Genomic DNA, 47,533 nt, shown 5'->3' on the forward strand with positions numbered 1-47,533 from the left:
GAACTTCACCGACACCGATCTGGTGACGCCGGCCTCGGACCTGGTTGCGTCCATCAACTGGGGCGACGGCACGACGACGACGGGCACGGTGACGGGTGCGAACGGCAGCTTCGCCGTGAGCGGCAGCCACTCCTATGCCTTGCCGGGCACGGACACCATCACGACGACGCTGAGCGACCGCTCGCCGGGTACGGCGACGGCGACGGCGACCGGCAGCGCGACGGTCGGAATTCTACTCGGGGATGGTAATGGCGATGGCGTTCAGGATAATGGCGAAACTACACTTTCCGTACCTTGGGCTGCGGCGCAGCAGCTTCTCAATGCGAGCGATGCGAATCCCGACGTTCGCATATCGATGATGAAACAGGCGCTCAAAGCCCAACTCAACATCGACGCCGGAAAGGCTGACCCAGGCCTATTCCCTGGCCAGCCAGCGGGCCATGATCTGATTACTGAGGCGGTCGATTGGCTCAGAGGGTTGGCGCCGTTCACCTATTCCCCCACTAGCGCTAATGTGGATATTAACCACGACGGCATTCTGGAGACAGCTGCGACGAGCTTAGGGAACGATTACAACACCGCTACCCAGGCTTTCACCACGCCACCCCAGAAGGCTACGATGAATGCCTGGCTGCAGTACGTTGATACAATCCACAGCCCACCCCAGTCCGGCGATCTCTTGATCAACGGTCAGGATCTGAGAAACGCCTTGGCGGCGTTCAATGCGAACCAACTGGTCACCCTCATGGCGGGCACCCAAGTTGGCTGGAACAACGGTAGCGTCACGACTGACATTCAGTCCAACACGGCGAACACGTTCTGGAATGTGCTTGCCGACAATCATGTTATCGCAGCGCCGCATGTGTAAGTTGTGGAGCTGCGACCGGTTAAAGTGGTGACCAAGGCTCGTTGCAAAGATTCGCTATAGAATGTCTATAGTGAGAATGTCTATCGTGAGAATCGTGCTTAAACGGAAGTGAGGCAGTTTCGATTATGCAGAATGGCTTGCATTTCATTTCGGGGCTGCCTCGTTCCGGATCAACGTTGCTAGCGGCAATTCTTCGCCAGAATCCTCGCCTCCATGCTGGAATGAGCAGTCCTGTAGGTTCGCTTTTCATGGCCCTGCAAGGAGCAATGAGCCGAAGAAACGAGGCCGCCATTTTCATCGATGAAATGCAAAAGAGAGAATTACTAAAGGGAATCTTTGATAACTACTATCATGCCGTCCATCCAACTAAGATGGTGCTCGATACCAACCGTGCGTGGTGCTCCAAACTGCCTACGCTGGTAAAGTTATTCCCTGAGGCGAAGGTCATATGTTGCGTTCGGCATGTGCCCTGGATCATGGACAGTCTCGAACGTCTCATCAGGCAGAACGCTTTCGAATTGTCCGGGATATTCAACTTCGAATCGCTCAACACCGTTTACACGCGAGTTAACCGACTCGCGACGAGCGATGGACTCGTTGGATTTGCAATCGATGCTCTTCGAGAAGCTTTTTGGGGTGAGAATGCAAGCCGTCTTATCCTCGTCGGCTACGAGGCCCTGTGCAAAGATCCGAGCGGAACGCTAGATCAGATCTACGATTTTCTGGGTGAGAGCCGGTTTGCGCACGATTTCGAGAACGTCGAGTACGAAGCCGACGATTTCGATCTTGGAATCGGAACGCCCAACTTGCACAAAGTGCGCCGCAAAGTGAGCTGGCTTGAACGAGAGACGGTTCTCCCCCCAGAGCTGTTCAATCGCTTCGCCAATGACGCCTTCTGGATGATTCCAGAGTTAAACACACACAACGTACCAGTTATTTCGCCGCGAGGATAAGCGCCGGCAAGTCCCAGCATCGGCGGCACAGCGCCACCACCACTACGCAGGCGACGTCGATGTCGGCGGACCAGGCTTAGGAGGTCTCCCGGTTGCGTCAGGAGAACGATCGGCTACGCATTGAGCCGGAGCCGAGAAGGAAGCGAACCAAGCGGTACTCCCCGATCAGGTGACCGCAACGGCGTCGCGCGCCAGTGGCTGTCGCCGGATGGGACGGCTGATGGTCCCTACTATTCAACACGTTTCCAAGGGTCTTGTTCTGAGTGTCTCCGGATAAGTAAAAGTGATTACGAATGAATTTTGTCTGTCCGCACTTGATTTGGTGTGCGGTTCTTCGGCCGCAACAATCGACCAGCATGTGCGACGTCTTGGCTTTCGCTGGCGGGGATCGTTCGAAACGTAGACAGTATGTTGGCCACCGCACTTGATCTCGGGTTGCAAGGCGCGGCCTTGGCCGCGAAGACGGTCATGAGCGAATAGCTTGTTCTATCGCCGCCTAGCGTCCTGGCGTTTTTCACACAGGTGCGCCGGGAGACCGGCGAGGAGTGGGTGGTGCAAGTCCACTACGATGAAGGAATAGCGAACCGCATCGACCCTAAGCCGTGCGCAGGTGTCCGCGAGGATGCCGGCGAAGCGTCGGCAGGGGGACGTGCAGGCCAACCATTGAGCCGCGATAGGTGGCAAGATCGTCGAAGTCGACAGTTCCGCGCAGCAGCAAGGCGTCCGCGATTGCTCGCTTGAGATGACCGTGGGGCCCTTCGATCGAACCATTCTCGTGAGCAACGCCTCGATTGTTGCGGGAAGGCCGCATGCCGTAATGGGCACAAAGGGCCTCGTATCGCTGCGTCAGATCGTCCCGTGCACTTCCATCCTGATCGCCGCGCGACATCGGCCGCAACGCGGCAGCCGAGCGCAAGAAGCGCGGCATCGGTAGACCCGAGACCTTCGCTTTCTTGGGCTTCACCTTCATCTGCGGCAAATCTAGACGGGGAGCCTTCAAACTACTCCGGAAGACCCGACGCGACCGCATGCGGGTGAAGCTGCAAGAAATTAAGACGGAGCTACGGAGCTGCGGCAAAGAATGCACCAGCCTATCCCGTCACAGGGACATTGGTTGAGGCAAGTCGTTACGGGCCACTTCGCCTACTATGCCGTGCCCACAAATAGTCGGGCGCTCTCAGCGTTCCGGCATTACGTGGCCGACCCCTGGCGCCGCACGCTTCGGCGGCGCAGCCAGAAAAACGGCTTCACGTGGGACCGGATGACGAAGCTGGCTGCCGGGTGGCTTCCCGCGGCGCGCATCCTTCACCCCTGGCCCGACCGGCGCTTCGCCGTGAAACACTCGAGGTAAGAGCCGGATGCTCGAATCGGGCCTGTCCGGATCTGTGCGGGGGGTGCCCAGCAACGGGCATCCCTACCGCGATCCAAGACCCATAGCTGGCTTCGCGTGGGCGGGTACGTTGCGGAAATGGCCGAGATTCCTATCGGGTGCTTTGGACCCCGATGCCCTGGCTCACTACCGAGCTAATTCAACCAATTGATTCAGCACCGTAAATTCTGGGGCTATTTCTTTGCCCTTTATTTGGGCACAACGGATTGGACGACTAAAATCTATGAAATGTTGACACTGATGAAATTCTCCTGGAAGATAATTTAACACTTTAAAAAATATTAGAAGCTGTCCTTTGGCGAATTGTCTCGCGGATTTCTGCGTCCGTTTCGCCAACTCCGATAATTATGCAGCTACCGCATGAAGGAGATTGGGAATGAACAACAAATTATTGGCGCTTTCGCTGCTTGCGCTTTCCCTGCCGATTTCTCTGGCGCAAGCGTCGCAGGTGCAAATCGACCTCAGCTCCCAAGTGAACGCCGATCTGTCGACCTATAGTGGTGGATTCAATTATCCCGCCGGCGGCACGTCACTGACGATTGGCGCGGCCACATTCGGCCTTGCGAGCTATCCCGGTGGAAGCCACCTGGGCGCTGTGCAAACATTGGGGCAAGATAATCTTCCCACCTCATTCGTTTTTGGCGGACTGAACATCACTGGCGTTCAGACGATCTATAGTCTCGTCAACTCCGCTTTCGGCGCGAATGGCGCGACCACCGGGCAATTCATTTTCACAGGCACCGGAGGCACATTCACCTTCAGTCTGACCGAAGGGGTCAATATTCGTGACCACTTCAACGATGGCTTCATCAATACCGCGACGAGTCTGTACGGATCGGCCTACTACGGGTCCAGCAACGAAGATCGACTGGACGCTCAGCAATTCAACGTCTCCGGAATCGGTACGCTGACCCAGGTTGAGTTTGACTATATTGGCGATGGCGTATGGGGGAAGGGAGAACCGTTCCTTGCTGCGCTCACGACTGATACTGTTTCGGCGGTCCCCGAACCCTCCACATGGGCCATGATGCTGCTCGGCTTCCTCGGTCTCGGCTTCCTCCACTCGCGCCATCGGAACCGACCAGCGCTGAGCGCTGGATAAGCAAACAACTCCTTTGACTTTCGAAGGCCGTCTTCGGGCGGTCATTGTTACGCCTAGCCGACGAAAGCGGATGTCGCTTGTTGGCCGATTTCGTTGCAGAAGTCCGGTAAGAGCCGCCTTCGTACGCCTACGAGGAAGGCCGCCTTGTTTGACGGAGGCGAACGCTGCAGGTCCTAGGGGTAAGAGGCCCACGGCGACATGATCGTCGTGCGCTAGGCAGATGATCTGGTCGCAGGCTTCGAGCATGAGGACGACGCCCGTCGCTTCCTCGATGCACTGCGCAAGCGGTTCGGGGCATTCTCGCTCTCGCTCCATCCGGGCAAGACCCGCTTGATTGAGTTCGGCCGCAACGCGGCAGCCGAGCGCAAGAAGCGCGGCATCGGTAGACCCGAGACCTTCGCTTTCTTGGGCTTCACCTTCATCTGCGGCAAATCTAGACGGAGAGCCTTCCAACTACTCCGGAAGACCCGACGCGACCGCATGCGGGTGAAGCTGCAAGAAATCAAGACGGAGCTGCGGCGGATGTTCGAATTGTTCCGGGCGCGCCATTTTCTAACGATATCAATTTCTTAGTGGGATCAACGTTCGACTCCGCCGTTACCATTACGCATGATCGAATGGTAACCGCTTCAACTCGCATGCTTTACGGAGTTGAAGAGATTAGCGGGAGCAAAACTCCGAGGACCCGATGAACCAAGGTGGCATCAATGCAGAACTGTGCGCCGCGGTTGATGCCCACCGGAGTGACCATCGCCGCCGCCTGCCGAAAGCGATCGGCTATGCCTTCTGATCCTTCTCACTGGACAATCAGGAAACGTGGCAAATGAAATCGCACTCGCCAGTCTTTTACGAAGCGAGCGGGTTCAATGTCGCGGTGGCAGTCGCTAATTGAACTGGTACAGCTTCTTCGAGTTCAGCTTGATGCAATAGGTTTGGATGTCCATCTCGCCGCCGGCCAGCATCCTGATGCCGGTGGAGTAATCGGTCATGTATCGCCTCGGTTGGGCGTAGTACACCGGCACCCGTTTCTCACCGGAGTCGTTGACCGCGAGCGCGAACAGACACATGGCCAACGACATCGGCTTGGGCCCATACGGAGCCAGGGCCGACGTTAGTTTGCCGCTGTCGGTCATCTTGCGGAGAGCGTCGAATATCTGCGGACAGTCGTGCATATGAAGCTGGATCCGGTCGAGCGATTTGCTGCCACGCTCCTCCATCATGTCGTCGATGCTCTTCACGAACGCCCAGTTCCGCTGATAGCCGGGCGGCCCGGGCGGAAATGGAAATAGCAGCCGGACCTGATCGCACTTTATCTGGTCGAAAAGGGACGGGAGCAGGAGCGGCTCAAAACCTATGCCCACCGCCAGCATGTCGTGACTGGTCGCACCCTCGGTGTCGTAGTAGCCGGGGAGCACGCGCATCGGCTCCGGATTGCCTGCCAATACCTGACCGTATCGCTCGGGCGACGCGTAGGTGACGACCACGGTCCGTGCACGCGGATCGCGCATCAGGAATTGGGTGAGAGGAAAGAACCATCGTTTCGGCATCGCGGAGATGTCGAATAGGATGTCGGGTATTCCCTTGGCTAGGCAGGCGTCGAGCTCCGCCTTGATCGCGTCGAGTTCGCAAAGCAGCATCGTCTTGGGGGACGTCTTCCCCGCGAAAGCCGGCCGAGAGGAGCTCGCCCTTGTTTTGCGTGGTCAATCGTTCGAATGCCTGTGCATCCAGCGGGTCGGGATCGTGTATGCAAAAGAACCGACCTCCAGCGATCCGATCCTTGGCGTACCGCAGGGTGGCCAGCGAGCGTTCCTCCACGGAATTGCATCCGATCAGGAGCCACCGTTCGCTGCTCAACCTCGGCAGCAGCCAGCCTATCGGCCCCCACGGTCTGAATGCGTTGCCCGAGATCATGGGCGATTCTCCGCGAAGAACGAAAGCTGCTCGGGCTCGTTTTTCGGCTTGATTTCCTCATCCAGTCGGCGACTTCGGCGGCGCTAACGTATCGCGGCTCCTTCAACCGCTTGTAGGGCAGCTTGAAGTTCGGGCAGAGGATCGGGTTCAGATACCATTTCCGCCGGCACCGGCGGTCCTTCTCCTTCGTCGTATGTTTCAGCACCAGCAGATTGCCGTAGTCGCTCAACTCTTCGAGGAAGTCCTTCACGTCGGGTGAGCGGTCGAGGTCTTCGTCGGTGACCGAAAATCCGTTGTGGCCGGGATTGCTCAGCTTTCGGCTCGAAAGCAGCGCAATCCCGAACTTGTCGGCGATGCCCCGGACGAAGCGGAGCCGCTCCGCGCTCCGTCCGGTCTCCTGCGAGATCTTCTTCAACCAGTACTCGCTCGCCCGGAGCACGCCGACTGCCTGCACCCCCGGTTCAATTTCCTCCAGCCTGACCTTTCTTTCCGGATTTCTGTTTCCGATCTGAAGCTAGACGTCCCAGATGATCTGGCAGAGGCTCATGAAGATGAGGATATTGCCGCCACTGAGATCTATCACCTCGTTCCGTCCGCACCCGAGGAACGTCGCGCGGCTTGTTCGTTAGCAGGGCTTGATGGCAATCCAGTCATGATCGGCGAGTTCGTAGCGCATGTTTCGAGCCCCAGTTTGGACAATTGAATCACAGAGATCTGGCCAGACATAACGCTTCCGGACAGGCCCAGCTCGACGCTTACCGGGTAGAAGCGGATGTCAACCAGCCGACAAACACCGCCGAAACGCCGAAATGACCAAGACAGACATACCATACTTCCGTGTAATGACTGCCCCTTACGCTATAGTTCACGCTGCTTGCAGTATCAATTCGCTCACGCGGTCTGGTGCATCGAGCATGGCCATGTGCCCAATGTCCGGCAGTTCAAATGTCGTCCAAGATTTGTCGCCCTTGCAGTCAGCTAGTGCCTTATCAAAGTGAGGCTGTGGAAATTCTGGGAGGCGGATGTATGTCTTCTTCGCCACCTTTTGGAGCGCGCCAGAAACCTTGATCGGTTGGAGATAGGTGCCGACTGGATGCGGCGTAACTTTAGACTCTGCAAATGCCCGGTCGCGTTCAGCAACAACAATGGGCGGAATCTTCGCCAATCCGTGAACGCCTGCCTCGCCCTTGTCAGCGGCCATCTGTATTGCTTTGCGAAACCCCTCGAATGCGAGGTCCGCCACCCGTTGTCCGTCGGTCGGAACAAAGGCATCAAGCCATACGACTGATGAGACGCGATCGCCGACGCTTTCGAGTGCGCCCGAGCCCACAAAACCTGCATAGGACCACGCCACAAGGCAGACGTTTTCAAGACTTTCCCATTTGATCAGGTTGACGACGTCGGCGATGTGGGTGTCCAGATTGATATCCTTGGTTAGTAAATGCGAGCGATCGGCTAAGCCCGTGAGTGACGGAGCGTACACTTTGTGGCCGCCCTGTTCGAGCCGGTCAGAGACTGGGCGCCATATCCAGCCGCCGCAAAACGCCCCACTGACGAAGACGAAGGTCTTTCGCGCCGATTGCGCGCGAGCGGCACCGATCAGGCCGGGGGTCGCCGCTGCCATCAGACCTCCAGCGGAAGCGTTACGAAGCAAGCGGCGGCGAGTAATGTGAGACTTTGACATTACACGTATCTCCCTGTTTACGTAATCCACAACTCTTAGCTTTGGATTTTTGAAAAATTCGCAGGCGTAGTGAGTCGATGTTTCGCGGCATACCGCCTCTATCAAAGAGGAAAGCCGGGCGATGTCAGCTTTGCTTTGAATTGTCTCAACGAAGGCCAAAGCGGGACGCCGTGAAGAAGTGGCTGGCCACCTCCGAAGTGGGGCGCACGGTTATCGTGCGCATCTTGTGCTGCCTAATGTGGATGGCCTTTAGCGAGACTTGCGCGGATCATCCGCAGGGTTCAGATAGTTAATCCCTGTCGGTCCAACGCCGGTGATTTGAAAAATCACTTCCTCATCCTTTGTTTCGGCGAACTGCCAAACGTTTTGCGGCACGTTCGAGAACGTACCGGACGGAAACGGCGTGAGCTTTGTTTCATCGACCTTGTCGCCAATCGCCGAATAGTAGGTCCCGGAGATAATTGTCCGCACGCGCTCGTCCGGGTGGGAATGCACAGGCAATTTGTAGTGCGGAGGAAGCTTCACGCGTATCGTGAACAAACCTGGCTTCCCGAGGCTGCCGTGCAGTATCGCGATTTGCGCCCCTTTTGGCAGCGAAGGCAGCGGAACCCATTTCATATCCGCGGGTGTAACGCGATCGTAGTCAGCCGATCGTTCTTGTGCTGTCGCGCCCGAAAGGTCGACGAGAACGAGCATGACAAGCAAACCAACCGTAGCTTTGAGAGGAGGCATCGTCGGCTCCTGTTCAGCAGAAAATAAGGCACATGCGTCTGTCGGATTAACCACAGTTCCATCGTGTTCTTCGGCGGGATTTTGCTTGCCGTTGCCCGTTGGAACGCTCGGGCTCAATCGCCAGCGCAACCTGAGGTGTTGGAATGTTAGCACACCGAAGCGTCGATACGTCACCCGAACGGGTGAGAGGCCCGGTGCACAGGTCGGACCAAATACAACTCGCGAGCCGAGCCAAACGCCGTTCAGCAGCCGTTCCAGTGCCAACCGCCGAGATGATGCGGCCAATCGCCCGCCCGGAGACGAACGTTCTCGCGGTGCAATAACCGGGAGTATGTATATCTGCATGCCTAAGAATTAAGCGAGATTCCCGCGTGCCGATAATGTAATTTTCCATTGGAGCGTGCATATGGGGTCCGGTCTTGAACGCCGAAATTCTCGATCTCATCTATGGCGCAATCGCCGATTCCGGACGCTGGAGCGAAGTTTTGGTCGGCATATCCGACTATCTGGGTGCGCTCGGCGGCATGCTTGCGCATGTTCCGCCGCTGGGGAGCCACCGCACGCCGACCCAAATTCTCGGGCGCTTGCCTGAAGAGGCGTCCAAGACGTTCCGCGAACACTACGCTTGGAATCCCTGGACAGTGGCGATTACGAAGGTGCCCTTCGGCAAGGCCGTGAGCGCAAATTCCTTGATCGAGCCCGGGTTGATAGAGAAGACGGCGTTCTATGCCGACGTGCTGCAACCCTGGGGACACGCCGACATCGTCGATATCAGTCATAAGGCGCTCGCCGCTGACGGCTTCGTCGGTGGCTTCGGCTTCTGCCTCTCCCAGCGCGCCGCCGAGCGAGCGGACGAATATGTTCGCAAGCTCGACCCGCTCACGCCGCACTTGTGCCGTGCGTTCGAGGCGTCCCTATTGCTTGGCGCCCGGGCCGACGGCAAACGTCAACTGTCGACGATTCTCCAGCTGATGCCGAATGCCGCACTGCTGCTCGACAGAGATGCCCGTATCGTGCAGGCCAATTCCGCCGCTGAAGCGCTGCTGCGCCACTCGGATGGCGTGGCCTTCAGCACCAACGGTCATTCGCAACTTGTCGCCGCGCTTCCGAGCGAACGTCAGGCGCTGTCCAAACTGATCAAGGAAGCCCTGGACGTGGCAAACGGCCGAGCCATGTCGCTATCGGGTTCAGAACCGATCCGCCTCAGCCGCCCAAACGGCGCCACGCCGCTGCTTGTCCTAGCAGTTCCGCTGCCTCGCCCGTCGTTTGCGTTCTGGGAGTTGGTGGCACCCGCGCGCATCATCATCGTAATCATCGATCAGGATGCCAAATCGCGGGTAAGAGCATCCCTGCTGCGATCTGCCTACGGCTTGACGACCGCCGAGGCCCGAGTGGCGCTGCTCCTTGCCAGCGGCATCAGCGGACGGCAGCTGACCGCCGCTCTCGGCGTTTCTCCTGATACGATCAAGACCCACCTGCGCCGATGTTTCGAGAAGACCGGGACGCGCTCACAGGCCGAGCTGTCGCGGGTTCTTGCGATGTTTCCGGCAGCCGGCGATGAAAAAGACTAAGGTTTAGGGCGCTGATCGCACAGGTGCCATCGCCCGTCGTCGTTGTCTTAGCCCTCATGATCCGAATCCGGCAGCTTCTTCAAAACTAAACCGCGATGTCCATCACCCGATTCAAATCGAAATAGCGTCGGGGCGGCGGGAACAACCTTTGATCGATCAGAATCTGGTCGTCACCCGATTGGGTGAGGCGCCATGACTTAAGTCGTGATATCGTCATGCCACGTCCTTAGATTGCCACCAACACCATTGGCTGTCGGCGGGCGAACGCGGGGGAGTATAATGAAGTTCTCCGGCGAAAAGATCGAGAGGGTGCTCGACCTGATCTATGATGCAGCAGCCGAGAACGATCTGTGGCCGCACGCTCTCACGGCGATCGCCGACCTGACGCGGAGCGAGGGCGGGATCCTGTTCGGCGTATCCCTCACCGCGGAACGGGTCTATTTCGATTTCAATGGCCGTCTGAACGAGGAGTGCAAGCGCGCCTTTCAGGAACGGCATATCCAGAATCCTTGGTCGCGCTACATGGCGCACCAGCCGACCGGACGGGTGGTGCTGTCGGACGAAGCGATTTCGTTGGAGGAGCTTCGGCGCTCCGCATTCTACGACGAGGTGCTGCGGCCGCAGCAGGTCGCGCACAACGGAATGATGGCGCTGGCGGTGCGCGACGACTTTCGCGCCGCTTTCAACATGTGTCGTAGCGCGAGACAGGGCACGTTCGATCCGGGCGAGCAGCGGCTTCTGGCATGGCTGTCGCCGCATTTGTGCCGGTCGGTGACGCTTGGATTCCGGATCGACGGCTACCTGGCCCTGCAGCAAGCAGCATTCGACGTCCTCGACCGGTTAGCCGACGGCGTCGCCGTGCTGGATCGCAAAGCGCGGGTGCTATTTGCCAATGCCGCTGCCCGCCGCATGGCCGCGGAAGGGATGTTGCGGCTGCATCAATCGATCAGCACCCATTCGCCCGCGCATTCACGGCGGCTCAACGAACTGATACGAGACGCGATCCAGGGGAACGCAGGCGGCGCAATGAGCCTGCCGCGCATCCTCGACGGTCGCCTTCTGACCATTCTCGTCTCCTCGATCCGCAGCAGGGATCTCGGCCGTTTGTCGGACGGGGGTGTGAAGGACGCGGCGGTGCTGCTGTTCGTTATCGATCCCGCCAACCGGCGCTCGCTTCCCCTCGGACAGATCATGGACGTCTATGGCCTGACCCAGGCCGAGGCGCGCGTGGCGCTCGCAGCGTCCTCCGGCAACACCATTTTCGAGACGGCGCAATCGCTCGGTTTGTCTCCCAACACTATCAAGACGCATCTGCGCCGCGTCTTCGCAAAGACCGCGACCGGCCGTCAGGCCGAGCTCGCCGCCCTGGTCGCGGCGATCGGCAGCATGCGGATCGGCGAGACGGATTCCTGACAGCGATGCGTCACCCGGCAGGGTGATGACGGCAGCGGCGCCAATCCCTAACGTTTCGCGCGAAGCACGTCCGGCTGTTCGTAGACCGCCGAGTGAAAATCGCAATGAGGTCTGCCGTGCGGTGGGTAGAGCTGGTCGGATACGTCGCCTCGTCGCTGGTGTTCCTCACCTTCTACATGCGACGAATGGTTCCGCTGCGGTTGGTCGCGCTTTGCAGCAACGTCGCCTTTCTGACCTACGCTTGCGCACTCCATCTTGCGCCCATCGCCATTCTCCATAGCGCCCTGATTCCAGTGAACGTCATGAGGTTGGTCGGTGCATTGCGCGAGGGTACAGCACACCGCGGCGGTGGGGTGCGTCCGGTCGCTGCGAATAGATGCCTGCCGGGCCGGTCAGAGGGCTCACGATGACGAAGACCTCCGACCGGTCGGTCCACATGCCTAGTCGCATCGACGGTTGCTCGTCCGACGCCCGACGAGCCCGTACGGTTCGAGCGGCTCGACGCCACGGCATCATTCGAAAGGGGGGCATCTGGCGTGGCCGTTCGAAGGCCATCCGCCGAAGATGCACGAGCGGCGCGGGCCCGAACTGGACCGCGAGGTGGGGAGTGGCGCACGAACCTTCCGACTTTTTTATTGACCCGAAGGCGAACTGTTTTTCCGTAGAGCATTATCGAAAAAGGAATTTCAGCATGTTTATTCTTACAAGCCGAGCCGATTGCAGGACAGGCCACGATCATTCAAGTGCAAGACGAATTAGCTGCTACTTCATGGCCTCAATGGTTGGTGCAGCCTGCGCGGTTCAATTTGCGGCCAGCGCGTCGGCCCAATGTGCAGCACGCTATGTCTTGCAGAACCAGCTAGAGTTGAAGACGCACTCCGCCCCAGCGTCCCAAGAGCCTATCACGTCCGCCCGCGATGTTGTGACCTGGAAGACGATTACAATCGGAAACTTCGCCGATTCTCTTACACTACGCGACGAACTGGACAGTAAGGGCTGCAGCGTCGGCGGTCAGGCCGCCGAAATCCTTGCCCGGCCGGCGTTCACGGTTAGCTCGCACAAGACGCATGTGGAGCTTGTCAACCTGTCGCCAGCCCAGCTTGGGTTCACGTCCGACACCGTGACCCTGGCCAGCGTCTACACGCGCGCGCGCCAGCTCGGCTTTGAACTTGCTGCCGCCGAGATCGGCCCGCAGTTGCGTATCCAGTATCTCGACCAGCCCATAGGTGAATTTCTGATCATCGGAATGGAGCCGATCAAGACGTGGAGCGGTGAGCCGATCATTCTGGATGTGGCAAATGGCGGAGCCGGATTGATCCTCATCGCCCGGGACGGCAGAGCCGAAGCCGAGATACCGGTTACATCTCGGTTTATTTTTGCCCGATCCCATCAACCCGCAGCCAGCACCCAGCTCGTTGGAACCGGCAGCCGCACTTCTGCCGCTGTAAGCGGACTAACGCGTTAGCGTCCGTGAATGGCTACTTGTGGACTGTAGCTGCGGTATCACTTCACTCCAAGGTCTGTCTGCACCGGATTTGGAGAAAACTGAGACGCTTTCCAGGGGAGGCTTGCTGTCCAGCCGCAGCTTTCTTAACCGCAAACACTGAGAACGGGAGGGATTTGGGCTTTATGGAGACGCTCCCCTGCCTCGAACCTCCGACGTGTTGCGGGGTGATGAGCCAGCCCTCTTTTGTTTCGGGCCGCGACGAATTTTACATAGTGATTTCAATAGTATATAAGTTCGTAGTTTTATTCTGAATGGCGCGCCAAATTGCCACCATTCAGAATAAAACCGCGAACCCGATGCCCTGGATCGGCCGATTGTGATCGGGCCCCTTTGCGCGGCTATCGGGCGAAGCAAAATTGCGTCAAGCTGATATCGGATAATATTGGCGCAAGCCAATCTTCACGATGACGCAAATGGACGCCCGAATTACCGAACTCGTGGCGCGGCTCTCGGCGCTGGAACGCGAGCGCGCGGAGATCTTAGCCGAGATCAACACCCTGCGATCGGTGCGGAGTGAAGAGGCTGCGGCTATCAACGCGGTCCCTTCGGCAAAAGCCGGCGATACTATCGACCGGAATTCGACGATCGAAAAGAAGATTGCTCTGTTTCGCCGGCTTTTCCGCGGCCGCTCAGACGTTTTCCCCGTCCGTTGGGAGAATCGCACGACGGGACGCAGCGGGTACGCACCTGCCTGTGCGAATGAGTGGCAGCGTGGGATTTGCGAAAAGCCAAGGGTCAAATGTTCGGCATGTGCAAATCAGGCATTCCAGGCCGTAGATGAAGTGTCGATAGAACGTCATCTACGCGGGACCGACGCGAATGGCGCCCCGTTCGTTATGGGTGTCTATCCGATGCTTGCAGATAACACTTGTTCGTTCCTGGCTGCAGATTTCGACGAAGGGGAGTGGCGAAGAGATGTCCTCGCTTTTAGGGAGACCTGCCAGCGCCACAAAATTCCCGTCGCCGTTGAGCGGTCGCGATCCGGAAACGGTGCTCATGCCTGGATTTTTTTCGAGGAATCGATATCAGCAGCGTCGGCGCGCCGTCTCGGGGCATTCCTTATCACTGACACGATGGAGCGTGTCCCCGATATCGGCTTCGGATCCTACGATCGGCTTTTTCCGAGCCAGGATACTATGCCGGCGGGTGGGTTCGGCAATTTGATTGCCTTGCCGCTTCAGGGACTCGCGCGAACCTCTGGCAACAGCATGTTCATCGATGAATCTTGTTCGCCATATCTGGATCAATGGGCCTTCCTGTCAGCGATTGAACCTATGGCACGATCGAGGGTGGATCATCTAATCGAGGAAGCGAGCGCATCTGGAAAAATTCTCGGCGTACGCATTCCTCTCGTCGACGAAGACGAAGAGCCGTGGCTTGCCCCGCCGTCGCGCCGACGGCCACCGCCTGCAATAGACGGGCCACTACCAAGTACGATCACTGTCGTGCAGGCTGATCAGATTTACATTCAACGTCACGCGCTGCCACCCTCATTGATCGCGCGTCTTATTCGCCTTGCCGCGTTCCAAATCCGGAATTTTACGCCGCACAAGCCATGCGCCGATCCACCCACGACAAGCCTCGGATCATCTCTTGCGCGGAGCTGACCAGCCACCACGTCGCGCTGCCTCGGGGGGGCCTCAACGCGGTGCTAGATCTGCTTGCGTCACTTGGAATTACAGTAACAATCGAAGATTGCCGTTTTTCCGGTGAGGCGATCCCACTTGCCTTCACTGGCTCGTTGCGGCCCGATCAGGAAAGCGCGATCACAGCCCTATTGCCCCATGATACCGGCGTGCTCGCGGCAACGACGGCGTTCGGCAAGACGATCCTAGCCATCCGAATGATGGCCGAGCGTGGACGGAATACATTGATCCTCGTTCACCGCCGTCAGCTGATGGATCAATGGATCGAGAGGCTCGCAGCGTTCTCGACTATGTCGCGTGACGCGATCGGCATGATCGGCGGCGGTCGTCGCAAGCCGAAAGGTCAGGTTGACGTCGCCCTGATCCAGAGCCTGGTTCGCAAGGGAGAGGTCGATGATATCGTCGGCAATTATGGGCATCTCGTTGTCGATGAATGCCACCATTTGTCGGCGGTTAGCTTTGAACTGGTCGCGCGCCGCAGCAAGGCTCGCTACATCCTCGGTCTGTCAGCAACGGTTACGCGAAAAGACGGACATCACCCGATCATTGTCATGCAATGTGGTCCCGTTCGGCATCGCGTGGATGCACGAACCGAGGCAGCCAAGCGCCCATTCGATCACGTGGTGCGGGTCAGGGATACCAGCTTCCAACTTCAAGCCACATTGGGCACTCCTGCTCCTTCCATTCAGGATGTTCTCAAGGAGTTGGTTAATGATGAAGCGCGCAATGATCTGATATTCGATGACGTCTTGTGTACTTTGGAGGCGGGCCGCTCACCCGTCGTGATAACTGAGCGCACCGCCCATTTGGAGACCATCGCAAAGCGTCTTGAGCGTTTCGCTAGGCATGTGGTCGTATTGCGCGGTGGTCAAAGCGAGAAGCAGCGCCGCGACATCGCCGCGCGGCTCGCAGCAATTCCCCACGCAGAGGAACGTGTCATCGTCGCGACCGGACGTTACCTCGGCGAGGGTTTCGATGATTCCCGCCTCGATACCCTTTTTCTTACAATGCCAATTGCTTGGAAAGGCACCCTCGCTCAGTATGCTGGCCGGTTGCATCGCCTCAACGACGCCAAGCGCGAGGTGATCATTTATGATTATGCCGACATGAGCGTGCCGGTTCTGGCCCGTATGGCTGCAAAACGCCGCACTGGCTATCAGTTAATTGGTTACAAGATATTGAGTGCGCACGATCTGTTTTCCGATCAGGTTGTCAAATCGAGCGCACTCGGTACGCATTAGCCAAGCGACCAAATAGTAAGAAGAGCGCGGGCGGAATTGCAAGAGGCCGCAAAGGGCGCGGATTTTGTGGGTGGATATCGCCAGCTTTGAAAGGAACGAGACCAGCTTCCGGCTATCATTGCAAATGATTCGCGGAGGCGCCTCGATGAGCCGAGCCCAGCAAAAATTCACGACGACGGATGAGCATGCGAGACGAATTGCGCGGGCGATCGGCAAGGGTCGACCGCCCCCTTTTAATGATTCCTTCGATCGGTACTGCGAAAGCTCCCCACGCGAAATCTTTGCCGCCTTCACGGGCGCGGCTCGCCACATGCCTCCCGCCGGCCAGGATGAGCCGCTTGCGATCGGTTATCTGTTTCTGCTGCAGCGGCTGCTGGAGCATCTACGTTATCGCACCGATCGGGGCTACGCGGACGCAAGCCAGCTGATTGCGGATTTTCAGGCGGACGTCGTCGCGCAAGTCGAGGCAGGAAACGTCGATGGGCGCGTGCTCGACTTCGTGGGAGGAGCCCTGCATCAGTCGAAAATCCCCGCATCGCCGCAGTTTGCCGCGGCGTCGGCAAAGCAGCCCGTCGATCGGGACGAGGACGGACCGCTTCCTGCCGACGCCCACAGCGCTCTCGCCGGCATCCTGGAAGCCTGTGACGGCGATCCGTTCATGACCGTCGGAGCGCTAACGGAAAGCGGTCATTCCATGCCGGAGGACGCCCGCGGCGCTCTGGCCGGCGCCTTGGCGCTTGCTGGCATCCCCAATGCGCGCAGCGCCGCGGTTCTGTTCCTGCTCGATCCAAATCCGACGGTGCGCCGCGCGGTTGCCGGAGCGCTTGCGCAAGTCGGCGCCTCGCTGACGCCGACAGAGGTTCGGCGGTTGATCGCGATGCGCAATTGGCGTCCCGAGAACGAGCGGGCCGAAGTCGACGCGATCATCCGCAAGGCGCGGGCGGCTGGGATCGATTGCGCGCCATGGGAGGCGGGCAGCGTCGAGGCAATCGTCGCTACCACCGTCGATGGCGCCGCAACGCAGGGATTCCTACTGATATCCCCGGTCGAACGGAAAAAGCGGATATCGTCGGTCCTGACCAAAGGCGGGATTACGGATGCCTGGAGCGGCGAGCCGGAATCGCGCCGCCGGATCGAGATGAGCCTTGTCGCTGCCGGGATGGACGCCCCTACGCTTGCCGTATCCCGTTCCTATCTCGACCGCACCGTGGCGCACCACCTGGCGCTCAGCATCGAGAAACGGGAAGCGCCGCCGCTCGGCCTGCTCCAAGTCGCCGAAACGATCGGCGGTGCCGATTGGCAACCCGCGCGCATGGCCTTTGGTGAAACGCTCGCCGGGCTAATCGCCGAGGTCCCCAAGGCGATGTGTGAGCCCGCCACGCTCGCATCGGTGTTGCGGAAGAGCAACGAACTTGCCGAGCTGGAGGCTGTCGCACAATCCTGGTTCGAGGACGACCCGCAGGTCGCTCAAGCTGTGGAGCGCGCCCGCGGCCGTGATCGCGCCAAACTTGCGACCTATCTATTGCAGAGCGTCATTGCGCGACATCGCGATAGATGGGCCGACGTTGTTTTGCGTACGGCCCTATGGATGCGCGAGGCTCCTTCGGAGGCCGGCCTGTGCTGGCGCCAGCTCGCGATCGTTGCAAAAGCGCTCGCCGAAGGACGGGATATGACCGAGATCGGATTGATGCGCGATATCGCATTGCGGACGATCGCGGTGCTCAGGGACGCTGGGCGGATATGAGTGAGCCGCAGACGCGTCTTGCGCCGCCTATTCGCCAAGTTGGGGGACGTGGCAAGGGAAGGTGGCACTCTCAACCGTATCGATCGTCAAAAATTATAAAGCAATTTCAATTACATTTAAGTTCGCAGTTTTATTCTGAATGGCGCGCCATTTTGCCACCATTCGGAATAAAACTGCGAACCTTTTGAAGCAAACACGGATCGGCCGACTGCCGCACAGCTTCGCAACTCTTACTCTTGCCCGATCGCGATCTTTGCCTACAGCGAGTGAAGCGCCCTTAGACACCTATCTCGTTGTCCCATCCTTTAAACTACACAAACAAGACGTCATTGGCATGGGCCAGCAACGTCTTAAGCGAGGTGTGCTGCAGCTCGATCGTGTGCGTGGGATCCGTTGCAATCATGACGCTGGAACCGGACTGCGTCACGTCGGCACTGGCCAGCAGGGCCTGGACTGTAGCGAATTGTGCAAACAGCGAATGATCGAGCTCAAGAATATCGTGCGGATTGGCCCCGGTCGTCGCGACATGGAAGTCGGTGATCACGGCGTGGCCGAACCCAGCCTTGAAGACGAAGGTGTCGCCGCCGCCCGGCCGGTGATGATGTCGTGGCCGGCACCAGCCTCGAACACATTGGCGCCTGACGATCCGATCAGCCTCTCATGGCCGGAGCCGGCGATAACGTTCTCGATCGAATTCACGATGCTGAATCCGATCTGGCCGCCGACGAGCAAACCTTGCGCGAGGTTTGCGGTCACGTTGCCGGGAATCCGCGAGAGATCGAGCGTATCGCTGCCCGGGCCGCCATTGAGGAAATGGAATTGAAAATTGCCGCCCGGGGTCAATGTGATCGTATCGTTTCCGGCGCCGGCGCTGACAAGGATGTTGCCTTGGGAAATGGTGATGTGATCCGCGCCGGTCGTGCCCGTGACGCTCCGTTGGGTGCTCGGGGCATTGATCTGATTGTCGAGTGCGAATGTCGAAACTGTGCTGGTGACTAGGTTGCCGGCCAGGTCTGTATCGGTCGCGTTGATGAAGTGCGTGCCGCTGCCCACCAGCGCGATCTGCTCGGACCAATGGCCGGTGGCGTCGACGGTGACCGACCCTCCGGTACTCGAATTGTTATCGAAAAGCTGGACCTGGGTCCCGGCCTCTCCGGTTCCCGAAACGGTCAGAAGCGGATTTGCCACCTGCGCATCCGGGGTGGTGATTGCGACCTTGGGGCCGACTGAGTCGTAGGTGAAGGTCAGACTCGCATTACCGGTACCGGCGGCGTTGGTCTCGCTCGCGACAATCGTGTGTGTTCCCTGCGCCAGGTTGGCGGGCGTGAAGCTCGGTGGCAGAACGACGACGCGATAGCGAAGGCCCAGCATGAGACCTATCAAGACTGTATAGGCAGCGAGCATCGTCACGTGGAGAATCCAACTGTCCCGCCAAGCTACGCCCGCGCATCTAATACTGATTTAAATAATCAGGCAAAATTTCTCATGTTGGTTGCGTTGGCGTGCATCGCGAGCCTTCGCGAGCTCTCATGCAATGCCGCGTTCGGGAGGGGGCTCTGTGGCCTTCGCATCCTGAGATACGACTTGGCATCTCCTGCCTCGGAACGAATGCGTCGTGCCCACGTTTAGGACTGCATCATGTCCGCTCCCGATGCGGGACGTGAGCATTGAAAGGAATCCGTTAAGCCGTAGTTATCCATCTCCGCTCAAGCGCCGCTGTCGCCGTCGAAAATGCGGGAGTCCGTAAAACTATAGCAATCGGCTTGAGCTGGAGGAAACAGGCTCCGAAGTCAAATGCCCTCGTGGAGCCCGCAAGAGGCTTGCGACGGGGGCGTTAATGTCTACTAGCAATCGCATTTTGACCGATTTCGCCGTGCCTCCGGGCAGGGATGCCGTGGACGGCCTTGCAGCGATCGCTGCGGCGCTTGACCGCGGGCTCGATGCTGCGCCTCATTCGCGCGGACAGAAATCGCTCGATATCCTCGCCATCGTCTGCGGCTGGGCTGTGCTTGTTTCGGTCGTGCTGCACCCCGAGCTGCAGCTCGGCGCCATTGGACTCTGTGCTGGCTTCATGGTCGTGCGCACGGCATTTCGCAGTGCATTCGGCGCGCGAGAGCCGTCGTACCTTTAAACCAGTTCGAATAACATCCTGAGCGAGATCAGGAAGCGCCGGGCGTGTCCGCGGCCGCATCGGGCGGGATGGGGAGTTGAAGTTCGCCCATCTGGATCGGATAAGAGTGCGACGTCTTGTCCCAAACCAACGGTTTCCCGGACAGGCGATGACTGGTGTAGATGCGAACCGCGCGCCACGTCGCAAAAAAATTGACGAAGTTGCCGACGATGAGCCGCGGCGCCGACATCAGGGCGTGTCGCAAATTATAGATCATGCCCGTAAAGATCATGCGATTTAACAGGCGCCAGATCAGGAATGCGAAGGTCACCCAAAACAGCGTCCTGACCCATTCGGACGACAGCAATGTATAGGTCAGTTCGAGGTTCGAGTCGAAAAACCATCGAAACATTTCGAAGGCAATCAGATTGGCCATCGCAAAATACGCGAGCATCACCGCCGGGCTCGTAATCACGCCCTTTCGATCCCGCGCCAGGAAGTACTTCGTTCCGAACGCGCCCTTCCAGCCAATTTCCTCGGAGCCCTGAAAGACGATCCCCAACAGCCACCGTGCGCGCTGCCGATAGGCGGCCTCCAGCCCAGTGGGAAAGAACTCGCGTGTCGCAATCGGGAGGCTCCGATGCAGGATACCGGGGGCGCCGGCATCGATGTCGATATCGATGGCGTAGCTCGCGGGATAGGCGACGAAAGCCGACTTGAAGCCAAGTTCGGAGACGCGGAACGCGATGTCATAGTCTTCAGTGAAGGATGCGACACGGAACGCTTGGCCCTGGTTCTTGTCGACGAGGTGGAGGATAGCCTCTCGGCCGAAGCAGGCGGAAACGCCGGCGCAGGGAATGACGCCTGAGACGCGTTGCCGGACTTCGAGATCCTTGGTGTGCATTTCCGCAAACTCGTCCATGTAGATTCCGCCGATCAGGGACAGAATGGGACGGGAGAACGAATAGACCGGAAGCTGGACGAAGTCGTAGATCTCGACGAGCTTGTTGAAGAGCTTCAATTCCAGGGGATGGATGAGATCCTCGGAGTCATGCATGACCATGCCGGCAAATTGAATGCCGTGCTCCGCCTCGAACATGAAGATGTCCGACGTGATCTGGTTGAGGCAATCCGCCTTGCTGGTTGGACCATCGCGAGGGACCAGCACCATGTGGATATTCGGATAGAGGCTCTGCGCCTTGCGTATCTCGTCCTGGGTCAAGGGGTCATTGAGATAGACGCCGACGAAATAGTGAGCCTGCCGATAACGAAGCAGCCGCGAATTGGACGACAGCATCGAGAAGATCACATCGTGCTCCTTCCAGCACGGGATCATGATCGCAAGCGGCCGCTCCGGCAGCTGCTCGAGAAGCCCGACGTCGGGTAATTCGCTCGACTTCGTCTTCGTCGTACCGAACAGCTTGCCGCTCCAGTACAGCAGATCCACCAGAAGATCGTCGAAGCTGGAAATGGCGATGATGATGCCCGCCGTGAGCATCATGATTTCGATCACATAGAGATATTCGAGCAGGAAGCCATTCAGATTTGGCATGGACTACGATGCATATTGAAGAGGAACGATCGTCGCATCCTGCCGCTCTTGAGCGGTCGAGAAATGTCGATAAAGCGCGTCGACGATCCTTCGGCTGGCATGTCCGTCGCCATAGGGAAACACCGGACGAGCCATTTGGGTGTATTTTGCCGGGGATTTGTGAAGCGCGTAGAGCGATTTGAAGACGCCCTCGCGGGAGGTGCCGACGAGCTCGACGACACCGGAGGCAACGGCCTCGGGACGTTCCGTGAGATCGCGAAGCACGAGCACAGGCTTGGCAAGGGCCGGAGCCTCCTCTTGCAGACCGCCGCTGTCGGTGACGACGCACCACGCATTCTGGATCGCGGCAACCATATCGCGATATCCGAGGGGTTCGACGAGATGGATTCTCGGATTGCCGGAGAGGATCTCGAGGGCCGCGTCGCGTGCATTCGGGTTGGGATGAACCGGGAAATAGACCCCCACGTCCGGCGTCAGATCGACGAAGGCGCGAACCCCTGTCAGCGCATCCCGCAATTTCGGACCGAAGTTCTCCCTGCGATGCGCAGTCAGCAAAATCATCCGGCGAGTTCCGAACTCGGCCGGCGGCGGCGGCCTAGTCGCTGCGACCTCCAGCAGTGAATCGATCACCGTATTGCCCGAGACATGCACCCGGTCCTTCGGTACGTTCTCGTCGATCAGGTTTCGGGCCGCAGCCGAGGTCGGCGCGAAGTGCAGCGTTGCAGAAACCGCGATGGCCCGCCGATGAAACTCTTCGGGGAACGGCGCATCCAGTTCGGACGTTCGCAATCCGGCCTCGATGTGTGCGTAGGCAATCTTCTGATAGAAAGCGGCGACCGAGGCTGCATAGGCCGTCGTGGTGTCCCCCTGGGCGATGACACAGTCCGGGTTTTCTTCGACGAAAATGCGGTCCAGCCGCTGGATCAGACGGCTCGCGACCTGCGCCGGGCCGGATGAGGCATCGCGATGGCGGATCGTAATATCGGGCGTCAGGCCGAACTCGGCGAGAGTTTGGCCAAGCAGGTCGCTCTGCTGGCCGCTGGCGACGATCTTCACGCGGGCCCAGCTCGTGTCGCGCAGGCGACGAATGAGAGGCGCTACCTTGATGACCTCCGGGCGGGTACCGACGACAATTAAAAAGGTCCGACAAGGACTAGAGCGGGAAAATTGAACCTGAGGCGGGTGATGCATGCATTAGCCCAAAAATCGACGTGCTAGCGCCGCCGAATTTGTGCCGCGCAAGGCCTGGTTTGATGTCTCAAGGTTAAATCCAAAACCAGCTTAAACTGAGCGGCTGCGCCAGACAATTCATGTTTCGGTATTTTTCGCCCAATTCCAAAGGATTGACGGAGAGGGTAAATATTGTCGGTCCGGTTGGACCAGGAATCGGACCAGCGATGGTCCCGATCCCAGCCTTGCCACCAATGCCTGTCCTCTGCCGACTCAGGCCGCCGGCTGCTCGCGCCACACGCTCGCCTCGTAACCATCGATAATCTGGTTCGTGTGCGTGAATTCCTGCAGCTGCCGCAGCGGCTCGATCACCTTCCTTGCGATGAGCACCGTATTGGGCTCGGCGTACTTCTGCATGTGGCCGGCGATGTCGATGACCCGGTCAGAGATAGTCTCCAACGGGGTTGAGTCGTCAAAATACACCAGACCGGCATTGACCCCGCAACGTACCAAAAAATCGGCTTTGGAAATCTTCACTTCGCTGTTGAAGGCTTTCAGGCTCTTGATCACGTCCTTTCCTGCCTGGCAGGCATCTTCCACGTGGGCAAAGCAAGCCATGACCCCGTCGGGTGTCCAGGCGGACTTCAGCACTCCCCGCGCGCGGAATATGCGCTCCACGAGTTTTCGATATTCGGCGAAGTCGTATTGAACGGATGCAGGATCTTCGCCCGCCTTCATTGCGGCTGATCCGACGACGTCGATCGCCAGAAACGCAACTTCCCGGCCGAAGGAATCGAGCTTCTTCTTGGTCTCGGCGAAAACGCGCAGAAGCTCTTGCCGATTGACGGTGTTTCCGGCCTCCGCGATTTTCAAGGTGCTTTCCAGCTCATTGTCGAGTGCAGACCCCGGTTTGACGCCTTCTTTCTTGCGCCAGGCCTGCGCCGATTTTCGGAGTAACCGTCGATTGAGCGACTGCTGGCTTCTTTGCGCCAGCGACCCGGCGATGAATGTGACGAGCATGGCGAGCCCGATCAAAATCCAGTCCGAGCGGTCAGCGCCCGCGATGTTGGTGGGAATGTATTGGTGCAGGAGCGGCGCCGATTTCTTCAGGACAACGTCGCGCGCATCGAGCAAGGTCGCCGAAAAGCTTGCGCTCTTGGGATTGTCGAAGAGCAGAAAGAGCTTCGGGACGAGCAAGATGAGGACAAGGACGAAAGTTGCAATTCCGAGCAGTCGCCTCACTGTGAAAAGAAAACTCACAAGGAACGATTTCGGAGCTTCGCGATGAACCACTTAATCATCTCCAGGGCCAATGAAGGCGCAACGAGCGGGAAAACTCCGAAGCTTATAGTCCGCCAGTGATGCGGCGCGCAATTCTTGCGGAAGGGCAACCTCGCGAGCTTCCAATCGAGGCGATACTGGTTGTTCTCGTGTGGCCGCCAAGCGAGGGGGACGAGAGCGCTCGGTCCAAGAAGTCAGGGATTCGGCAAAGGAGGATGGGATAGCCGTCGCGGCGCCGCGTCATGACGCCGTTCCGGTCATAACGCGAGCGGATCTGATGCCGCTGCGGCGCCGAACTCGCGGCCACCAGGACGAGTATGTTCTGAATTTGGGAGCCGGATTACCTGCCAATTAATTAGGCGGGAAGAAAAAGAGGGGCGTTATGGCGTAAAAACACTATGGCGAAGGGAACTATCCCGTTGATTCCGACCCCCATTAAGCCTAGTTTAAATTATATTAACAAAAGGTTATCGGGAACTGACGTTCCGTGGTTCATTTTCCTGATCAGAGGATCGTTGGGATTAGGTGACATTCGATGTCGATCGGATCGGATTTCCGCGAAGAGTCGCATAGGGCCGATCAGGCGCATGGCAGGGGGATGCTGTGGTCCCTCGATCTCGTTCCCTATTTGCTCTCCACACTGGATGCGTTGGTTATCATTCTTGCGTGCGTCGGGGGAGGGATCGGATATCACGCTGCCACTGGTAGCCCAATTCCCAACCTTCTTCCGTGCTGCGCCGTCGGACTTATGGCCAGTTTCATCTACATTTTGAGGATGAGCGGGATCGGTTACTATGACCTTTCCGACAGCGCCAAGCCGGGGACCGAGATTACGCAGATCTTGGTCTGCTGGTTCAGCACCGGCATCTTGCTGGCGTTCTTTGCATTCCTGCTCAAGGTCGGCGGCAATTATTCCCGCGGCGCGTTCGTTACGTTTTATTTCGTTGCCCCGGTCGGCCTGCTCGCGGTGCGCAAGTTCACGAAAACGAACCTGGCCTTGGCGGTGGCCAAAGGAGGGCTCAGGCGTTTGGACGCGGTCCTCGTGGGAGACCATCGGGAATTGGCCGCCCTTGGCCCTCGTGATCGTCTCGCCCTCTTCGGCGCGACCGATGTCAAGGAATTCCGCCTGAGCGGAGATTCTGATCCTGGAGCGCGGCTGGTCGCAGACAAGAATATGTTCAGGGCGGTTGGAGATTTCATTCGCCGCACCAATTGCCGCGAAGTGCTGTTGGTGCTGCCCTGGAATGACGACGTTCGGATCGACTTTGTGCGTGAACACCTCAAGAGTCTTCCGGTCTCGGCCCGATTGTTGCCCGATTTGCATATCCGATCGCTGTCAAACTTCGTGTCGTCCGCCCGGCAACGCGTCTTGGCGGTCGAGGTGCAGCGCGCTCCACTCAGCGCGGCCGAGCGTTTGGTCAAGCGGTCCATGGATATCCTGGTCGCCGGCATCGCCTTGATCCTCCTGTTCCCAATTCTGATTCTCACTGGGATCGCCATCAAGCTGGACAGTGCCGGACCGGTCATTTTCCGCCAGCGTCGCAAGGGCTTCAACGGCAAGGAATTCGTAATGCTGAAATTCCGCACCATGAAGGTGCAGGAAGATGGTCCTGTCGTGCTCCAGGCAACGCGCCAGGATCCGCGTGTTACGTCAATTGGGCGCTTCCTGCGCGCCGCCAGCATTGATGAGCTGCCACAGCTCTTCAATGTCCTGAAGGGGGAGATGTCCTTGATAGGCCCCCGCCCGCATGCCTTGGCGCACGACAGCTATTTCGAAAAGATCCTGGAAGACTATGCGTTTCGGCATCATGTGAAGCCCGGCCTTACCGGATGGGCCCAGTGCAATGGTTCTCGTGGCGCGACGCCCACGGTCGAAGATATCGCGGAGCGTGTGAGGCTCGATCTCTGGTATGTCAACAATTGGAGCCTCTGGCTCGATATTCACATCCTGATCAAGACTTTCTTCGAGGTCGCGCGGAAGCGAAACGCCTATTAGGTTAGGTGGACTACCTTTCTGTTTCTCCGTAATTCGGCGTACCGCCAAATCTCGCGCCCATGTAGCTGACAAGTGGCTGATTTTCGATATATTTGGCTTGTTCTGTCCCAGATCTCCGTTTCGACATGCTATCACCAAATTAATTGGCGATTCGAGCGAGAAAACTGCAAGATTGTTGTAGATCGAATCAGAGGTCTAGGTGGGCAGCCGGAAACCCTTGCGTTGTGACGAACGGATGAAGAAAGCGAACCTCGAGGCACTTTCGTTAGATGAGCTTTGGCAGCTCCACGAGGAGCTCAACCGCTTGTTGTCGGTTCGGCTGACTGCTGAAAAACGCGCCCTTGAGACGCGTTTGGCGCAAATTCGCCGTGAGAATGAAGCGACGAATGTTCCGTCAGAGCCGTCGTCACGGCTCAAGCGTCCATACCCGCGAGTTCACCCGAAATATCGCAATCCCAACGTTCCTCACGAGACTTGGTCTGGTCGAGGCAAACAGCCTAAATGGCTTACCGCCGCCCTGCGGACCGGCCGCTCGATCGAGGATTTCCTCATCTCGAATAGATAGTTGGCCCGTACGATATGCGTGGCAAAGCAGGAGGTTCTCTTGCGAATCGCTCTGATCCTTCTTGTCTGCATGGCCGGGTGCCCGTTAGGGAGCGCCTGGGCAGGAAACTTCAGCCCGGCAAAGTTGCGTTTTGCTGACGCCGCCACCGATGCTTGCCTGTCCAGTTGCGACAATCAGAATGCAGCATGTAAGCGGGTTTGCCCAACCACTCTCGGCACACCCTGCATGACTTCCTGCGACAGCCAGGCTCAGGTCTGCCGTCAGGGATGCCAAACCAAGTAACGGCTGACCGCCGAACTCCCTCGATCGCTGAGTCACAGTGGACAATGCCTGCGCCAAGGCAGCGATTCTGCGCGCCCTCATGGCATCAGATGTAACAAGCTGCACATGCGCTCAGAAGGTTGCATTCGGCCGGTTGTCGGCTTTCCAGGTAATTTAGTACCATCGACACAATCCGGGCTGCTTGGAACCTTTTACGTTAGGTTAACCATGATGATTTACCCATTCTTTACGCTCGAATACCCGGGCGTGCGTCTTTGCATGTTCGGAGCCCCTATTGCCGATGCCTCGTGGCCCTCTCACGGGTTTTGTGGTTTGCTTGCTCGCAGGCCTCGTCGCCGGCTGTGGCGCCCCTGGAATCGTCAGTCCGACCTTGAACGCTCAGCCCAAGCTATCCGGCCAGCCGGTATCCTTAGAGGCGAACGCTCAGGATCTAATGCCGACGGGCGCAATTGCGCTCCCCAGCCCCTCGTCCAAGGCGGTCGCCAGCGTTGAGGGGGGCGATGGTCGAATGATCGGCTCGACGGCCGCCAAGACGAGCTCCGCGGCAGCCGACGGCAATGTGGTCCTCAATCTGGCCAATGTTCCCCTGCAGCAGGCCGCCAAGACGGTCTTGGGCGATCTGATCGGCGTCAACTACGTCGTCGACCCTCGGGTCGACGGGGTTGTTTCGGTCCAGACCAGCAACCCGGTTTCCAAGACAGATGCCCTCGAGCTCTTCCAGACGGCTATCGCGCCGATCGGCGCGGTACTGGTACAAAACCGCGGTATCTACCGGATCGCTCCGGCCGATCAGGCCGCGACCGGGGCTGTAAGCACCGTCCGCGATGCCACCAACAGTGCGGTCACGGGCAGTAGCGTCCGCATCGTGCAGCTGAAATACGTCGCTGCCACTGAGGTGGCGCGGGTGCTTGAGCCAATGGTACCGAAGGGGGCCATCGTTCAGGCCGATGACGCACGCAACATTATCGCGCTGAAGGGCTCACAAGCCGAAATCGACAGCATGCTCGACTCGGTTTCCATCTTTGATGTCGATGTGATGAAGGGCATGTCTTTCGCCGTCGTGCCCGTCAAGGCCGCCCAGCCGGACAAGATGGTCGACGAGCTGAAGGCGGTATTTGCCTCGGATAAGGAAGGCCCGCTGAAAGGAAGGGTGCGGTTCATCGCCAATACGAGGCTTGGTGCGATCCTGGTCGTGACCTCCAATCCAAGCTATCTGCCGCGGGCGCAATCCTGGATCCGGCGCCTTGATGCCCGCGCCAGCGGCACAGAACCGCAATTGCACGTCTATCAGGTCCAGAACCGGACAGCCGTTGAACTTGCCGGAATCCTTCAGTCTATGTTCTCGCAAGAGATGAAGGTCGTGCGCCCGACCAGCCGCAACGTCTCGCCGAAATCCAGGCAGGTCTCCTTCGCAAGCGATACAACGAAGCCTTCAACGGCTGGCACGGGTGTTTCGGACCCCGCGATGCAGGCGGGGTTGGGAAAGACGGCTGATCCGCTGGGAATTTCCCGTTCTTCCAACACTGAACTCGACGGCCAGGCCGCCGATACCGCCGACAATAGCCCTGCACCGAACGGCACTCCCGAGCCGATCATGAAGATCGTTGCAGATGAAACCAAGAACTCGCTGCTGATCATGGCGAATGATCGCGATTACCAGCGTGTGTTGCGTGTCGTGCAGGGGCTCGACGTGGTGGCCAGCCAGGTCCTGATCGAGGCCGTGATCGCCGAGGTCACTCTCAACGACGACCTTCAGTTCGGCCTGCAGTGGCAATTTGCCAAGCAGGGAACCCCGACTGCGACTTTTACCAATGCGCTCACCGGCGGAGTGGCAGCCGCATTCCCTGGGTTCAACTATGCAGTCAATACCGCCAATATCGCGGCGACCCTTACCGCATTGAACGCCCTGACTCACGTCAACATCATTTCGACGCCGTCGCTGATGGTGCTCGACAACAAGACGGCGCGCCTCCAAATCGGCGATCAGGTCCCGATCACGACGCAGACGGCGACGAGCACGGTCACCTCCCAGACGGCAATCGTGAACTCCATCACGATGCAGGATACCGGCGTAATTCTCTCTGTGACGCCACGGATCAATGAAAGCGGGCGCGTACAACTCGATATCGAGCAGGAAGTTAGTAGTGTCGTGAAGACGACGACTTCGAACATCGATTCTCCGACCATTCAGCAGCGACGCGTTAAGACGACAGTTGTCGTGAGTGATGGCGAGGTGCTGGCGCTCGGCGGCATGATCCAGGATAGCGCGAGCAAGAGCAGCAACCAGTTGCCAATCCTCGGAGATATCCCCGGGCTTGGAGCGGTGTTCGCAAATCGAAAGGACTCGGTTCAAAAGACCGAGCTTGTCATCCTGATCACTCCGAAAGTGGTTCGCGATGGCACGGAAAGCCGGTTAGTCACCGAGGAATATCGGCGCAAAATGAACGTCTATATGCCGCACGCTTCGACGCGCCAACGTGCACCGTACAATACGGCGCAACGTCTGGTGACGCCGTGAGACGCTCCACTCTCCTCGTCTGCTGGTGGGGGACGGTCTGCGCTTTGCCACTTCTGTTGGCCGGCTGCGCGACCGACCAGCCTTTAGTGATTGATCCGCCATCGCCCTATATGCTGCTGCCTGTCGATGAATCCATGTCGTGCAACGCGATAGCCGCCTCGTTCCGCTATTCGGTCAGACGGGCGGCGCGCCTTGAATATTGGCTCGCCGCGGGATCGCTGGCCGGCTATGATTCTGATAGATTTCCGCTTGATGCGCCCAAGCAACTGGTCGATGAACGCCGACGGCTCGATGCCTTGACGGATCTGCAGCGCACAAAGGGCTGCACGGTGATGGAGCCGGGACCCGCGGTCGCGGAGGAACGTGAGCGCCTCGAAGAATCCGCAAGAAATTCGCGCCCGCAACAGGTCCTTCGTTCGAAGGGGTGAGAGGCGGGAACTTCGCCGGTCGGCAGTCAGAGCCTGAAGCAGCTCTGCAGTGCCTCGCCGTCGGACCGTGTCGCAGGCTCGCCGACCACGTCGCCGCGCCGCCACTCGCGGATGGCGTAGGGTTGTCCCGACGCGGCTCCAAAAGTGACCAGCGCTTCCCGGATGTAGCGTGAACCGTCGGGCGCGCTCACGTCGGCCCTGATTGTCACATTACCGGGCAGGGCTGGCCGCCGGCGCGCCGGTCGGCTGGGATCGAGATTCATGAGAATGCGCAAGTCAGCCGTTGCTGCTTCGGGCGCAGGCTCCACGCGCCCGGACAGCACCGTGGTGAAGCGAACGGCTGCGCGGAATATCGAAGGCGAAATGCCGTCGATTCGATCAAGCTCCATGATAGTCGAAAAACCGGAGTTCCTGGTTTGCCCGGCGGCGTTACTGGGCTGGGGAGGCTTGCGAAAGTCGACGATGTTCTGGGCAATCCTGCTTCCCAGTGCCTTGTCCCGCGTGAGCCCGACGAAGAAACGTTCGAGCGTGGGCAAATTGGCAGCATTGAGATCGATCTTACCGATCTCCTCCTCGACAGCAATGTCGATGCGCTCGCCTTCCGGCAAGCGGCAGCGACGCGGAAAGCTCGTCCCCGGCAGGGGATCAAGAATGACCGAGATGGCCAGATTGACCGCACTTTCCGCCGCTGCAGCCGTGGAGGCGACCATACCATCGGCCACAGCAGTTTTGGCTCGGTAGCGTGCGCCCACGATCACGACCGTTCCGAGCAGAGTCAGCAGGCCAAGTCCCCAGATCACCGTGACGAGCGCGAAGCCGCGGCGAGCGGGGCAAGCGCGCCCATGGACCGGCACAATCGGCCTGAACCTTGTCGGCAAGGTATGATGGTCTGTCAGCCGCATTGGTTGCCGCTTGGTAAATGAAAATGGCAAATAAAGTGTGAAAAGCCTTCCTTAACAAAATCGCTTTAGCTTCGTGGTCCGCGTTTAAGATCGGGACCTTCGAGCCAATGCCAGGCGATATGCAGACACCGACACGCCAGGCTGCGCCGGCGGCCGGCCCAGCCATGGTGTTGGGACCGCTAGACGACGGTTTCGCCGATGCTTTCGCGGGGCTGCTGATCCGCGGAGACTTCGTCGACGCCGGCGCAGTTGCCCGGGCGAGACGGGCTTCGGATGCCACGTCCGAGCGCCTCGACGTTGTCCTCGTCAAGTTGGGACTCATCTCTGAGGCGGATCTCTGCGCGGCGTATGCCGAATATTGCGGCCTTCCGGTCGTTCAACCGGCCGACATTCCGTTGCAGCCGGTTCTCCCAGATCGTCTGAAACTGCCCTTTCTGAAAGCCAGCCGTACTCTGCCGATCTCGGCGCACGACAATTCCCTGGTGCTGGCCGCAGTCGACCCCCTCAACGAGGAGGGGCGCAGGGCGATCAGCTATATGCTCGGCTGTCGTGTCGATCTCGCTGTCATCGCGCCCGCCGAGATCGAACGCGCCTTCCGCAAGCTTTATCAGGACGCAGCACCGCAGTCCGTTGACGGCGATCCGAGCGCAATCGCCGGGAGCCAGATTGACGGAAATGAAATCGACGTCGAGCGTCTTCGCGACATCGCCAATGAGGCGCCGATCATCCGCCTGGTGAACCAGATCATCGCCAGCGCGGTTGAACGCGGGGCATCCGACATTCACATCGAACCAGGACGTGATGCGGTCTTGGTTCGCTTTCGGCTCGACGGCTTTCTCCAGCAAGAACGTGTCGTTCCGTCCACGCTCAAGGCCGCGCTGACCACCCGAATCAAGATCATGGCGAGGCTCGACATTGCCGAGCGGAGGTTACCACAGGACGGTCGAATCAAGACGGCAGTTCGAGGCGTCGAGATTGACGTCCGCGTGGCGACGCTGCCGACCGCATTCGGCGAGAGCCTTGTCCTGAGAATTCTCGATCGCACCAGGGTCGAACTCGACTTTTCCAAGCTCGGCCTCGACCGGTCCATTCAAGCCAAACTGCAGGGACTTATGTCGCTGCCGAACGGTATCATTTTGGTGACCGGCCCGACGGGAAGTGGCAAGACCACGACGCTGTATACGGCGCTGAAGGAATTGAACCGCCCGGAGCTAAAACTCTTCACCGTCGAGGATCCCATCGAATACCAGCTCGGTGGCATCAATCAGATTCAGGTCCAGCCTCAGATCGGGTTCGATTTTCCTGCCGCACTTCGCTCGATCCTGCGTCAGGACCCCGACATCATCATGATTGGCGAAATACGTGATCTGGAGACGGCTCGCATTGCCGTACAGGCTTCACTCACCGGACATCTGGTTTTCTCGACCCTGCATACGAACAGTTCTGTTGCCGCTATCACCCGTCTTATCGACATTGGCATTGAGCGTTACTTGCTCGCATCGACCCTCGCTGGTGTCATGGCCCAGCGCTTGGTCCGCCGCTTGTGCCAGAGTTGCGCGCGGCCCGCGGCCTATCGTGCCGAGGCCCCGGCGCGGTTGCGTTGGCCTGTGCCGGACGGCTTCGAGTTCGACTGGTCGGGCGCGCGCGAGGCGGTAGGCTGCGCAGCTTGTCATGGCACCGGCTATCAGGGACGCACATGTGTTGTGGAGCTTCTTGTGATCGACGACGAGATGCGGGAAGCGATCGGCAGGAGAAGCGATGATCAGCGGACGTTGATGTCGCGGGCGCGGGGAGGCGGCTTCCACACGCTGTATGAGAGTGGTCTCGCCAAGGTGGCATTGGGCGAGACGACCATCGAGGAAGTGCTCAGGGTCTCGCGAACGAGCTAGGGAGCTTTGGGTGTCCACGTTCCAGTATCGCGCCTACACCAGCCAAGGCATCGTCACGTCGGGGAAGATTGTTGCCGACGAGCTGGAGGCTGCGATCGAAGCGCTCTACAGCTCCGGGCTTACGCCGGTGGAAACGACGCTCTGCGAAGATGGTGCGTCGGCGAAGGCGCATCCGGACGAGGGGAACGCACCGGCAGGAGGCTGGATGCGCTCGGAACGGATCGGACTGAAGGAGCTGTCTGCATTCACGGCCGAGCTGGCGTCGCTGGTCAGCTCGGGAGTGCCCGTCGATGCGTCGTTTCGGGTGTTGGCCGGTCCCGGAGCATCGCGCAAACAGATTGGCCTCGCCAATGGTCTGCTCAAGGATATCTTGGCCGGCCTCCAGCTTTCGGAGGCCATGGCGCGCCGCTCCGAAGTGTTTCCCGCCGACTATGTCGCCATCCTGGCTGGCGGTGAAGCCGGAGGAAAAACCTCCCAGGCGCTGACGCAGATCAGCGAGATGCTGGCGCGAAGGGTCGAGATCCGAAACAAGATCCGCGCGGCTCTGGTTTATCCCGTCGTCCTGTTGATGATGTCGCTGGTATCGATCGCTGTCATCGTTCTGGTGCTCATCCCGAATCTGTTGCCGATCTTTTCCGATGCAGGTCTGCCACTGCCGGGCATTCTGGCGGCCCTCGCCGATCTCCCGGAGCGCTGGCCTAAGCTCCTGATCTGGCTCGGACTGCTGACCGCGGCCGGCCTGGTCCTCTACCGCAGGATCGCCGGTGATGCTTCGATGATGAGGAAGGTCGATCATCTCAAATGCCGCCTGCCGGTCGTCGGTACCGTCATTCAGCGTCGCGAAGCCGGACTATTTGCCCGAGCCTTAGGCAGCCTGATCGACGCAAGAGTGCCGCTCATGACGGCGCTGCAAACAGCGCTATCCCTGGTAGGTAACCGACATCTTAAAGCTCGCTATGGAGAAGCGATCGGTCGCGTGCCGGAGGGAAAAGCGTTGAGCCAGGTTCTCGACGGAGCTGGCTTGCTGCCTCCAGCCGCCATCCGCCTCGTCGCGGTTGGTGAGGAGACCGGCCAATTGGCAAAGATGCTGGCTCGCGTTGCCGCCAATTTGGAAACCGAAGTCCAAGACAAGATCGAGCAACTCGTCGGACTGCTTACGCCGCTCCTCACGGTAGGAATCGGCGGTCTCGTCGGGGCTCTCATACTCCAGGTGATGAGCGCGGTCCTCTCCATCAACAATCTGGCTTATCAATGAGGCACTCTGACGCCGGCTCGGCGGGGTTCACGCTAATCGAGACGCTCGTGGTACTTGTGATCATGGCGCTCGTCGTCGTTTCAGTCCTAGCCGCCAAGCCGAGATCGGCAGCCGCGCGCACCGGTGCGGAGGCGCGCGCGATCGCGGCGACGCTGCAGCTTGCCAGAAGCCGGGCGCGGGCCCGCAATGCAGAAATTGTGGTCGACGTGGATACGCGGAACGGGCGCTTCGGCGTCGTCGACGCCATGCGCCAATTGCCCAGCGGGATGGAGATCGGTCTGACGGTTGCGGAAACCGAGCGGCGGGGCCGCGTCGGCGGGCTGCGGTTCTATCCGGATGGTCAGTCTAGCGGCGGCGAGATCCTGCTCAGCTACAAGGGGCAAAAGGAACGGATCATCGTCAACTGGTTCACTGGTGAGCCGAGGATTGAATGATGCCGACTCACTTCACTCGGAGCCGACTGACGACCGGCAATGCCCGGCTGTTGCGTCAACGTGGGTTCACGTTGATCGAAGTGCTGGTGGCATTCGCAGTGCTTGCCATCGGTCTAGGAGCTTTGACCGCCGGCATCGCAGCAGCCCTGCGCTCCGACGCCAAACTTCAAACCAAGCACATCCTCGACCGGATCGCCGAATCCAGGCTTGAAGCTGCAGGAAGGACCACTTCACTAAAAAACGGGCGTCGTGAGGGGCGCATCGGACGGTATCATTGGCAGGAGATTGCCACGGTCGTAGATCTCCGAAACGCGCGCCAGCAAGGCGCTACGCCCGGGCCGCAGTCTCAGATCGTGCCGATATGGGTCGAGATTGTCGTGCAGGCGGAGGGCGGACTGGAGACGAGACTGGCGGCTCTGAAATTCGCTCAGGGAGCCGCGCAGTGAGGTGCCGGCGACATTGCCGGACGATGCGCGCGGCGGCCGGGCGCGAGGGTGAACGTGGGCTCACGTTGATAGAGCTCGTGGTCTCGCTTGCACTTTTGGCCCTCTTGACGGGCTTTATCGTTGGTGGGTTGTCAACAGCCATCCGGGCGTTTGATGCGGATCGTCGCAATGGCATGGAAATCGAAACAAACTCCGCAGTCGAAAGCTTGCGTTGCTTAATCGCCTCGGCGATGCCGACGGCGAATCCTTTGCAGGGCGGGGGTGTTCTGTTCGAGGGCGGGCGCGAGGGAATGCGTTTCGTCTCGCTGAGCGAGGGGCGCGCCCTGCCGGGAGGTCTGCAGGACATTCGCATTCGCCGCACCGGCGGCGAACTGATCCTCGACGTCTTCGGGGCGCCGAAAGATGGCGAGCGCAAGTCGCCGCTGGTCTCGACGGTTGTCTTGAAAGGTCTCCGCGGCGTCCACTTTCGCTATTTCGGCGTATCCAGCGCGCAAGCCGACCCGGCATGGCGCAACGACTGGATCAAGGCGGAGCGGCTGCCTCTGCTCGTCGAGGTCGGCTTCGAATTCGAGGAGCCGGGGCGGAACGGCCCTGCGGCAATTGTCGCCCTCCGCAATCAGCCGGGGTCCTGACTCCCCGCGGATCGGAACCGGCGTTACCTCCCGTAAAGATTTAGTAAATAGGATCGCCGAATCGACAGCTCGGATTGGTGGGAAGACAAACCGATGACCGACGTCACGGTGGCACGGTTCGAACGGCTCGGCACGCTGACTAAGGCGTGGCGACAGTTTGCGCGCTGGTGGCTGAACGAGCTGCGGGAATGCACCCCGCAAGCCTGGCGGCATCTGCTGCAAGCGGAAACGGCTACTCGCCTGTTCATATGGGACGAGCAGGGCGCCTTGACTGGTCATCTGGTCTCCCCATCGGGCGTGCATGAGAAGCGGTTCGCGGCTGGCAGTCCTGGTCGTCCGCAGATCGAGGCCTGGCTTGCTGAAATGGGATGCGAGCGTGAAGCTGTGCAGATTGGCGTCGCACTGGCAGCCGATTGCTTCTTCCAGCGCGAGCTCAAGGTGCCCCAGTCGGAGCTCGGTGTCCTGACGCGGATCCTGACACAGGAGATCGTCCATCGCACGCCGTTCCAGCCAGTGGAGATCTGGCATGGTGCAACGCCGGTGGGTGAAGCGCCGCGCGCGGACGTGCTGGAGTTTCGTCATTGGATCATTCCGAAGGATCGCGCGGAGTCCGAGGTTGTCCGACTCGGCTGGCCAAGTTCGGACATCGATTTCATCGCCGCGAAGCAGCCGAGCGGCACGCCTCTCAGCGTCGTCACTTTCGGTGCCGGGCAGCGCGAGGATCCGCCATGGGCGTTTCGCGCGATCCGCACGCTAGCGATCGCGCTGGTCGCAGCTTTCGCTCTTGCCTTAATTTCTGTCGAAACGTGGCAATCGATCCGTGCAGGCGAACTCGAAGATGCGCTTTACGAGGCCAAACAGGGGGTCCAGGACAGATCACAGGGCGCCGACGTTCCGCTTCGCCTCATCGCGCTCAAGGCCGAGCCGGGTAGCCTGGCGATCTGGGACGAACTGTCGCGCTTGATTCCGGACCATACCTTCCTCACCGAACTTCGGATTACCGGAGCCGTGGTCAGCCTTGCGGGATTGTCGTCGGATGCTGCCCGGCTCGTGCGTGCCTTGGATGCCTCCCGGGTTTTTGCCGGCGCAACTCTCGCCGGTCCGATTACCCCGGACGCAAATGAGCGGAAGGACCGCTTCCGCATGACGGTGAAGGTACGCAAGATCGGGGAGGGGCGTACCAACAAGATGGCGCAGAGGCCGGAGTCATGAATAGCAACGGGCTTCTCAAGCGGCGCCTCCGATTCGCGGGATTGAATGGCGCAATCGTGCTGACGATCGGTATCCTGATCCTGGGGCCACTCATTGCGCATTTTGGCGAGCGTAATGACGACATTCTCGACAATGCGGCACAGCTCGCCCAGATTCAGCGAGTTACGAATGAGGCCGCAAGGCTCGCCAAAACGACAACGGCTGATATTGATCCCTATTTGCCGGCGGCGGAAGAGCGGGTAGCTAGCGCCGATCTTCAGGCGAGCCTGCAGGCTCTAGCAAGCGCCAGGGGTCTCGTGATCCAAACCATTCGCGGACTGCCGGGCCGGCAGGCGGCGCAATGGCGTGCAATCCCTGTACGGCTCGAGCTCGAAGGAGCGTCTGCCGGGGTGCGGGAGCTTATCTCCTCCGTCGAGACACAGACGCCATTTCTCTTCATTACGGATTTCTCGCTGCGTTCGCTTGGCGATGGCGACGACAGTCGGATGAGGGTAAGCCTGACGATCGAGGGTGCCCTGCGCAATCCGGGAGGCCCGCCGACAGGCCCGCTACTGAGCGAGAACCGGCCCGGCGAGGCCGCAAGGGCGGCAAGCCAATGAGCGGAACGCCATTCCAAGCCAGGCAGCTCTTGCGAGAGATCCCCGCGCCGCGCCAACTGATCGAGTCGGTGGCCTTGCGATTGTTCTTGCGCAACGATTTTCCGAGCCGTCGCGAGCTGATGGCAATCACCCCGCCAAGGCGGGGCCTGTTGATCGGACTTGTCGCGTTGATCGGCGTTGCCGTCGTGACGCCGGTCGCGACCATCATCGCTTTGGAGATTGCCGTCGCCAGCCAGTCGACGTGGGAGGGCCGGGGAACAGCGGCCCCAGCACGCCAGGAAAGCCGGATCGGGAGCTATGAGAATATCCTGCAGCGGCCGCTGTTCTCCAGAAATCGCCAGAGCCTACCGACCACGCCGGCTCCGGCGACCGCCGAGGCAGTGGCGCCGACCCGGATGATGCTCGACCCCAGCGTCGCGCTCAGGGGCGTCTTCATGGACGGCGAGCGAGCCAAGGCGTTCCTGACCTCATCGGAGAACCCGGTGGGGATTTGGATCGCATTGAATGAGCAATGGTCGGGCTGGCGGCTCTCTGAGGTCAAGCCGAACGTGATTGTGCTCGAGGCCGACGGTGAACGGCAAAGTCTACCGCTGACCGTCCTGAAATGATCGCGGAGCTTCGCAAAACGGCGACGCGCACCGGCCACTACCTGACGCGCTCTCTGGTTTGCCGCGAGCCCTACCAGGACCAGGTGCTTGTCGTCTGGCTCCTGGTCTTCGGATTGTTCTGGGTCCTCCTGAGCGGTCAAGTCGACCAGAAGCGGATTGCCTATTTCGCACTGTCCGTTGCGCTCGCCTCCCTCTTGGCGGCCATCTGCGCAATTGATGCTCGTTTTGGCATCATCCCGAACAAGCTTGTCGGCGCGATGGCTGCCTGCGGTTTGGCGGGGGTCTTTCTTCTGGATCCGGATGAGGTCATGTACCGCATCGCGGAAGTCGTCATCGTTGCGATCGCGATGGCCGCTTTTCGCGCGGTCTATCGGTGGGTTCGAGGCTATGATGGGCTTGGCTTTGGTGACGTAAAATTCCTTGCTGCCGCTACGTTTTGGATCGGCCTGCGCTCCCTTCCTGCACTGCTCCTGATCGCAGTCGTCTCGGCGCTCGCCAGCGCTTTTTTGCTCAGATCGGCACGCTATGAAGTCGATGGCCGGCATGCCATTCCGTTCGGCCCCCATCTCGCCGTGGGACTTTGGCTCGCGTGGGTGTTCGATCCGATGAGCTATGTGCTGGGATAGGCGCCCGTTGGATGTGCGCTTTGGTCACCCCTCCTTCTTAGCCGTCAACATGAACTGAGCGAGTCTGACCGCGGCAATGCCCGCGCAGCCTGCGACGATCTTCTCAGACGCGTCGAAGACGGTGCCGTGGCGATCGGGGGTCAATGTCTGAAGTAACTCGAAGATAATGGCGCTTCCGATCACGATCACGCAAACCATCAGCGTGCGCCGAGGGTAGGCCAATGCGAACAGGGTACCGAGTGTCAGAAAGGCGACGGCGTGCTCCAAATGCGCCCACGTCGGGATATCTACCCCGAAAAGGAACGGTCTGACCGTGCCATAGACCATATAGATGAACTGCACCTTGGTCAGCGTGGCATAACCAATCAGGGACACCGCGGCCCAGGCGGCAATGGTAAGCGCGGTTGTGATAATCGATCTAGTCATTCCTCGCTTATGCAGGGCAAAGCCCGAAGCGTCCATAGTTTTCGCGGCGGGAATCCGGTCCCAGCATTGGGCTCCCGGCGTTAACCGGCCTCTATTGGTCGCGGCGCGCTCGAAGGCTTAACCACGTCACCGGCGAGCAGTACTCGCCTCGCCCGAGAGTGGGGTAGACTGCTCATCGTTGCGCCAAAGGGGAGGGCGAACGGAGCGAGGAGATCGATGAAAGCCACGATATTTACTGGAGCCGCTGTCGCGATCATGGCGATGCTCTCTCCTTCCATTGTCGAAGCGGGCGACGGTGCGAGACTCTATCGCAAGCCGCATTGGCACAGCGCATACGGATATTATGCGCGCCTTGCACGGATCGCGCCCCCTGTGGTGACCTTGGTGACGCCAGACCTCTCCTATCCCGTCCCAAGTTACGTCTACAGCAGGCTGGATGACAGTTACGACTATCCATTCGGCTACGGTGAATACGCGATCTATGGACGGTGGGCGCGTGATTCCTATGGCTCACCCGACGTGACGCGATGTCGTCTGATTTGGTTCGACGGTCCGCGGTTGCGCAGCCTCAATCGCTGCAATTGATATGGGGTTTGTGCGCAGAAGGATCGGGACGTGACCGCGCATTAGCCGATGGTCACTGGGAACGCGTCACCAGTATCGGTCAAAGCAGCGCGCGAACTCCAACCCTCACTTGCTGTTTACACCCGCCTTTTTGTTGCCGCTGCGCCTTAGCCTCTTCATCGTCGACGTCGAACTCGCCTTCCGTACGGCCTCGCGGAGCGCGAGAACCTCTTCATAGCGCAAACACAACGATTTCTCGATCGGGTCGCGTGCAATGCTCTTGGATATATTGATGCGCTGCAAGTCGAATTCTCCCGCTAAAATAACGAACTTCGGCTTTTTCGATCTATGGAGCAGATCTATAGGAGCAGCCGGATTTCGATACAAATGAACTCGCCGGTTAAGCTTGACGGCCGATCCCCTTGGTTCATGAGCGGCATTAACTTGCCGAAAAGCTTAACACCCGGCTTTCGTGTGGCTATGCATTCTCACCGTTTTTCTACGGCCGTATTCAGACTGGCTCGAAGTCGTCGATTCCATTAACCCGGTGAACACGAGGCGTGATGAGGATACCCCGAAGTGCAAGGTTACCTGCTTGGGGGCATTTATGAGCGTCGACACGAAAAGATCTTCCGCGCCACAGCGCATCAGGAAGCTTCGTCTTGGAAGGCGCCGGCCTGGGATGGCCGGCTATACCTTGCTTGAGCTGCTCGTCGTGATGGGCATCCTTGCCGCCCTTACCGCGATGGCAACGCCGCAAGTGATGGGCTATTTCGGAAAGGCGAAGACTCAGTCCGCACAGCTCCAGATCGAGAACATCAACACGGCGCTCGAGATGTACTATGTGGAAAATGGCTCCTATCCGAGCGCGAGCGCTGGATTAAGGGCCTTGGTTGAAGCAACGCCGGAAGCGCCTCGCTGGAATGGTCCCTATTTGAAGAACGCCAAGACTTTGCTCGATCCGTGGGGACGGCCCTATCAATACGCCGTCTCGGAGCAGGGCGAATACAATGTCTACTCGCTCGGGCCGACGGGTAAGGGGACCAAGAAGCCTGCCTCCGCAGCGAGCGCCAACCGTGCTTGGGCAGACAATGGGTGAGACGATGGAGCTGGCTCAACGCACCTTCATTCGCTGAAAGCGGAGCTGACGATAATCTTCTTTTGAACGCTCGACTGGATTGACGGCTGCGTCGCAGCCATTAAACTTGGCTTTTTCCATGAGATTACACCCATGTTCTTTTTGCGCCGTGGTGGTGTGCGCCTCAAGCCGAAGCTGACCCTCAAATCTTTTTCCGAACGTTTGGGACTGCGAGCGCCGGCAAGCGATGGGAATACGTCAGACCGGGATGGCGCCGATCATGCGGTCTTGGCCCACAGAGTTGTCTGCGCGATGCGAAGGGGCGACGACAAAAAGACTCCCGAGAGGCAGGACTAATCTGCGATCGTGCCGGGGGGAGCGCCGGCCTATTTGGTCTGTCTCAAATCATCGTGTCGCTGAGCTGCAATCGCATCGGCTCGGGCTTGTTCGAGTTCGAGCTCCCGCCTCAGCCTGAGCACTTCCTCGCGCATGCGACTGAGCGCCGCCATCGGCGACCGACTTGTTGAAGGCTTGGATTGCTTGTTGCCCATAAGGAACCAATAGCGAGGTTCGCAGCCTAGGCAACTGGACCTGTAATTTAACCTAACCGGTCAACCTTACCGATCATGTCTTCTGTCGGCTCGGAGAAGACGATCGGTCACCGCCATTTAACTTGCGAGATGCTCCGATCGGATCGTGTCCCTGCGCGTGGTGTAGCTGGCGGCGGGTCACCGCGTTCGCCGGCATGGGCCGGGCTGATTCAGCTGGCGATGGCCGGAAGGCTGACGGTTGGATCATCGCTCAAGGGCGCGATGGTTTCTAGCGTCATGTAACGGGCGCGCTGGACGGCCCATTCATCGTTCTGCTCGAGCAGGATCGCACCGATGAGGCGGACGGTGGCGTCCTCGTTGGGGAAGATGCCAACCACCTCGGTGCGCCGCTTGATCTCGCCGTTGAGGCGCTCGATCGGGTTGGTCGAGTGCAGCTTGGTTCGATGCTGCGGCGGGAACGTCATATAGGCCAGTACATCGGTCTCGGCCTCGTCGAGGAAGCCAGCAAGCTTGGGCAGCTTGGGACGGAGCAGGTCGGCGACCTTGCGCCATTGGCTTCGTGCGGCCCCGGCATCGTCCTGGGCAAACGCTGTAGCAATGAAGGCGGACACAACGCGCCGCCCGCTCTTGCCGGCGTGCGCCAGCGCGTTGCGTATGAAGTGGACGCGGCAACGTTGCCAAGTGGCGTTGAGCACCTCGGCCACGTTGGCCTTGATGCCTTCGTGGGCGTCGGAGACGACGAGCTTGACGCCGCGCAGGCTGCGGCGGGCGAGCTTGCGCAGGAATGCCGTCCAGAACGTCTCGGCCTCGGAGGGCCCGACGTCCATGCCGAGAACCTCGCGCCGGCCATCGCTGTTGACGCCGACCGCGACGATCACCGCGATCGACACGATGCGCCCCTGCTGGCGCACCTTCACATAGGTGGCGTCGATCCACAGCGGCCAATTGCCCTCGATCGGCCGGGCGAGGAACGCCTTCACCTTGTCGTCGATCTCCGCGCACAGCCGCGAGACCTGGCTCCTGGAGATGCCGGTCATGCCCATCGCCTGCACCAGGTCGTCGACCGAGCGGGGCGAGACGCCCTGCACATAGGCTTCCTGCACCACAGCGGTGAGCGCCTTCTCGGCCATGCGGCGCGGCTCCAGGAAGCCCGGGAAGTAGGAGCCCTTGCGCAGCTTGGGGATGCGCAGCTCGACCGTGCCGGCACGGGTCTCCGAGATCCAGTCGCGGTAGCCATTGCGCTGGGCCAAACGCTCCGGGTTCTTCTCTCCATAGGCCGCCCCGGTCTGGCCTTCCACTTCGAGCTCCATCAGCCGCTGGGCGGCAAAGCCGATCATCTCGCGCAACAGATCGGCATCAGGGGTCTTCTCCACGAGCGTGCGGAGGTTCATCATGTCGTCGGTCATCGGTGGTTCCTCGGTTGCGTTGGCGTGTCGCAACCCGATCCTACCGACGAATTGCCGGTGACCACCGCAAAGCGGCCCGCCCGCTACGGCACTATTTGGGGGCGCGCGTCAGGGCGGCTTTGCTCTACCGAGCTTCACCACCGCCGGGAACACGACCTCCGATCGCACATCGGGCACCGACGCGGCGATGACGCGCCGGGGTAGTGGCATATGCGCAGGGCACGCATTCTGTCACGCGCTTTAACGTCGGGACCTTAAGCGCACCAGTTTTGCAGCAAAATAGCCCGAGCGAGCAGTCAAAAATGCGGTCTAACCCGAACGAATGCGCAATAAAATCAGCGAGCGCCGCTGGAAGGCGGCCGCTCATAACGGTCTGGTTGCAGGTTCGAGTCCTGCCTTTTCTTTTAGTCTCGCTTGCTCTTCGGGCCTTCCTGCTAGACATGTCCAGTCTCGGCAGTCTTTCGAGCGGCGGAAGGCATCCGCGGCAATGACCCGCTTGCGTGCTCCATTCTCGGCCATTAGTCACAGCCGCAGCTTTTCGGAGCGTGTGAGCGCGACACTGCGGCGGCGTTGCAGCGTTACACCATTGGCGCATCTTGTTGCCGCATCGTGCGCTAGTGAATGAAACTCCCAGGGCAGATACCCACCAGGTGAGGTCGCCGGTCGTAGTTCTTGCCAGAGCTTCTGACAATTGGTTCGCGATTCCTCATTCAATCATCTTGCGGGATTTCTTGCTTCGTTTTCCAGGCGACGAATTTCAACCCTTCCTCGCCGTCCTCATGTGGCTCTTCGGGTTGTGTCTCCAGGTCGGCTCACCTGGCTCCTCGAAATGCTGATCATCCCTACTGCCTGCGCCAAATTCCACCGAGCTGGTCGCGACGCCTGCACATAGGCTTCCCGCACCATGGCCGTGAGCGCCTTCTCGGCCATGCGGCGTGGCTGAAGATACCCAGGAAGTAGGAGCCCTTGAGAAGTTTGGGAATACGAAGTTCGACTGCGCTGGCGCGGGTCTACGAGACTCTGTCCTGATAACCGTTGCGCTGGGCCGGATGCTCCGCGTTCTTCGCGCCGTAGCCGCCCGGTCTGGCTTTCGACTTCCTGCTGCATCAGGCGCTCGGCGGCAAAGCCGATCATTTCGCCGAACAGATCCGCATCAGGGTCTTCCCCACGAGCGTGCGCAGGTTCATCATATTGTCGGTCTCGGTGGTTTCTCGATCGCGTTTGCGTGTCGCAACCCGATCCTACTTGAGAGCTGTCGGTGAACTCGGCAAAGCCACCCGCCCGCTACGGCGCTATTGAGGGCGCGCGCACGGGCGGCTTTGCTATACGGAGCTACAATCACCAGGGCACGATCGCTTTTCGCACGAGTTCGCCATCCGACATTCGAAAATTTTCGCGCAAACCTTTGCCGACGGGGCGGCGGCACTGGCGGCCCTTCCAATCCATTGTCGAGCCCTTTCTTCGCGCGCGGAAACGCGCCATCAAGGCACTCATCGTGAATTCGCAGGCTAAGCAAAGCAATCGACGGAGCGGGTGATTTCCTCAAGCCAGATAGCCAAGGCTACACGGTGTTTCGTTCTTAAACCCTACGAGGAGCCACCAATCTGGCAACTCCAGAACGACGGTATACTAACTGATCGATCTTCGTGGCCTGCATCACTTCGGTCCGCCTTAACGGCGAAGCCACACCTATTTGGCGCGAGCTCTCTTTGGAGCCCTCTTCAAAAACTCATCGGGTTCGACATCCAATTTATCGGCTAGGCGACCAATGACCTTGATGCTGACGTAATAGACGCCCTTCTCCAACTGGCTCAAATAACTCCGACTTATCTTCGCTTCCAAAGCGAGCTCGTCTTGAGACCATCCTTTTCCATTGCGTAGACGACGCAAGTTTGTGGCAAATGTCTCGCGCAAATCCATGCGGGAGAGGATGCCGCTTGCCTAGCATATTGCACCTCGATATACTTAACAAAGCGCCGTTACAACGGCAAGCTGCGATGAGTCTTCAGATAAATGATTGTGCAAACGCTGCCGCTCGATCCTGACGTGAGTGACCTGGCTCCAACGGAGCCTGGACTGACCTCATACGATGAGCAGCACGTCATAACTTACGTTCGTCTTCTTCAGGCTGAAGGCGAGGGCGCAAGTTGGGAAGATGTGGCTCGCGTCGTGCTGCACATCGATCCGTTGTGTGAGCCGAAGCGTGCACGAAATGCATATTTAAGCCATCTCGCCCGCGCCAAGTGGATGACCGAGCGGGGACGTTTATTGCGAGGTGAGACGCGGAACTAGAATGAAGCCATCGTATAATCGATCAAACTGCAAATTCTTTCTCCCGCCGAGAAGTGGTCAGCCACGTGGTTTAAATCGAGAATTCCTATCGCAGCGGTAGCAACTATTGCGGAGATCTTAGTTGCTGCCCGCAATGGCCTTAAAATCAAGCTTAGGTCCGATCGCCGTTCTCCGGAGTCCTACCGAAAGCCTCCAAGGGGCGGAAATCATCGACATCGCCCGGGAATGTCTTGGTCGCATCAAGGATTATCAACGCCATCATGAGACGATGATCGCCGTCGACCCGGGTAGTCACAAGACGCCAGAATTCAAAAGGTTGGGGCATCTGCTTTCCCCATGACCTGCGGCGGTCTACAGGAAGAGACCATCTATCGAGCACCGAGGTTTTGCCGACAGTAGTCCCGATTGCGCTAGCATCATTACCTCTCGATCAGACAAGTGCATCCCCGCTTCTGCTTGTATTTATCGCAGGGCGAGTGCGCCGAGCACGGTGATGGTTGGAACGCGGTGCTGCGCATCGGCGCCGTTAACCACCGCGTTCGGCCGAGGAAACCGCCGCGTTTCGGTACCGACTACGTCGCCGAACGACTTTTCGACAACGACTTCGACGCAAGGGCTTACGCAGCATGGCTAAGGCGTGCTACAGGCGCTGCCCCCCTCAGATCAGGCGTTTCGCGAGCTTACCAACCAAGGACGCGGGCGCCTGAGCGTGGCTCTTCGTTGACTCGATGCCCACGACGCTGGAGGCACCCATCATCTCGTCGCGGAGAAGCCGAACCATCCCGTAGTGCAGAAAGGCGCCGCATGGGTGCGCGGGAGTATTAACAGTCTGTTGCGCCCCACACGCAAAGAGTAATTGCGCCAATTCGATCGGGATGGCCGAAAGCCATGGCCCAGCGATGCTCACCGCCGTCGCTGCCGACGAACAGGTGCTTCTTACGGCCGAGCGCGGCCGAACGGATTGTGCGTTGGACGGAATTGGTGTCGAGCTCGACGCGGCCATCATGCGGGAATCCCAGCGCGAGAGCGCATAGCGGATTGCCGCGGCCAGCGTGCTGCGACCCGACGCGAGCCAGAGCTGCGCATCAGCCAAACATACATAGCATCAACAATTGGTTTAGAAATGTCCCGCGTTCAGCAAGCCACTGAGCAGGCGATTTCCGCGGATCCGTGTCTTTCAATCACTTAGAGTTCGCCGATCCGGCGCAAGGCAAGTGTTGCCACAGGCGATCCGCTAGCCTCAGCTACGTCGTAAAACTTGCGCCGCGAGTGGCTCCAGCACGCGGCGTGAGCGCTGCTCTCCTTGTCGGCCAGCTGCCCGAAGCCTGCATATCCGCCGACAAGCAGGATGCCTCTGAAGTCCGCAATATGCGCGACTGGAACGCTCCGCCTTGCGGTCTGCGGCGACAAATAGATTGCAGCCTGAGGTGCAGGTCCACCCCATGGCGGATGGAGACCCCACGGGCGCCCCGTTTGCTTCGTCCGCGGCCGAGATCGATCAGGGGGATCGGCATGTCATCAGCGAACAGATGAATCTGGCGCCGAACACCGTCTTGCACTGGCTTTCGCGCAGCCCCTCGAGGGTCCAGCATGCACCGCCGACCAGCCAGCGAGCGTCGGACGGCAGAGATCGACACCGCAATAGTCGAGAATCTGCAGCTGTCAATAGAACAGAAGATCGCAGTATTTGCTGATTACACGCGAGCAGCACCGGCGTTGCAAGCCACCAGCTAGCACCCGTTCCGGTGCGGCCGTTTGCATCACCTTGTTGCAGGGCTCGAGCGGTGTATTTGGGATGCGTGAGCCGCACGACACGAAGCTGATCCGGTAGCCAGTCCAGCATCTTGCTGACGCTCTCGCCGACCAGGTGAAGAATACCGGCAACAACTACAAACCTCGCTCTCGAACCTCGAGCCTAACGTTGTCGTGCGGCAGATGATCCGGCAAAGCTCTACGTCGTGGCTGCATCCGCTTCCGGGAGGCCTTGTAATTGCCCTTCCTCGAGGCGGGGCATCGCTGTCGATATCTCCAGGGCGAGTGCGAGCTGGTCGGAGTCCATGTGCTCGGAGCTTCCTAACTGCATTCGCTGCAGCCTTTTGATGATCGAACGCCGCAGAAGTGCGGAATCGCAAGGCCGATTTTCGAGGTCGAACTGCATCACCGAGTCTACTGACTCGACGAAGCGGATGCCCTGTATCCTACTGGGTTTGTGCAATCTCTCAGCCGGCGAATGCGGGGCGCCACGACGCTCTGGGTGCGCCAGTCGTGCCTTCGATCAGCATGGCAGGCTGTGCGCTGAGACAGCGTCACCGTGCCGCCGGGATCGCTCATTCTTGGCCAGATGGGCGCCTTTGATCGAGCCTCTTGCTGAACAGCAAAGCCCGTTGCCGTCCCAGTACCGGATCTTCAGCGTGTTCGCCTTCTTGCTTCGGAAGGCAAACGAGTGGCTGGAGATTGTATCTTTCTTCAGGTGTTCCTGAACGAGCGCGGCCAGGCCATTCACGCTCTTCCGCTTGTCGGTATAGCTCAAAGCCGATGCACTTTCACGCCGGTCGGCACGATTATCATCGGGTGTCTCCTGCTCAATGATGTGGCAACGGACTGCATCCGGCTCGCTCCCGGGTGGTGCGAAGACGCGACGCCCATCGTCTAATTCCACGACAGGCATAATCAGTCTGCTCCGGGAGTTGAGGCGGCCGAGCAAGTGGTCTGCGCGCTGAATAACCGGCAAACTGCACGGCCTCAGCAACGCGGGAGGCGTGTGATGGAATACTTCTGTGGTCTGGATGTCGGCATGGACGAGACGGCAATGTGTTTGGTGGACGACACCGGCAAGGTGGTGCTGGAGACGGCGGTGGTGACCGATCCGGAGACGATCAAGGCGGCGCTTGCGCCGTATCTTGGCCGCTTGCGGCGGCTCGGTCACGAGGCGGGCTCGCTGTCGCCCTG

Annotated in this window: 45 protein-coding genes, 1 tRNA gene and 3 pseudogenes; 29 read left to right on the forward strand and 20 right to left on the reverse strand. The window is 59.4% G+C overall.

Going from position 1 to position 47,533, the window contains the following annotated elements; genetic code table 11:
* Positions 1–868, forward strand: an 868-nt coding sequence (locus L6637_RS38240) for a hypothetical protein (protein ID WP_237873971.1), incomplete at its 5' end; no start/stop codon positions are given.
* Positions 869–993: 125 nt separating this feature from the next.
* The gene (locus L6637_RS38245; protein WP_237873972.1) at positions 994–1,821 is read left to right on the forward strand and encodes a sulfotransferase family protein; all 828 of its coding nucleotides are present in this window, start codon (positions 994–996) and stop codon (positions 1,819–1,821) included.
* Between the two features lie 673 nt (positions 1,822–2,494).
* Here the strand turns inward: L6637_RS38245 and L6637_RS38250 are convergent.
* A pseudogene (locus tag L6637_RS38250) lies at positions 2,495–2,674 on the reverse strand (IS21 family transposase); the annotation flags it as partial.
* A gap of 913 nt (positions 2,675–3,587) precedes the next feature.
* On the opposite strand from L6637_RS38250, the gene L6637_RS38255 reads away from it, so the two are divergent.
* A complete protein-coding gene (locus L6637_RS38255; RefSeq protein ID WP_237873978.1) occupies positions 3,588–4,313 on the forward strand; it encodes a PEP-CTERM sorting domain-containing protein in 726 nt (241 codons plus the stop codon).
* An 884-nt stretch (positions 4,314–5,197) separates the two neighbouring features.
* Here L6637_RS38255 and L6637_RS38260 read toward each other — a convergent pair.
* From L6637_RS38260 to L6637_RS38275, 4 genes are all read right to left on the reverse strand, one after another.
* Positions 5,198–5,860, reverse strand: coding sequence for a hypothetical protein (locus L6637_RS38260; RefSeq protein ID WP_237873979.1), 663 nt, complete (start codon positions 5,858–5,860; stop codon positions 5,198–5,200).
* A 38-nt stretch (positions 5,861–5,898) separates the two neighbouring features.
* Positions 5,899–6,732, reverse strand: coding sequence for an ORC-CDC6 family AAA ATPase (locus L6637_RS38265; RefSeq protein WP_420868604.1), 834 nt, complete (start codon positions 6,730–6,732; stop codon positions 5,899–5,901).
* A 357-nt stretch (positions 6,733–7,089) separates the two neighbouring features.
* Complete coding sequence (locus tag L6637_RS38270; protein WP_237873981.1) at positions 7,090–7,848, reverse strand: alpha/beta fold hydrolase; 759 nt, start codon at positions 7,846–7,848, stop codon at positions 7,090–7,092.
* Positions 7,849–8,157: 309 nt separating this feature from the next.
* Positions 8,158–8,925 (reverse strand): cupin domain-containing protein, encoded by a 768-nt coding sequence (locus L6637_RS38275; protein ID WP_237873982.1) that lies wholly within the window; start codon positions 8,923–8,925, stop codon positions 8,158–8,160.
* A 134-nt stretch (positions 8,926–9,059) separates the two neighbouring features.
* Here L6637_RS38275 and L6637_RS38280 point away from each other — a divergent pair, with 134 nt between their 5' ends.
* From L6637_RS38280 to L6637_RS38305, 6 genes are all read left to right on the forward strand, one after another.
* On the forward strand, positions 9,060–10,211 hold the full coding sequence (locus L6637_RS38280; RefSeq protein WP_237873984.1) for a helix-turn-helix transcriptional regulator: 1,152 nt from the start codon (positions 9,060–9,062) through the stop codon (positions 10,209–10,211).
* Between the two features lie 246 nt (positions 10,212–10,457).
* On the forward strand, positions 10,458–11,624 hold the full coding sequence (locus tag L6637_RS38285; RefSeq protein WP_237873987.1) for a helix-turn-helix transcriptional regulator: 1,167 nt from the start codon (positions 10,458–10,460) through the stop codon (positions 11,622–11,624).
* Between the two features lie 607 nt (positions 11,625–12,231).
* Complete coding sequence (locus L6637_RS38290) at positions 12,232–13,089, forward strand: hypothetical protein (protein WP_338076891.1); 858 nt, start codon at positions 12,232–12,234, stop codon at positions 13,087–13,089.
* Between the two features lie 455 nt (positions 13,090–13,544).
* A complete protein-coding gene (locus L6637_RS38295; protein WP_237873988.1) occupies positions 13,545–14,738 on the forward strand; it encodes a TOTE conflict system archaeo-eukaryotic primase domain-containing protein in 1,194 nt (397 codons plus the stop codon).
* The gene (locus L6637_RS38300) at positions 14,687–16,018 is read left to right on the forward strand and encodes a DEAD/DEAH box helicase (RefSeq protein ID WP_237873989.1); all 1,332 of its coding nucleotides are present in this window, start codon (positions 14,687–14,689) and stop codon (positions 16,016–16,018) included. The genes L6637_RS38295 and L6637_RS38300 overlap by 52 nt, the downstream gene beginning before the upstream one ends.
* A 310-nt stretch (positions 16,019–16,328) precedes the next feature.
* Entirely contained in the window at positions 16,329–17,762 is a 1,434-nt protein-coding gene (locus L6637_RS38305) for a hypothetical protein (RefSeq protein WP_237873995.1), read from the forward strand.
* A gap of 310 nt (positions 17,763–18,072) precedes the next feature.
* Here the strand turns inward: L6637_RS38305 and L6637_RS38310 are convergent, their stop codons facing one another.
* Positions 18,073–18,306, reverse strand: a complete 234-nt coding sequence (locus L6637_RS38310) for a hypothetical protein (RefSeq protein ID WP_237873996.1) — start codon at positions 18,304–18,306, stop codon at positions 18,073–18,075.
* Positions 18,303–19,166 (reverse strand): Ig-like domain-containing protein, encoded by an 864-nt coding sequence (locus tag L6637_RS38315; protein WP_237874031.1) that lies wholly within the window; start codon positions 19,164–19,166, stop codon positions 18,303–18,305. Before L6637_RS38315 ends, L6637_RS38310 begins: the two co-directional genes overlap by 4 nt.
* 433 nt (positions 19,167–19,599) lie before the next feature.
* Here L6637_RS38315 and L6637_RS38320 point away from each other — a divergent pair, with 433 nt between their 5' ends.
* Positions 19,600–19,893, forward strand: a complete 294-nt coding sequence (locus L6637_RS38320; RefSeq protein ID WP_237873997.1) for a hypothetical protein — start codon at positions 19,600–19,602, stop codon at positions 19,891–19,893.
* Positions 19,894–19,921: 28 nt separating this feature from the next.
* On the opposite strand, the gene L6637_RS38325 is transcribed toward L6637_RS38320, so the two are convergent.
* The 3 genes from L6637_RS38325 to L6637_RS38335 form a co-directional block, all read right to left on the reverse strand.
* Positions 19,922–21,424: a glycosyl transferase family protein gene (locus L6637_RS38325; RefSeq protein ID WP_237873998.1), complete on the reverse strand. Its 1,503-nt coding sequence runs from the start codon at positions 21,422–21,424 to the stop codon at positions 19,922–19,924.
* A gap of 3 nt (positions 21,425–21,427) precedes the next feature.
* The gene (gene wecB, locus L6637_RS38330) at positions 21,428–22,615 is read right to left on the reverse strand and encodes a non-hydrolyzing UDP-N-acetylglucosamine 2-epimerase (RefSeq protein ID WP_237873999.1); all 1,188 of its coding nucleotides are present in this window, start codon (positions 22,613–22,615) and stop codon (positions 21,428–21,430) included.
* A gap of 252 nt (positions 22,616–22,867) precedes the next feature.
* Entirely contained in the window at positions 22,868–23,887 is a 1,020-nt protein-coding gene (locus L6637_RS38335; protein WP_237874000.1) for a hypothetical protein, read from the reverse strand.
* A 523-nt stretch (positions 23,888–24,410) separates the two neighbouring features.
* Between L6637_RS38335 and L6637_RS38340 the strand changes: the two genes are divergently transcribed.
* The 4 genes from L6637_RS38340 (at position 24,411) to L6637_RS38355 (ending at position 29,664) form a co-directional block, all read left to right on the forward strand.
* On the forward strand, positions 24,411–25,871 hold the full coding sequence (locus tag L6637_RS38340; protein WP_237874002.1) for an undecaprenyl-phosphate glucose phosphotransferase: 1,461 nt from the start codon (positions 24,411–24,413) through the stop codon (positions 25,869–25,871).
* 235 nt (positions 25,872–26,106) lie between these two features.
* Positions 26,107–26,436 (forward strand): H-NS histone family protein, encoded by a 330-nt coding sequence (locus L6637_RS38345; RefSeq protein WP_237874003.1) that lies wholly within the window; start codon positions 26,107–26,109, stop codon positions 26,434–26,436.
* Positions 26,437–27,226: 790 nt separating this feature from the next.
* Positions 27,227–29,236, forward strand: coding sequence for a type II secretion system secretin GspD (gene gspD, locus L6637_RS38350; RefSeq protein WP_237874004.1), 2,010 nt, complete (start codon positions 27,227–27,229; stop codon positions 29,234–29,236).
* Positions 29,237–29,280: 44 nt separating this feature from the next.
* Positions 29,281–29,664 (forward strand): hypothetical protein, encoded by a 384-nt coding sequence (locus tag L6637_RS38355; RefSeq protein ID WP_237874005.1) that lies wholly within the window; start codon positions 29,281–29,283, stop codon positions 29,662–29,664.
* Positions 29,665–29,690: 26 nt separating this feature from the next.
* Here L6637_RS38355 and L6637_RS38360 read toward each other — a convergent pair whose 3' ends face one another.
* Complete coding sequence (locus tag L6637_RS38360) at positions 29,691–30,566, reverse strand: helix-hairpin-helix domain-containing protein (protein ID WP_237874006.1); 876 nt, start codon at positions 30,564–30,566, stop codon at positions 29,691–29,693.
* A 107-nt stretch (positions 30,567–30,673) separates the two neighbouring features.
* Between L6637_RS38360 and L6637_RS38365 the strand changes: the two genes are divergently transcribed.
* The 9 genes from L6637_RS38365 (at position 30,674) to L6637_RS38405 (ending at position 38,267) form a co-directional block, all read left to right on the forward strand.
* The gene (locus L6637_RS38365; protein WP_237874007.1) at positions 30,674–32,455 is read left to right on the forward strand and encodes a GspE/PulE family protein; all 1,782 of its coding nucleotides are present in this window, start codon (positions 30,674–30,676) and stop codon (positions 32,453–32,455) included.
* 10 nt (positions 32,456–32,465) lie between these two features.
* The gene (locus L6637_RS38370; protein ID WP_237874008.1) at positions 32,466–33,710 is read left to right on the forward strand and encodes a type II secretion system F family protein; all 1,245 of its coding nucleotides are present in this window, start codon (positions 32,466–32,468) and stop codon (positions 33,708–33,710) included.
* The gene (locus tag L6637_RS38375; RefSeq protein WP_271605601.1) at positions 33,707–34,144 is read left to right on the forward strand and encodes a GspH/FimT family pseudopilin; all 438 of its coding nucleotides are present in this window, start codon (positions 33,707–33,709) and stop codon (positions 34,142–34,144) included. Before L6637_RS38370 ends, L6637_RS38375 begins: the two co-directional genes overlap by 4 nt.
* Positions 34,141–34,590: a type IV pilus modification PilV family protein gene (locus tag L6637_RS38380; protein WP_237874012.1), complete on the forward strand. Its 450-nt coding sequence runs from the start codon at positions 34,141–34,143 to the stop codon at positions 34,588–34,590. The genes L6637_RS38375 and L6637_RS38380 overlap by 4 nt, the downstream gene beginning before the upstream one ends.
* Before the next feature lie 23 nt (positions 34,591–34,613).
* Entirely contained in the window at positions 34,614–35,222 is a 609-nt protein-coding gene (locus L6637_RS38385; RefSeq protein WP_237874013.1) for a prepilin-type N-terminal cleavage/methylation domain-containing protein, read from the forward strand.
* 93 nt (positions 35,223–35,315) lie between these two features.
* Positions 35,316–36,434, forward strand: coding sequence for a PilN domain-containing protein (locus tag L6637_RS38390; protein ID WP_237874014.1), 1,119 nt, complete (start codon positions 35,316–35,318; stop codon positions 36,432–36,434).
* Positions 36,435–36,475: 41 nt separating this feature from the next.
* A complete protein-coding gene (gene gspM, locus L6637_RS38395) occupies positions 36,476–37,033 on the forward strand; it encodes a type II secretion system protein GspM (protein ID WP_237874015.1) in 558 nt (185 codons plus the stop codon).
* Positions 37,034–37,119: 86 nt separating this feature from the next.
* The gene (locus L6637_RS38400) at positions 37,120–37,641 is read left to right on the forward strand and encodes a hypothetical protein (protein ID WP_237874016.1); all 522 of its coding nucleotides are present in this window, start codon (positions 37,120–37,122) and stop codon (positions 37,639–37,641) included.
* The gene (locus L6637_RS38405; protein ID WP_237874017.1) at positions 37,638–38,267 is read left to right on the forward strand and encodes a prepilin peptidase; all 630 of its coding nucleotides are present in this window, start codon (positions 37,638–37,640) and stop codon (positions 38,265–38,267) included. The genes L6637_RS38400 and L6637_RS38405 overlap by 4 nt, the downstream gene beginning before the upstream one ends.
* A 24-nt stretch (positions 38,268–38,291) precedes the next feature.
* On the opposite strand, the gene L6637_RS38410 is transcribed toward L6637_RS38405, so the two are convergent.
* Positions 38,292–38,693: a hypothetical protein gene (locus tag L6637_RS38410; RefSeq protein WP_237874019.1), complete on the reverse strand. Its 402-nt coding sequence runs from the start codon at positions 38,691–38,693 to the stop codon at positions 38,292–38,294.
* 216 nt (positions 38,694–38,909) lie between these two features.
* Between L6637_RS38410 and L6637_RS38415 the strand changes: the two genes are divergently transcribed.
* Positions 38,910–39,278: a hypothetical protein gene (locus tag L6637_RS38415; protein WP_237874020.1), complete on the forward strand. Its 369-nt coding sequence runs from the start codon at positions 38,910–38,912 to the stop codon at positions 39,276–39,278.
* A gap of 105 nt (positions 39,279–39,383) precedes the next feature.
* Here L6637_RS38415 and L6637_RS38420 read toward each other — a convergent pair whose 3' ends face one another.
* Positions 39,384–39,560 (reverse strand): hypothetical protein, encoded by a 177-nt coding sequence (locus L6637_RS38420; RefSeq protein ID WP_237874021.1) that lies wholly within the window; start codon positions 39,558–39,560, stop codon positions 39,384–39,386.
* A gap of 379 nt (positions 39,561–39,939) precedes the next feature.
* Between L6637_RS38420 and gspG the strand changes: the two genes are divergently transcribed.
* Positions 39,940–40,356, forward strand: a complete 417-nt coding sequence (gspG, locus tag L6637_RS38425) for a type II secretion system major pseudopilin GspG (protein WP_237874022.1) — start codon at positions 39,940–39,942, stop codon at positions 40,354–40,356.
* 739 nt (positions 40,357–41,095) lie between these two features.
* Here gspG and L6637_RS38430 read toward each other — a convergent pair.
* Positions 41,096–42,292, reverse strand: coding sequence for an IS256 family transposase (locus L6637_RS38430; protein ID WP_237874023.1), 1,197 nt, complete (start codon positions 42,290–42,292; stop codon positions 41,096–41,098).
* Between the two features lie 341 nt (positions 42,293–42,633).
* Between L6637_RS38430 and L6637_RS38435 the strand changes: the two genes are divergently transcribed.
* Positions 42,634–42,689, forward strand: a tRNA-Met gene (locus L6637_RS38435).
* 410 nt (positions 42,690–43,099) lie between these two features.
* On the opposite strand, the pseudogene L6637_RS38440 reads toward L6637_RS38435, so the two are convergent.
* Together L6637_RS38440 and L6637_RS38445 are read right to left on the reverse strand one after the other, a co-directional pair.
* A pseudogene (locus tag L6637_RS38440) lies at positions 43,100–43,482 on the reverse strand (transposase); the annotation flags it as partial.
* Between the two features lie 499 nt (positions 43,483–43,981).
* Positions 43,982–44,212 carry a helix-turn-helix domain-containing protein gene (locus L6637_RS38445; RefSeq protein WP_237874024.1) on the reverse strand — a complete coding sequence of 77 codons (231 nt, stop codon included), beginning with the start codon at positions 44,210–44,212 and terminating at the stop codon, positions 43,982–43,984.
* Positions 44,213–44,305: 93 nt separating this feature from the next.
* Between L6637_RS38445 and L6637_RS38450 the strand changes: the two genes are divergently transcribed.
* Together L6637_RS38450 and L6637_RS38455 are read left to right on the forward strand one after the other, a co-directional pair.
* Positions 44,306–44,584, forward strand: a complete 279-nt coding sequence (locus L6637_RS38450) for a DUF2285 domain-containing protein (protein WP_249802198.1) — start codon at positions 44,306–44,308, stop codon at positions 44,582–44,584.
* 121 nt (positions 44,585–44,705) lie between these two features.
* Complete coding sequence (locus tag L6637_RS38455; RefSeq protein ID WP_237874025.1) at positions 44,706–44,924, forward strand: hypothetical protein; 219 nt, start codon at positions 44,706–44,708, stop codon at positions 44,922–44,924.
* A 318-nt stretch (positions 44,925–45,242) separates the two neighbouring features.
* Here L6637_RS38455 and L6637_RS43055 read toward each other — a convergent pair whose 3' ends face one another.
* The 4 genes from L6637_RS43055 to tnpB form a co-directional block, all read right to left on the reverse strand.
* Complete coding sequence (locus L6637_RS43055) at positions 45,243–45,677, reverse strand: hypothetical protein (RefSeq protein WP_477021267.1); 435 nt, start codon at positions 45,675–45,677, stop codon at positions 45,243–45,245.
* 92 nt (positions 45,678–45,769) lie between these two features.
* Positions 45,770–45,994: an IS66 family transposase gene (locus L6637_RS42880; RefSeq protein WP_377803214.1), complete on the reverse strand. Its 225-nt coding sequence runs from the start codon at positions 45,992–45,994 to the stop codon at positions 45,770–45,772.
* Between the two features lie 88 nt (positions 45,995–46,082).
* The gene (locus L6637_RS38465) at positions 46,083–46,427 is read right to left on the reverse strand and encodes a hypothetical protein (protein ID WP_237874026.1); all 345 of its coding nucleotides are present in this window, start codon (positions 46,425–46,427) and stop codon (positions 46,083–46,085) included.
* Positions 46,428–46,859: 432 nt separating this feature from the next.
* Positions 46,860–47,252 carry an IS66 family insertion sequence element accessory protein TnpB gene (gene tnpB / locus L6637_RS38470; RefSeq protein ID WP_237874028.1) on the reverse strand — a complete coding sequence of 131 codons (393 nt, stop codon included), beginning with the start codon at positions 47,250–47,252 and terminating at the stop codon, positions 46,860–46,862.
* Between the two features lie 96 nt (positions 47,253–47,348).
* Here tnpB and L6637_RS38475 point away from each other — a divergent pair.
* Positions 47,349–47,533: pseudogene (locus L6637_RS38475) on the forward strand (IS110 family transposase); the annotation flags it as partial.

The sequence above is a fragment of the Bradyrhizobium zhengyangense genome (assembly GCF_022012435.1).
GTDB classification, from domain to species: Bacteria; Pseudomonadota; Alphaproteobacteria; order Rhizobiales; family Xanthobacteraceae; genus Bradyrhizobium; species Bradyrhizobium zhengyangense.

Excerpts from the sequence above, each read along its gene's own strand:
- L6637_RS38245 (WP_237873972.1), top strand. The coding sequence starts at position 994 with ATGCAGAATGGCTTGCATTTCATTTCGGGGCTGCCTCGTTCCGGATCA.
- L6637_RS38255 (WP_237873978.1), top strand. The coding sequence starts at position 3,588 with ATGAACAACAAATTATTGGCGCTTTCGCTGCTTGCGCTTTCCCTGCCG.
- L6637_RS38260 (WP_237873979.1), bottom strand. The coding sequence starts at position 5,860 with ATGCCGAAACGATGGTTCTTTCCTCTCACCCAATTCCTGATGCGCGAT.
- L6637_RS38270 (WP_237873981.1), bottom strand. The coding sequence starts at position 7,848 with ATGGCAGCGGCGACCCCCGGCCTGATCGGTGCCGCTCGCGCGCAATCG.
- L6637_RS38295 (WP_237873988.1), top strand. The coding sequence starts at position 13,545 with ATGGACGCCCGAATTACCGAACTCGTGGCGCGGCTCTCGGCGCTGGAA.
- L6637_RS38300 (WP_237873989.1), top strand. The coding sequence starts at position 14,687 with ATGCGCCGATCCACCCACGACAAGCCTCGGATCATCTCTTGCGCGGAG.
- L6637_RS38305 (WP_237873995.1), top strand. The coding sequence starts at position 16,329 with ATGCCTCCCGCCGGCCAGGATGAGCCGCTTGCGATCGGTTATCTGTTT.
- L6637_RS38315 (WP_237874031.1), bottom strand. The coding sequence starts at position 19,166 with ATGCTCGCTGCCTATACAGTCTTGATAGGTCTCATGCTGGGCCTTCGC.
- L6637_RS38320 (WP_237873997.1), top strand. The coding sequence starts at position 19,600 with ATGTCTACTAGCAATCGCATTTTGACCGATTTCGCCGTGCCTCCGGGC.
- L6637_RS38325 (WP_237873998.1), bottom strand. The coding sequence starts at position 21,424 with ATGCCAAATCTGAATGGCTTCCTGCTCGAATATCTCTATGTGATCGAA.
- wecB (WP_237873999.1), bottom strand. The coding sequence starts at position 22,615 with ATGCATCACCCGCCTCAGGTTCAATTTTCCCGCTCTAGTCCTTGTCGG.
- L6637_RS38340 (WP_237874002.1), top strand. The coding sequence starts at position 24,411 with ATGTCGATCGGATCGGATTTCCGCGAAGAGTCGCATAGGGCCGATCAG.
- L6637_RS38345 (WP_237874003.1), top strand. The coding sequence starts at position 26,107 with ATGAAGAAAGCGAACCTCGAGGCACTTTCGTTAGATGAGCTTTGGCAG.
- gspD (WP_237874004.1), top strand. The coding sequence starts at position 27,227 with ATGATCGGCTCGACGGCCGCCAAGACGAGCTCCGCGGCAGCCGACGGC.
- L6637_RS38360 (WP_237874006.1), bottom strand. The coding sequence starts at position 30,566 with ATGCGGCTGACAGACCATCATACCTTGCCGACAAGGTTCAGGCCGATT.
- L6637_RS38365 (WP_237874007.1), top strand. The coding sequence starts at position 30,674 with ATGCCAGGCGATATGCAGACACCGACACGCCAGGCTGCGCCGGCGGCC.
- L6637_RS38375 (WP_271605601.1), top strand. The coding sequence starts at position 33,707 with ATGAGGCACTCTGACGCCGGCTCGGCGGGGTTCACGCTAATCGAGACG.
- L6637_RS38380 (WP_237874012.1), top strand. The coding sequence starts at position 34,141 with ATGATGCCGACTCACTTCACTCGGAGCCGACTGACGACCGGCAATGCC.
- L6637_RS38385 (WP_237874013.1), top strand. The coding sequence starts at position 34,614 with ATGCGCGCGGCGGCCGGGCGCGAGGGTGAACGTGGGCTCACGTTGATA.
- L6637_RS38390 (WP_237874014.1), top strand. The coding sequence starts at position 35,316 with ATGACCGACGTCACGGTGGCACGGTTCGAACGGCTCGGCACGCTGACT.
- L6637_RS38405 (WP_237874017.1), top strand. The coding sequence starts at position 37,638 with ATGATCGCGGAGCTTCGCAAAACGGCGACGCGCACCGGCCACTACCTG.
- L6637_RS38410 (WP_237874019.1), bottom strand. The coding sequence starts at position 38,693 with ATGACTAGATCGATTATCACAACCGCGCTTACCATTGCCGCCTGGGCC.
- L6637_RS38415 (WP_237874020.1), top strand. The coding sequence starts at position 38,910 with ATGAAAGCCACGATATTTACTGGAGCCGCTGTCGCGATCATGGCGATG.
- gspG (WP_237874022.1), top strand. The coding sequence starts at position 39,940 with ATGGCCGGCTATACCTTGCTTGAGCTGCTCGTCGTGATGGGCATCCTT.
- L6637_RS38430 (WP_237874023.1), bottom strand. The coding sequence starts at position 42,292 with ATGACCGACGACATGATGAACCTCCGCACGCTCGTGGAGAAGACCCCT.
- L6637_RS38445 (WP_237874024.1), bottom strand. The coding sequence starts at position 44,212 with ATGGATTTGCGCGAGACATTTGCCACAAACTTGCGTCGTCTACGCAAT.
- L6637_RS38450 (WP_249802198.1), top strand. The coding sequence starts at position 44,306 with ATGATTGTGCAAACGCTGCCGCTCGATCCTGACGTGAGTGACCTGGCT.
- L6637_RS38465 (WP_237874026.1), bottom strand. The coding sequence starts at position 46,427 with ATGCTGGACTGGCTACCGGATCAGCTTCGTGTCGTGCGGCTCACGCAT.
- tnpB (WP_237874028.1), bottom strand. The coding sequence starts at position 47,252 with ATGCCTGTCGTGGAATTAGACGATGGGCGTCGCGTCTTCGCACCACCC.